Source organism: Pseudomonas sp. R1-15, assembly GCF_051132085.1.
GTDB lineage: Bacteria > Pseudomonadota > Gammaproteobacteria > Pseudomonadales > Pseudomonadaceae > Aquipseudomonas.
In genome coordinates this window covers 2,195,426-2,250,623 of record NZ_CP071660.1, presented here as the reverse complement: position 1 = coordinate 2,250,623, position 55,198 = coordinate 2,195,426, and the positions used below count along the sequence as shown (strand labels likewise).

Genomic DNA, 55,198 nt, shown 5'->3' with positions numbered 1-55,198 from the left:
ATTCGAGCGAGTCTGGAGCGTCGTGCCGGAATTCTGGGGCAACGCGCCGCACCCGACGCTGACGGCGGTGGGCGTGACGTGGTTGTATGGTTTTCAGTTCGAGATCAAGGTGATTGCCCGGTTGCCGGAAACCACCGGGAGCTGACTTTGGTGCTGTCTCTGCTGCCTTCGCGAGCAGGCTCGCTCCCACAAGGAATGGGGCTGTCGGAAAATCGAAGTCACACCCAAACCCAATGTGGGAGCGAGCCTGCTCGCGAAGGCGGCGACACATTCAACACCTCTGCAAGCCGTGCCGCCGGTCAGCCCCTCACCGCCGCCTCAATCGCTGCAATATCAATTCTGGTCATGCTCATCATGGCTTCGAAGGCGCGCCTGGCGGCGGCTTTGTCGGCGCTGGTGATGGCTTCGACCAGCACCCGCGGGCTGATCTGCCACGACACGCCCCACTTGTCCTTGCACCATCCGCAGGCGCTCGCCTGGCCGCCGTTGTCGATGATTGCGTTCCACAAGCGGTCGGTTTCGGCCTGGTCATCGGTGGCCACCTGGAAAGAAAACGCTTCGTTGTGCTTGAACATCGCCCCGCCATTCAGGCCGATACAGGGGATGCCGATCACGGTGAAATCCACGGTGAGCACGTCGCCCTCCTGGCCCGCCGGATAGTCGCCGGGCGCGTGGTGGATGGCGTTCACCGCACTGTCGGGAAAGGTAGCCGCGTAGAACTGCGCAGCTTCCTGAGCGGTGCCGTCATACCAGAGACAGATCCTGTTCTTGTTGTTCATTCGGATTCTCCGCAAGGGGCTGGACGGTGAAGTCTAGCAGCCCCTCCAGAGATGAATGAGCAGACCTCAGGTAAACAGATCGACGCCCAGCTGGAACGCGACCCACAACGCCAGGCCAGTGGCGAATACCAGCGCGATATTCTCGAACAGGTTGTTGCGGTATTCCTTGCTCAGCAGCGACTTCTGGTTGGACATGATCAACAGGCCCAGGGAGATCACCGGCAGGCCGATGATGTTCAGGGCGTTGACACCGATGGTCAGGGTCACGAAGTCCGGCATGCCGGGCAAGGACCAGATCAGCGGCGTCACCAGGATGAACAGCATGAACCACTTGTGCATCGGGTCACGGTGGAACTCTTTGCCATAGCGCTCACGACGTTCGGGGCGTACGTGCTGGAAAGCGTCGGTGATGAGCATCGGGAACGCCGTGGTCTTGCCGGAAATACTGGCGAACAGCGTGGCGAAGACACCGATGAAGAACACATACCAGCCAATCGGGCCGAAGAAGATTTCCAGGGCCTTGCCCAGGTCACCCAGGGTTTTGACTTCGATGCCGTTGGGCCGCAGGATTTCCGCGCCGACGATCCAGATCGCCAGGTTGATGATGATCCCGACGAACACCGCAAACAGCAGGTCGTTGCGCTGGATGCGCTTGTGCTCAGGACCCACCCAGCCTTTCTGGCGCATCACGTAGGGGTGAACGAAGTTGGCGATGGAACCCGCCACCGCGCCGATCACCGAGACCGCCACCAGCAGCGCACCGTGCACACCTTCATCCGGCGGAATGCTGAAGCCGATGGTGCCTTTGACGATACCGGCGACATCCGGGCCGGACATCACCGCCAGGGCCAGGAACGCCAAAGTCATGATCGCCAGCAGCGCCTTCATCACGCCTTCGATCATCGAATAGATATTGCGCCCGACGAGCATCCACACCGCCAGCACCACCGCCACCGAACAGAGCAGCGGATAATCGGTCTTGAGCAGCATCGCCAAGGCCTCGCCGGCACCCTTGATCATGTAGGCATTCATCAGGTGCCCCATGAGCAGCGCATACACCAGCATGAACCAGGCAAAAAACGGATTGAGTTGCGCGTAGCCCTGCAGGATGGTCATGCCCTGGTTATTGCAAAGCTGGAAGCGCGCGATGATGTTGACGATCAGGTAGCGCAGCAGCAGAGACACCGCCAGCACCCACATCATGGCGTAGCCGTAGTTGGCCCCGGCCACGGAAGAAGTGATGAGGTCGCCTGCGCCCAGCCAGGAAAGTACCGCGATGATGCCCGGGCCTAGAAGCTTCAACAGGCGTACGAAGCGGCTTTGCGCGGGGGCTGCAGCCTGCCCTTCGACGGAAGGTATGCTCGACATGGATGGAGTCTCCGTTGTTTTTTTTGTGAGAAACGGACACAGTCGACCATATTTCGTACGACATCGTACAACTCTAATTTATCGAGAGTATGTAAAAATGTTTCATCACTGCTCGGGCGGCAAACAGCCATTATTGAACCCGCTGTCAGTGGCCCTCCCCTCGTTCGCCGTTATTGATCATCCACCGAATCATGCTCGCCAGCGGCACGCGATAGTGCTGGGTGGCGCACAAGCCGGCTTGCTCGGGGTCGTACCATTCGACGTAGCGGCTGAGCAGCACATGCCGGCCATCCTCGGCGAGCCGCAACTCGACTTCGCGGCAATGCAACGCACCCTGGTCGAGTGTCTTCACTCGACGATGCAGGACCAACGCCTGGCTATTCATCCTCGGCACCCTGTTCCTGGCATTGCGGGCTGTCCTGGACCGCACCCAGTTTCCCGTCGGCGACAAAATCGGCGCGCCGTTGCGCGACCGCATCTCGCAGCGCCACGTAGTAATCGGCCTGGGTCTGCAGTTTATCGGTGAGCGGCAACGCCTCGGCGCGGCCATCGACGACGCCGCCCACGGTCTTGATCGTGCCCAGGGTTTCGACGGTATCGCTGTTGCTGCCGAACGGGTCCACCGCGAAACTCACCACTTTGCCAGTCGCGTCCCTCAGGTTGCCAGTGCCGAACAATGGCAATTCCACGATCGGCCCCGGAGCGATATTCCAGACGCCGAAAGTCTGGCCGAAATCGGATTCGTGACGGGCGATGCCCATCTTGCCCGACACGTCGATCAGCCCGACGATGCCCACCGTGGTGTTGATGACAAAACGGCCCAGGGTGGTGACCGAGCGCTCGCCGTTGCCTTGCAGCAAATCGTTGATGAAGACCTTGGGCTCGCCGAAGTTGGCGACGAAGTTATGCACGCCGCTCTGGAACATCTCTGGCAGTTTGCGATAACCACGGGCGATGGGGGCCAGGGCATAGTCGTCCACGGTACGGTTGAAGGCGAAGATGCCGCGGTTCACCGGTTCCGCCGGATCATGCACGGCATAGGGCATATTCTCGCAGCTGCCCGGTGTCGCGGGCGGCGTGCTGCTGCAACCGCTGGCAAACGCCGCCAGCGCAACGACGACGGTGGATCGAACAAGCAGCGCGGGTCTGGCGATCGGCATACAGAATTATCTCGGCGAGGAATAAGGGCTGCCTGCCAGTTGGAAGCCGAACACCAAACCCGTGGCGAGGGAGCTTGCTCCCGCTGGGTCGCGAAGCGGCCCTAAAAATCCATGAGCGCTTCGCACTCAAGCGGGAGCAAGCTCCCTCGCCACAGGGTTCAGTGCACAGCTTCACTGGCCGGCATCGAGGCAATCCTGCCGCGGTTTTCTTGCCCGAAGATTTCCGCAATGTTGCGCGCCGGTCGCTTTATTTCCGGATTGAAATATATGACGCAAGCGGCGGATTGACCCTAGTATCGCCTCCTGTATCCATTGCCCGACGTGACCCCTGTGAGCCACCTACTCCTGGTGGACGACGACCTCGAAGTCCTCGCCCTCCTGCGCAAATTCCTCGAACAACATGGCTACAGCGTCGAAGTGGCCGCCGACGGCGCGGCGCTGTGGCAGGCGGTCGAGCGGCGGATGCCCGACCTGATCATCCTCGACGTCATGCTGCCGGGCGACAACGGCCTGGTGCTCTGCCAGCGGCTGCGGGCCGAACATCGGGTCGGGATCATCATGCTCACCGCCATGGGCGAACTGAGCGACCGCGTCGTCGGCCTGGAAATGGGCGCCGACGATTACCTGACCAAGCCCTTCGACGCCCGCGAGCTGCTGGCCCGGGTCCGCGCCGTCCTGCGGCGTACCGGCGAAGCCAGGGGCAGCCTGGGCGATATCTCCCGGCCGGTGCTGGAATTCGAGGGCTGGCAGCTGGACGTCACCCGTCGCGAGTTGCGCTCCCCCGACAAGGTCATGATTCCGCTGTCCACCGGCGAGTTCGAACTGCTGCTGGTCTTCGCCGAACATCCGCGCCGCGTCCTCACCCGCCAGCAACTGCTGGACCTGGCCCGGGGCGAAACCTTCGACGCATTCGACCGCAGCATCGACGTGCAGGTCAGCCGTCTGCGGCGCAAGCTGGAGACCGACGTCACGGGCCCGTCGATGATCCGTACCATCCGCAACAGCGGCTACCTGTTCAGCCCTCACGTGGTGAAGCGATGACCGCCAACCCCTCGAAGATGCCTCGCCCCAGGGACACCGTGGCGCGCTGGATCGCCCTGACCACCATGGTCTCGATGCTGACGCTGCTGGCCCTCAATGAACTGTTCAGCCTGGTGGCCGGTGCGTGGGCGCGCCCTCCCCTGATGGAAACCGGCCTGATGGACAAGGCTGCGGCGATCACGCGCATCATCGACGCGGCCGATCCCGGCCAACGGCACGCCATTGCCCGTATCGCCAGCGACCCCGGGATCAACGTACAGTGGCTGCAGCGCTATGAGGAGGCGCATCTGCCGGTGATCGGGGATCCGGAGTTCAGCGAAGGCTCGGCGTTCCTGCACCAGCAATTGAACAGGCCCGACGCCCGAATCGAGGCCTACGAGCCCAACGACTGGCCGGCCGCTGATGACCCGGGCAGACGCTACGCCGTGATCATCGAGCTGTCTGACCACACCTGGGTCATCTTCTCCGTGGGCTCGCGCAGCTGGGGGCTGGGGGAATGGCAGCGCAACCTGATCATCATCGCGTTGATCCTGCTGTCGACCTTCATCGTCGCCCTGATTGCCACGCGGCACCTGGCAACCCCGCTGGAGCGTTTCGCCGAGGGTGCCCGGCGCTTCGGCGTGGACTTCCGGGCGCCGCCGATCCCGGTCGTCGGCCCCTTCGAGATCCGCCAGGCGATCCTGGCGTTCAATGCCATGCAGGCCCAGCTCAAACATTTCGTCCAGGACCGCACGCAAATGCTCGCGGCCATCTCTCATGACCTGCGGGCGCCTTTGACCCGCATGCGCCTGCGCGGCGAATTCATCGAGGACGCCGAACAGCAATCGCGGTTGTTCCGGGACGTCGACGAGATGCAGGCGATGGTCAACGCCGCCCTGGAATTCTTCCGCGACGAAGCGCGCCTCGAACACGCCACCGCATTCGACCTGGCGGAGCTGCTGCACACCATCGTCGATGATTTCAGGGACGGCGGCATCGAAGTGTCTTTCGAGGGCGCCCAGCGCCTGGTCTACGTGGGCCGCCCCATCGGGATCAAGCGCGCGCTGACCAACCTGATCGACAACGCGGTCAAATACGCCAGCGAACCGAGTGTTCAACTCAAGACCTTCATCGATCGCATCGAGATCCGCATCCAGGATCGCGGCCCGGGCATTGCGCCCGAATACCATGAGCAGGTCTTCGCACCGTTCTTTCGCATCGAGGGTTCACGCAACAAAAATACCGGCGGCGTCGGCCTGGGCCTGTCGGCGGCTCGGGCGACGGTGCTGGAGCACGGCGGCACACTGACGCTCAGGAACCGCCGGGGCGGCGGCCTGGAGGTCAGGGTCTCGCTCCCGCTCAATTGACCCTGGCAAGGCTCGCCCGGGAACAATCTCCTAAACATCACGCGCCTTCCCCGGTAGGATGTCCGGCCTTTCGACCCGGACCCAGCCGCCTGGAACTGCCCCGATGATCCTGATCGTATACGCCCATCCCTACCCCGACCAGTCGCGGGTCAACCAGCAGATGCTCAAGCGCGCCGGCGCCAATCCGGACGTGGTCATACGCTCGCTCTACGATCTCTACCCGGATTTCGACATCGACGTCGAGGCGGAACAGCGCGCCGTCGAACAGGCACAACTGGTCGTCCTGCAGCACCCGATGTACTGGTACAGCATGCCGCCCCTGCTCAAATTGTGGATCGACAAAGTCTTCACCCATGGCTGGGCGTACGGCAAAGGCGCCACGGCCCTGAACGGCAAAAGCCTGCTGTGGGCCGTCACCACGGGTGGCGAACACGATCATTTCCAGATGGGCGCCTACCCCGGCTTTGCCGTGCTGGCGCAGCCGCTCCAGGCCACGGCGCTCTACTGTCATATGCGCTGGCTGGAACCGCTGGTCGTGCATGGTGCGTTTGCCGGCGACGCCGAGGCCCAACGCGAGCAAATCGAACACTATGGCGAACGCCTGGCCGCCTGGAAGGAAGATTGATATGGAAACTCACAGCCTGATCGAAATGCTCATCTACCTGGCCTCGGCGACACTGATCGTACCGATTGCCGTCCGGTTGGGCCTGGGCCCGGTGCTCGGTTATCTGCTGGCCGGGTGCGTGATCGGCCCGTGGGGGCTGAAGCTCATTACCGACGTCAAGGCCATCCTGGAATTCGCCGAAATCGGCGTCGTGCTGATGCTGTTCATCATCGGTCTTGAGCTCGACCCCAAGCGCCTCTGGGCGCTGCGCCGGATGGTATTCGGTGGCGGCGCGCTGCAGATGCTCGCTTGCGGTGCCGCCATTGCTGCGTTCTGCGCGGCGCTGGGCCTGGGCTGGACGGCGGCGTTGTTGGTGGGCCTGACCCTGAGCCTTTCGTCCACGGCCATCGCCATGCAGGCCATGAGCGAACGCAACCTGAACGCCACCGCCGTGGGCCGCAGCAGTTTTGCCGTCCTGCTGTTCCAGGACATCGCGGCCATTCCACTGGTGGCCATGATCCCGTTGCTCTCGGCCCATGGCGACACGCCGTCGGGCATGGCCCTGGCGTTGTCGATCGTCAAGATCGTCGCCGCCATCAGCGTCGTCGTGCTGCTCGGGCGCTACGTGACACGGCCGCTGTTGCGCTTCGCCGCGCGCTCGGGCCTGCGTGAAATCTTCAGTGCCGTGGCGCTGTTCCTGGTATTCGGCTTCGGCTTTCTGCTGGAAGAGGCCGGCCTGTCGATGGCCATGGGCGCATTCCTCGCCGGCGTGTTGCTGGCGAGTTCCGAATACCGCCATGCCCTGGAAAGCGACATCGAACCGTTCAAGGGGCTGCTGCTGGGGCTGTTTTTCATCGGCGTCGGCATGTCGATCGACTTCGGCACGCTGATCGACGCACCGCTGAAAGTCATCACCCTGACCGTCGGGTTCATCCTGATCAAACTGCTGGTGATCAAGGCCGTCAGCCGCTTCCTGAATGTCCCCGCCGGCCAGCGTTCCTGGCAGGCGGTATTGCTCGGCCAGGGCAGCGAGTTCGCCTTTGTGGTGTTCGGCGCCGCGACGTTGGCGGGCATCCTGACCGACCAGTGGGGCAAGAGCCTGACCCTGGCGGTGGCCCTGTCGATGTGCGTGACGCCGCTGCTCATTCTGCTGCTGGAGCGAATCGAGTCGGCCAGCAAGAAAGACCGCCAGGAATCCGACCTCGTCGACCAGCAGAACCCGCGGGTGATCATTGCCGGCTTCGGCCGTTTCGGACAGATCGCCGGACGTTTGCTGATGTCCTGCGGCGTCGAGGTAGTGGTTCTGGACCACGACCCCGACAACATCGAGACGCTGCGCAAATTCGGCGTGAAAGTGTTCTACGGCGACGCCACGCGCCTCGACCTGTTGCACGCGGCCGGCGCGGCACAGGCGGCGGTGCTGATCAACGCGATCGACGATCAGCAAGACAACCTGACGCTGACCCGGTTGGCCCAGGAGCACTTCCCCACGTTGAAACTCGTCGTCCGCGCGCGGGACATGGGCCACCTGATCAACCTGCGGCAGATGGGTGTCGAGGTTGCCGAGCGGGAAACCTTCGAAAGCGCGCTGGCGTTGGGTCGCCGGGCACTGGTGCAGATGGGTGTCGGCGCTTACGAGGCGCGCGAACGCGCCGATCAGTTTCGCCGCTTGAATCTGCAAATGCTCGAAGAAATCGTCGCCCAACCGGAAGATGACCTCACGTTCCGGCACGACGCCTACCGACGCGCCAACGCGTTGCTCACCGAGATGTTCAACGAAGACCGCGCCCGTCCCGTCGACAGCTGGCCGGAACACCATCGAAACGAGACGGATGAGGCGCGTGGCTAGCCGGTCACCACTGACATCAGCACCGGCTCCCTGGGCAACATGGGCAGGCGTTGAAAATCGACTTCTTTCACCACCAGCCGCCATTGCACGTGGCGGCACAGATGTTCAAAGGTTTTCTGCATCAGGGCCAGCGTCAGCGGCTCGCCCGGGCAGCGGTGATACGTGTATTCCCCGCCGCCCTGGCTGATGACAGAGGTTCTCATGGGGCACTGGCCGAAACGTTCGGGCGCAAAACTTTCCGGGGTTTTCCAGTGCGCCGGATCGCGGTTGGAGCCAAACAGATCGAGCAGCACCCGAGTGCCTTTTTCGAAGCGGTAGCCTCGCCACTCGAAACTCTCGCGCACAAACGCCGCCACCATCGGAAAGAACGCGTAAAAGCGCCGCGTTTCCTCGGCAAAAGCCCAAGCCGCAGCGTCATCGCGACCAATGCTGGCGCGCCATTGCGGCCGGCGCTCCAACTCGATCAGCCCGAACAACAGAAAGCGCCCCACCGCCACCACTGGACGCAAGATATTTAGCAGCTCCACTGCCGCTATCCGCGGTGGGAGCAACTGGCCCTGCTCATCGCGATGCCATGCGAGTTGTTGCAACGGGGTCTGCAGCGATGCTGGCGCCGGGTCTTGCCGACAGTTTTTTATCCAGCGCGCCGCCTGGGCCTCGCAGGCCTTGCGCCGCATCCAGGCGGCCGGCATCCGCCAGTCGACGCGGCCGTTGCCATCGATCAGCGAGGCGAGCCGAAGGGTCAACCGGTGCATTTGCCGATCACTCATCATTGGCACACCGGCCCACTCGCAGACCGATCGACACAGCAGCGCCTCGATCCACGGCAGGAATTCGATCGGCTGGTTCGCCGCAAGTTTCGCCGCCGCTTCGCTCAAGTGAGCCTCGTAGAGGCCGACCAGGCGGTTTACGTTTTCCTTGTCCAGCACGTCGAGAAACAGCTGCTTGCGTCGCGCATGAGGTGCGCCATCCAGGCCCTGGACGCCGCCCGCGCCCAACAGGATGTTGCGCAGCGGCGCCGGTGTCGACGTGGGGGTCCGGACGAAGCGCCGCGCATCGTAGAACAGCTCCGCCGCTTCCAGCCCACTGAGGCACAGCGTGCGCCGTCCCAGCAGTCGGGTCTGGAAAACCGGACTGCCATAGGCAACGCAACGCTTGCGTATGAACGGGTAGCCCTCGCGCAAGAATGCCAAGGTTGAATCAGCCCAGCGGTGGCCGGGAATAGAAGGGTCTGCCATGACGAAATCCTTGCCTGACAACGATATGTCTGGGACATCGCCCGGCTGGACCCTGTTCGATTTTTCAGGCGAATGGAGACTGCCCAGAGGGGCTGCGGCTAAACCATGGCGTCAAGCTCAGCCAACATAGGCGCCGGAATCTGCAGCTCACTGGCCGAGATATTTTCCCGCAGGTGCGCCACCGACGAGGTGCCGGGTATCAGCAGGACGTTGGGCGCACGTTGCAGCAGCCACGCCAACGCGACACACAGAGGCGATGCCTTCAGGCGCGCGGCAACGTTCGACAACGTTTCCGATTGCAGCGGCGTAAACCCACCCAGCGGGAAAAACGGCACGTAGGCAATGCCTTGGCGGCCCAGGTCAGCGATGAATTGTTCGTCGTCGCGGTGGGTCAGGTTGTAGTGATTCTGCACGCAGACCACCTTGGCGATACCCTGGGCCTCCTTGACCTGCGCCGCCGTGACGTTGCTCAGGCCCAGTTGACGAATCAGGCCCTGGCGCTGCAGCTCGGCCAATGCTGTGAAGGACTCTTCAATCGATCCTTCCGCGGGCGCATGCACATCGCCCATGACCCGCAGATTGACCACGTCCAGCACCTCGACGTCGAGGTTGCGCAGGTTGTCGTGCACCGCACGGGTCAGCTCGGCGGGGCTCTGGGCTGGGTTCCATGACGCATCGGCGCCACGAACCGCGCCGACCTTGGTCACGATGACCAGGTCGTCGGCGTAAGGGTGCAGCGCCTCGCGGATCAGCTGGTTGGTGACATGAGGCCCGTAAAAATCGGCGGTGTCGATGTGATTGACTCCGGCCGCCAAGGCTTCGCGCAGCACGGCGATGGCCGCCGCCGGATCCTTGGGCGGTCCGAAGACCTGCGGCCCCGCCAGTTGCATCGCGCCGTAGCCCATGCGGTTGACCGTACGATCACCCAGTAAATAAGTCCCCGCCTTGTCTGCCCTGCTCATCGCGTACCCCTTGAATTAGTCCGTGTGAGCCGACTATAGGCGTTGACCACTCTACTGATAATCAGGTGCAATCCGAACGGGTTGTACGACGGAGAGAACAATGGCTACGGACATTCAAGACTTGCTGGCCTTTGTGGCGGTGGTCAATGCGCGGGGATTTCGAGAAGGCGCCCGGCTCAGCGGCAAATCCGCCTCCAGCCTCAGCGACGCGGTACGCCGGATCGAAAGCCGACTCGGCGTGCGCCTGCTCAACCGCACCACCCGCAGCGTGGCGCCGACCGAGGCCGGCGCACGGTTGATGGAACGCATCGTGCCGGCCCTGGGCGAAGTCGAATCCGCGCTGGACGTGGTCAACGATTTTCGCGACCGCCCTTCCGGTACCCTCAGGTTGAACGTGCCGGTCAGCGCCGCCCGACTGGTGCTACCGTCGATCATCGCGCCGTTCCTGAAAAGCTACCCCGACATCCGCCTCGAAGTCGTTACCGAAGAAAGCTTTGTCGACATGCTGGCGGCCGGGTGTGATGCCGGTATTCGCTACGACGAACGCCTCGAACAGGACATGATCGCGATCCCCATCGGCCCGCGCTTTCAACGCTTCGCAACCGCCGCCGCACCGGCGTACCTCGACGCCCGGGGCCGCCCCGAGCATCCACGGGACCTGCTGCAACACGCTTGCCTGGCCGGCAAGTTCCCCAGCGGCGCCTTGCCGCTGTGGGAGTATGAGCGTGACGGCGAAACCATCAGCGTCGAGCCGAACGGCCCATTGCTGGTGCGCATTGGCGGCGCCATGGACCTGGCCGTCCAGGCCGCAGTGGATGGACTCGGGATCGTCCACCTGTTCGAGGACTGGCTGCGCCCCTACCTGGACAGCGGCGTCCTCGAACCGGTACTCGAACCCTGGTGGCAGCGCTTTACCGGACCATTCCTCTACTACCCCGGCCGCCGCTACCTGCCCTCCCCGCTGCGGGCGTTTGTGGACTTCATCAATCAAAACCGGGGTGACTGAGGCGCTTGCTGCGCGACCGCAAACCCAACATCTCCGCCATCAGAACCACCGCTTTCGCGAGCAGGCTCGCTCCCACAGGAGACCTGCGGCGCATGCACACCCAACGCCCAATCTCATTTCCACTGTGGGAGCGAGCCTGCTCGCGAAGGCGGCGGCACATCCAACATCTCCATAACTGAACCACCGCTATCGCGAGCAAGCTCGCCCCCACAGGGGACCTGCGGCGCATGCACATCCAGCGCCCAACCCATTTCCTCTGTGGGAGCGAGCCTGCTCGCGAAGGCGGCGGCAGATCCAGCATCTCCATAAACTGAACCACCGCTTTCGCGAGCAGGCTCGCTCCCACAGGGGTCCTGCGGCGCATGCACATCCAACGCCCAGTCTCATTTCCCACTGTGGGAGCGAGCCTGCTCGCGAAGGCGGCGGCACGTCCAACATCCCATAACTGAACCACCGCTATCGCGAGCAAGCTCGCTCCCACAGGAGACCTGTGGCGCATGCACATCCAACGCCCAATCTCATTTCCACTGTGGGAGCGAGCCTGCTCGCGAAGGCGGCGGCACGTCCAATATCGGCAACTAACGCTTGCCCAACTCCAACCCCTGCGCCTGCCACAGGGTCTGGAACGGCCCTTCACGCTGGCGCAGTTCATCGGGTGAGCCGTCTTCGATGATTCTTCCGCCCTGCAAGACCAAAATCCGGTCGAACCGCGCGACCGTCGACAGCCGGTGCGCCACTGCCAGCACGGTGCGACCGCGCATCAGGTCGTCCAGGGCCATTTGCACCTTGGCTTCGGATTCCGAATCCAGTGCCGAGGTGGCTTCGTCGAGGATCAGGATCGGTGCGTTCTTGAGGAACGCCCGCGCCAGCCCGAGGCGCTGGCGTTGGCCGCCCGAGAGCATCACGCCGCGCTCGCCCACCAACGTGTTGAAGCCTTCCGGCAGGTCGCGGATGAATTCTTCGCAATAGGCATGGCGGGCCGCGTCGATGACTTGTGCCTCGGTGGCATCGGGCTGGCCATAGGCGATGTTTTCGTAGATGGTCCGATTGAACAGCGCCGGCTCCTGAGGCACCACGGCGATCTGGCTGCGCAGGCTGTCCTGACTGACCGAGCGCACGTCGCGGCCATCGATCAGGATCACCCCGCTGCGCACATCGTCCAGGCGCTGGACCAGACTGACCAATGTCGACTTGCCCGCGCCCGACGGCCCGACGATGCCGACTTTCTGGCCGGCCGGAATGTCCAGGGACAGATGCCTGATCGCGCCGCGCCCGTCGGAATAGCTGTAGCTGACGTCGATGAAACGGATATTGCCGCGCCCAGGTTCCAGTTCCGCCGGGGTGTCGCTGAGTGCGTGTGGCTGGACGATGATGCGCAACGTCTCGGCAATCACGCCCATCTGCTGCGAAGTGTCCACCAGGGCCAGCGCCAAGTCGCGGGAGCCATGCAGGATGCGAAACGACAACGCGCTGACCATCACCACATCGCCCGGGGTGATCTGCCCGCCCTGCCACAGCAGGATCGACCAGCCGAGCATGCCGCCGGCCATGATCGACAGGCAGATGTCGTGCAAGACCCGGGCTTTTTCCAGGTAGATCCAGCTGCGGCGCTGGGCCTTGGCCTCGACGCCGATCGCCTGTTCGAGCCGGCGCCGCTCGCGGTGTCGGGCGGAGAATGCCTTGATCGTCCAGACGTTGGAGACCTGGTCCACCAACTCGCCACCGACGCGTGCGGCCTGGGAAGCGAAATCGATATGCCGACTGCGGCCGCGCAGCCCCATCACGGTGATCAGCGAAGCCACCACAATCACCGCGCCGATTAAGGCTAACCCCATGGAAAGCCGCACGGTAAACAGCACCACCACCGCACCGATGAAATCCACGCAAGGGGGAATAATCTTCCAGGCCAGGCCACCGTAGATGGAACCCGCTGCCGCGCCCGCCGAGGAGATCCGGTTGGCCAGGGCTCCGGCGAAATGCTCGGAGAAATAGCGCATCGGGTGTCCGGTCAGGTGATTGAACAGGTCGATCCGCAGGTCCGCGCAACTGGCGACCACCGTCCGGCAGCCCAGGTAGCCGCCCGAACGCCAGAACAGGTTTTCCACCACAATCAGCGCGATGAACACGGTGAACGGCAGCCACACATGCCCGGCCGCCTCCCTGCCCTGGGCCATCGCGTCGACCAGCAGCTTCATGCCGAACTGCACCGCCACGGCGCAACTTGCGGCACCGACAATCAGCACAAACAACGTCGCGAAATGCCACGGCCTGAGGGTGACGTATCGCCACAAAAACGCGATGGCGGTATTCGGCAACGGCGCGCCATGCGACTGATGGCTGTTCATGGCATCTGCACCGTGGCAACGGACGAGGCGAACCGCGCCTGCAGGGCCTTCATTGCCAGCGTCAGTGGATGGAAAGATGCGCGGCTGCCCTCGTTGTCGGCGTAGCCAAACACGCCAGTGGGACAGTAGCGATCATCGTCCCAACCCGGGTAGTCGAGAAACGGGTACCAGCACATGCCCACCGTCGGAATGCCGCGCTCCATCGCCAGCGCCAACTGCTCGCCGATGTAGTGCAGCCAGGGCACCCGAGCGGTATCTTCGGCGCCCGTTTCAGAGAGCAGAAGCGGCCTTCGATAACGCTGGTGGACTTCGCTGAGCATGCCCACCAACGGGCGATAATCCGCGCTGCCCGGCTCGATCCGATTGCCGTGCAGGAACCACTGGTTATGCGGATAGAAATTGACGCCGACAATATCCAGGTACTCCTCGCGCCCGCCCAACCCCGGCCAGCTTCTGCCGGTGAGCAGGTCCCATGCCTCGAACTGGGACAGCCGATACGCCTCGGCGGCCTCTATATCTTCGGCCCGCCGCGATAAGGACCGCACGTTGATCAGTGGGTCGCACTGGACAAATCGCGCGGCGGGCGTTACCTCGCGAATCGCCTCGATCGCCGCGATACTTGCGCGCACCAACTGGTGCTTGAGCTCCATGCCCCGTTGTCGGGCGGTGGGGTTGAAGTAGCCGACGTCGCCGCCGGCCCAGCTCCAGAAAGAGATCTCGTTGATCGGCGAGTAGAACGCGGTCTCGATCCCCTCCTCGCGCATCAGCCGCGCGACGGCACCGGAGAAGCGAGCAAACCGTTCGACGAAGGCCGGCCGCCAGATGTCCAGATCGTCGGGGTAGCCGTAATGGCACAGGTCCCACACCACTTGCACATCGCAGCGCTGGGCGGCGCGCAGCATCGGCAGGAAACTGCTCCAGTCATAACGACCCGGCTGCTGTTCGATCAGATGCCAACGCAAGCCATCCCTGGCGCAGCGAATGCCCAGGTCGGCGAGCCGGCTGTAATCCTGCTCGGCCCAGCGGTCATGGCGAGTCGCGGCGAGCATATCCAGCCGACGTCCATCGGCACGGCGATGGGTGGAACACTCGTAGCCGGCCATCACGAAACTGTTGAAGATCCTCTCCTGCACGCTGCTGTCTCCCAGTGTCTGGATGAAGCCGGGATCAACCCGGCTCGACCTCGTGAGCCCTCGCCACGACCCCTTCGCCCTCGGCGATGCGCTGATACAGCGCCAGCGCCTGACCGACCACCTGATCCATGTTGTAGTACTTGTAGGTGCCGAGCCGACCGAGAAAAGTCACCCCGGGTGTTTCGTCGGCCAGGGCCTTGTAGCGTTTGTACAGCTCGGCGTTTTCCGGGCGCGGAACCGGGTAGTAAGGGTCGCCATCGGCGCAGGGGAACTCGTAGCTGATGCTGGTGCGCGGGTGCTCCTGCCCGGTGAGGTGCTTGTACTCGGTGATTCGCGTATAGGGCACGCGCTCGTCCGGATAGTTGACCACTGCCACCGGCTGGAACTGCGGCGCATCCAGCGTTTCATGCTGAAAGCGCAACGAGCGATACGGCAGATGGCCGAAGCAGTAGTCGAAGTACTCATCGATCGGCCCGCAATAGACCAGTTCCCGATAGGGGATGCGCTGGCGAACCTCTTTGAAATCGGTCGCCAGCAAGATATCGATGTTCGGATGGGCGAGCATGCGCTCGAACATCCGTGTATAGCCGTGCAGCGGCATCATCTGGAACTCGTCGGTGAAATACCGATCATCGGTATTGGTCCGTGTCGGCACCCGCGAGGTCACCGACTTGTCCAGCTGCGAAGGGTCCAGGCCCCACTGCTTGCGGGTGTAGCCACGAAAGAATTTCTCATACAGCTCGCGGCCGATCTGGTTGATGACCACGTCCTCCGAAGTCCGGATCGACTCGACCGGCTCCGCCCGCTGCGCCAGGAAGGCCTCGGCCTGCGTTTCATCCATGGACAAGCCGAACAGCGTGTTGAGCGTCGTCAGGTTGATGGGAATCGGCACCCGATGCTCATCCACCTGAGCCAGCACTCGATGCTCGTACGGGCGCCATTCGGTGAACCGCGACAGGTAATCGACAATGCGCTGGGCATTGGTGTGGAAGATGTGCGGCCCGTAGCGATGGACCAGCACGCCCGCCTCGTCCAAATGGTCGTATGCATTGCCGCCGATGTGATCGCGACGATCGACCAGCAGCACGCGCTTGCCCAACCCTTCGGCCAGCCGCTCGGCCAGCACGCTGCCGGCGAAACCGGCGCCGACGATCAGGTAGTCGTACGGCGCGCCGCCCTGGGAGTTATCAAGGGAATCGAGGGTTATCGTTGGCATTCGATCTGCTCCTTCATCTGCGCGCAGGTCTTGTCCCAGGACATGCCGTCCAGCGCTTTGTCGGCGTACTGCGCAACCACTCCTGGCTGGGTCCGCAGGTCCAGCGCCGCCTGGATCGCGTCGATGAATCCCTGGGGCGAATCGGCAATCGCGACCACACCACTCTCACCGTAGCCATTGACCACATCGCGGATCGGCGTGGACACCACCGGGCATCCGCCCGCCAGGTATTCAGGCGTCTTGGTGGGGCTGATGAAGCGAGTGGATTCGTTCAACGCGAATGGCATCAACGCCACGTCCCAACCCGCCAGGTACGCCGGCAGCTCTTCATATTGCTTGGCGCCCAGGTAGTGAATATTCGCCAGGCGCGGCAACGTCTGCGGATCGATCTTCACCACCGGCCCGATCAACACGATGTGCCAGTCCGGCCGCTGCGTTGCCAGTTCACGTACCAGCTCGATATCGAAACGCTCATCGATAACGCCGAAGAAACCCAGGCGCGGATGACCGATATCGGCCTGGTCCGCCGGGTCGGGAATCGGCTGCCTGGCCGCGGCAAAGTGCGTGATATCAACGCTGCTGGGCATGGCGTGGACGTTGTCGTGATGCTCGCGCTTGGCCTCCCAGAGGCTGTATCCGCCGGTGAACACCACATCGGCCTTGGCCATCAACCGCCGCTCCATCTCCACCAACGCGGGCGGCGCGAACTTGAAGGCCGAGAGCTCGTCCATGCAATCGAAAATCACCACATTGGCCTCCAGGTGATCGGTGAAGGCCAGGCTCATGGGCGTGAGGTACCAGAGCATCAACTCACTCGGCCAGTGCTCTGCCAGCCAGGCATCGAGCAATTCGCGCTGGGTGGCGACCACCTGGGCTTCATCCAACCCCTCGGGGAGCCTTGGCACCAGCACTGTCACGCCCTCCGCCACTGCATAGCTTTCCAGATGCGCGGACTGCCGGCCTTCGAATATCGGTTCTTCGAAAAACAGTACGTCGTAATCCCTGGCCAATCGCGACATCACGTGCTGCGGCCGCTGATAGACAAAGCCCCAGCGCAGGTGCGACAGGCACAACAGCGTAGGTCGCAAGCTCGTGGCGGGCGCGGCGCTGTGATCGGGATGAAGATGTTCTTGTTGATTCATGTGACGTTCCTTTTCTCAAGATCGATGTCTGAAGATCGATGTTTGTAGATCGATGCTGGGCCTACCGCGATCCGGCGCTGCCGCGCCTGGCAAACAAGACCTGGTAACTCCTCTCACGCCTGGCCTTGTGGACGTTTGAGAAAGCCGGTTCCGATGCCGTTCCAAATCTTCTTCCAGCCAGCCGACCAAGTGCACACACCGGTCAGTCAACTGCTCTGAACTCCTGGAACCCGCCACCACACTCAACAGAACAGGCTGATGTCTCCAACGCGCACCACTGCCGAAAGAGACCGCCGGACAACGCCGAGTGTCTCGTCCAAGAGACACCAGGACAGGGATAATCGAGGGGGACTGAATGATGATTCTGGTGACAGGTGGTGCGGGTTATATCGGCGCCCATGTGGCGGTCGAGTTGATGAACCGCGGCGACGAGGTGGTGATCCTCGACAACCTTTGCAACAGCTCCCGGGCAACCGTGCAGCGCATATCGGACGTGACGGGGCGGGAGCCGGTTTTTGTCCATGCCGACGTGAGAAGCCGTCGCGCACTGGACAAGGTCTTCAGGGAGTACCCCATCGAGGCCGTCGTTCATTGCGCCGGGCTCAAGGCCGTGGGTGAAAGCGTGCGTGAGCCGCTGAGGTATTTCGACACGAACGTCAGCGGCAGCGTCACGCTGTGCCAGGCGATGGCCGAAGCCGGCGTGTTCAACCTGGTGTTCAGTTCATCGGCGACGGTCTATGGCGATTGCGCCCAGATGCCCATCGCCGAGACCTGCCCGACCGGGCAGCCGACCAACCCGTACGGCCAGTCGAAACTGATGGCCGAACACGTCATGCGCAGCACCGCCGCCTCCGACGCCCGCTGGTCGATCGGCTTGCTGCGCTACTTCAATCCGATCGGCGCGCATTGTTCAGGCCTGCTGGGAGAGACGCCGACGCAGACTCCCAACAACCTTTTGCCATACCTGTTGCAGGTGGCCAACGGCGAGCGCGAGGTGCTGCGGATTTTCGGCTCCGACTACCCGACGCCGGATGGCACCGGGATCAGGGATTATGTGCATGTGGTGGATCTGGCCGAGGGGCACTTGCAGGCTCTGGCATTCCTGCGCGAACAGACGGGTGTGCACGTCTGGAACCTGGGCACCGGGCGTGGTTATTCGGTGCTGGAAGTGGTCAGTGCTTTCGAGCGGGCGACCGGTGCGACCGTGCCGCTGGCTTTTGAAGCGCGTCGTCCGGGAGACATTGCACGATGCTGGGCGGATCCGGGCAAGGCAGCCGAGCAGTTGGGCTGGACTGCACGTCATGGGCTTGAGCGGATGTTGGAGGATGCCTGGCGCTGGCAGCGCCTGAATTTTCCTCGGGTCGAACCGCGGGAGGTGGTTTTGCGGAGTATCGAGCAGGGATGATCGCTGGATAGTTATGTGGGAGCGAGCCTGCTCGCGAAGAGGCCGGTACATCCAACATCTTCATCGCCTGTGCCGCCGCCTTCGCGGGCAAGCCCGCTTGTGTCTTGCACCGCGATTAGACTGAGGGTGAGAGCGGTGGGTGGCAAGCTGAACGCCCGAAGTGCTTAAAGCACGTGTGGGAGCCCATGCTGCCACTCACCTCTCCACTCTGGTCATTGAGCCCGAACAGTTGAACGAGCCCACCTCGAACAGTTACAAGCGTGGGCCAAGCCAGAGCGCTCTCACCTTGAGTGTAAGAGGGTTTGGCTATGTTTTCCTATCCAGCGGGTATTGATGTTTCAAAAGACAGTCTTCAGGTGCAGGTTGATCTGTTAGATGTCGGGGTGAGTTGCCCTAACGCCGAGGGTGATTTTCCTGGATTAATTAGTTGGCTGCTGCTCCATCAGGTCGGTCGCGTGTTGCTGGAAGCCACAGGCGGTTACGAACGAAACGTCATGAAAGCGCTTCAGGCAGCAGGGTTTGAGGTCATTCGGATCAACCCGTGCCGAGCCAAAAGCTTTGCCAAGGCAATGGGACAACAAGCTAAAACCGACCCGATAGATGCGCGCCTCCTGGCGCAATTTGCAGCGGTTATCAAATCTGCTAACAGCCGGATCACAAGTGTCGAACAGGACGACTTGCGCGCACTGGTCCAGCAACGGGAAAACTTTGTTCAGCAGAGAGATGACGACAAGCGCAGGCTTAAGACAGCGTCGTCTGAGGCAGTCAAACCCGCGTTGCAGAGTCATATCGACTATCTGTGTGAAGCCGTTAAGTTGATAGAAAAATTGATCCGTCAAAGCGCTGAAAGCCTGGACCGTGAAAAAGTTACTCATCTGCGTTCGGTTAAGGGGATCGGTCTGGTTACGGCGGCCAGTGTAATGGCCTATCTTCCTGAGCTCGGCGAGGTTGGCCGGCATCAGATCGCAGCATTGGCAGGCATCGCCCCCTACAACGACGATAGCGGCACGCACAAAGGCAAACGCTACATCAGCGGAGGTAGGTTCGCCGCTAGGCGCGCTTTGTACATGGCCTGCTGGTCAGTGATCAGGTATCAGCCTGACTTCAATGCCCGGTATAAGGCGCTTCGCGAGAAAGGTAAATGCGCCAAGGTTGCGCTCATCGCATGCATGCGTGTCTTGCTGGTACGTCTAAACGCAATGATCCGGGATGGTTCTGAGTGGAAGGGCCTTGTCGCCTAAAGTGCGATCACGGAGATCCCCTCAGATTTTGCATGGCCTGGAGCTGTGGGAGTCTTGCTGTCCCTGGAAACGATGGCTAAATAAATCATCCAAGACAGTTGCTCCCACATGGGTTTTGCGGAGTGCCCGAGATTTGGCGTCCGCCGTAGATCCAATGTGGGAGCGAGCCTGCTCGCGAAGAGGCCGGTACATCCAACACCTTCATCGCCTGTGCCGCCGCCTTCGCGAGCAGGCTCGCTCCCACATGGGTTTGACGGCGCAACGAAAATCAAGCCCGAGGCAAGCGCATCCCCTGAACATTCAGACAATCGCGCTGATTGCGCGCCAGCATTTCCACCGTCAGTTGGTAGGCCTGGTCCGCTGCGTCCTTGAGCAATTGCCAATCCTCCAGACTGATCAATTCATGCAACACCAGTTCATCCGCGCGCCGGATCAACGTGTCGTAATAATCTTCGGGAAAGTCCAGGCGATATGCATCGTCTTCCAGCAACAGCCGCCAGGCTTTCAATTCCATCTCAAGGTCGGTTTCACTCACGGGCGGGTGTCCTTCAAAAGTTCGAGCCAAGGGCTCCGCCCCGGAAAAAAGCAGGGTGGAGCCCGCAGTGAAACAAGCCTCAACTCACTTGCGCGAGCAGGTCTTGCCTGATGAAGTCGCGCACCGTGGCCAAGTGCGTTTCCTCCTGCTCCAGGGCATGGCCGAAGCGCTTGGCGATCAGCGGGTGACCGCCCTTCTTCGCCAGCTCGATCAGCAATTCCCAGGCAGCGTTATCTTCCAACTCGATGGTCAGGATCGCGCTCATCGACTGGGAAACGGTGGTGCGTGGGTCGGTCAATACTTGCAGCACGCCCATCGCCTTGACTCCCGCCACGTCCGCGCATGGCGTCATCGCGGTCGGGTCGCCGCCAAGGGTTTCGATGGCTTCGCACACGATGTTCATGTGCTCAAGCTCCTCGGCCTGGATCTGCCGCAAGGTCTCCACCAACGCCGGATCGGCCCCGGGCGCGGCTGTGGCCTTGGCGACCATCGCCTCATACAGGCGCACGCCGGTGCGCTCGAAGGCCAGGCGTTCGCCGAGCTTGTCCAGCAGCACTTCCGGCGCCTTGCCGATGGTTTTGTCCAATGCGGTCTTGACCACGCCTTTGACCGAACCCGGTGCCGGTACCGAGCCGATCAGGTCGGCCTCGCGAATGGCACGCTCGCGCTCGGCGGTAAATTCGCTCACGTCGCCCGGCACATCCGCCGGAAACAGACGGGTGGCTTCCAGTTGGCGAGCGGTGTCTTCGGGAGACATCTGGACGCCGGTACGATTCATGCCGATGGTGACTTGGCGTTCGCTCATTGCTGTTCTCCCACTGGGTTGAGTTCGGTGCCGGGCTTGAAGGTGTAGCCGGCGGAAACGATGTTGGCAGGCACGCCTTCGCTGTTGAGCTGGGCGCGGTAGTCGAGGGAGGCGTGGCCTTCGCGTTCCTTGGGCACGTAGTCGATGCCGTGGGCGCGCAGGTCCACTTCGCGGGACAGCGTTTCACGGACAAAATCACGCTGGCTCTTGAACTCGATCATGCGCGGCAACTGGCCGCTGAGCACCTCGGCGGGGTCGCGTCGCTCGTACTTCTTGAACAATTCGCAAGCCAGGTTCAAGTGCCCCAGCTCGTAGTCGACGAAGCGTTCCCACATCGCCTTGATCCGTGGGTTTTCTTCCTGCTCGGCGCAACTGGCGTAGGTGTAGACCTCCATCGCTTCATGCACCAGCCACTTCTCCATGAAGGTTTCGCTGGGGTCCTGCAACGAGCCATATTGGGTGACATGCTGCTCTTCCACCGAGGCGATTTCGGCATACAACGCGCGCGCCACCGGGTCGGCAAACAGCGGGCCGATGTTCATGTAGTAATCGTGGGTCTGGTATTCCGCACCGGTGATCAGCGCCGCATGGATCTTGGTGATCAGCGCGGCGTTCTCCTTCTTGTAGTTGTCGCGCAGGTCATCGCCGGGGGCGCGGTGGTGCTCGCTAGTGGGCCGGCCGGGCACGATGTCCGTATAGCCTTGCAGGATGTTGTTGGCGTCTTTGCCTTCCAACCGATCAAGCATGGCCGAGTAACGATAGAGGTGGTCGAAATCTTCCAGCAGGCCGAAACGATAGGTCTGCGCCTGATAAGGGTCGGGCTCGTTCTGGGCAACGGCGGCAGTCACTTCGATGGCGACCTGTTCGTAGGCCACGGTGGTTTCAAGCGGCGAATGATCAGCCGACAGCAGCCAGTTTATCGCGGTCATCTGATGCTGCTCGGCGCGCCTTACCTGGGCCAGGGGCAGTTGCAATTCCTTGTGGAAACGCGCGCCGAAATGCTTGAGGCGCAGCGCGTCGGATTCGACGCCGTTCATCAGGATCACCCGCACTCGGGTGAACGCATCGTCATCCAGTTTGCTGATGGGTTTGCCGGCCAGGTCACGCCAGGTAAACGTCTGCTTGTCCAGCGGCGTCCCTTTGTTATCCAGCAGGTTGTCGATTTTGGTCATGGGTCATTTCTCCTTCATCAGAGGCCTCGCGATACGCCGTCGATGCAACAGCAGCGGGGACAAAACGAACGACCTTGGGAAATTGCGCGGCTCTCCGTGCAGACGATGAGCGGTCGCATAAGTGGATGAAATGCCGCTTGATTTTCCGCTCATCCGGTGACGATAAGGATTTTCGAACCAAGCTTTGGCGCGCCGGCTCGGAGCTACATAACACCGCCGCAACCGACTGAAGACGACTGGTTCTTTGCGGCTTCAACGGCGGGTTGTAGTCAATATCTGCCTGGAGTTTTCGCGATGTGTGAATGTTTCGTTCAGCCCGTTTCTTCCAAGGATTCCCTGGCGTTTTTCGCCCAGCGCGACCCCTTCGGTGCCAACTCATCAAGCTGGTCCGCCGACAGCCTTCACGCCGCGGCGGAGCCCGCGCTGCATGAGCGACAAAGCGTGATCAAGCCGAACATGCAGGTCAGCGCCATACGCAACCGTGGCGGGCGCCTGGAGTGCATCAAGGTGCGCTGGGGGTGGTCGCCCGTGTGGTCGATGGGCACGATGCCGCCGCTGACCCACCTGCCCTTGCACCTGGTGATGCGCTCCAAGGTGTTCGACCGGATCAAGCGCGACGGTCGCGTCCTGGTGGCGGTGGATGGCTGGTACGAAGCCGCCACGGAGACTGGCGCGCACACCCAGTCCAAGCGCCTGAGCTATACGACGTCGCGGCAATCCTCACCGATCTTTCTTGCCGCCCTGGCCCAGGCCAGTGAAACGCCCAACGGCTGTGACGGGCTGGCCCTGGTGACCTACGGCGATATGGTCAATCAACAGCAGCGACTGCTGGCCTTCACCGGCGAGAACGCCCTCGAATGGTTGCGCCCGGAGCTGGATTGGGAACAGGCCCGCGACATGGCCGCCCACGTAGCGGTCGCCGAACCGCAACTGGAGCACGTGCTGACCGCCAAGCGAATGGTCCAGGGCCGACGGTGACGTCGGCTCGAACCGGAGGAAGTGGCTGACAGCCTGAAGATCGGCGCTAAACTGGCAGGCCAGTCGTTTTGACGCGACTGGCCTCCTTTCTTTTCGAGCACGAGACTTCCATGGCGAACCAAGACATCACGTTCACCCCCGACCCGGACGCAGACTCCATCTCCTCCGACGTCGCCGGTTTCGGCGGCTTGCTGGTTTCCACCCAGATCCCGACCCGCGCGGACGGCAGCCTGGAGCTGGGCGACATCACGGCGCAGAGCGAATGCACGTTGCAGGCGCTCAAGAGCGCCCTCGAACGCGCCGGCAGCTCCATGGACCGCGTGTTGCACTTGACCATCTACCTGACCGACATAGCCGATCGCGCGGCTTTCAATGAAGTCTACAAACGCTTCTTCGCCAGGCCCTGGCCGGTGCGCGCCGCGGTGGGCGTGGCGGCGCTGGCGGTGGAAGGCATGAAAGTGGAAGTGACGGCGATGGCGGCGAAGGGCTGAGCGCACGGTCTTACGAATCACTCTCGTGGCGAGGGAGCTTGCTCCCGCTGGCCTGCGCAGCAGGCCCAAGCTTTTCTGCCAGGGCAGAAATTTTTGGGACGGCTTCGCCACCCAGCGGGAGCAAGCTCCCTCGCCACGGGGTTGTTAAAGCTGGGCATCCAGCAACTGATCGAGCTGAGCGGGCTGCTGGCGAACCGCGCGCTGGATAACGTCGAGGCCCGCTAGCCGCCGTTGCACAGCTCCCTGTGGCGAGGGAGCTTGCTCCCGCTGGCCTGCGCAGCAGGCCCAAGCTTTTTGCCAAGACAGAAATTTTTGGGGCGGCTTCGCCACCCAGCGGGAGCAAGCTCCCTCGCCACGGGGTTGTTAAAGCTGGGCATCCAGCAACTGATCGAGCTGAGCGGGCTGCTGGCGAACCGCGCGCTGGATAACGTCGAAGCCCGCTAGCTGCCGTTGCACAGTTCCCCCTGTGGCGAGGGAGCTTGCTCCCGCTGGCCTGCGCAGCAGGCCCAAGCTTTTTTGCCAGGGCAGAAATTTTTGGGGCGGTTTCGCCACCCAGCGGGAGCAAGCTCCCTCGCCACGGGGGGTTGGCAGGCAATCGCTTACCAAATCCCCGCCTATACTTCTCTGCCAATCCCCCCGGGGCCTGCACTTCCAACAATAAAAAGCAGAGGTGGAACATGGTCTGGCAACAAGTCTACGATCCCTTCGGTAATGCGGTGCTGTCGACGCTGTTGGCGGCGGTTCCGGTGGTGGTGATGCTGGCGGCCCTGGCGTTCTTTCATGTCAAGGCGCACCTGGCGGCGTTGTACGCCCTGGCCTCGGCGCTGCTCATCGCAATTTTCGCCTTCGGCATGCCCGCCGACATGGCCGGTTCGGCGGCCCTTTATGGTGCGGCCAACGGCCTGCTGCCCATCGGCTGGATCGTGCTCAACATCATCTTCCTGCACAGGCTGACCACCGAGAACGGTTCGTTCAAGGTCCTGCAGGATTCCCTGGCGCGCATCACCGACGATCGGCGTCTGCAATTGCTGCTGATCGCCTTCTGTTTCGGTGCCTTCTTCGAGGGCGCGGCGGGCTTCGGCACGCCAGTGGCGGTGACCGGGGCGATCCTCATCGGGCTGGGCTTTTCGCCGCTCGCCGCCTCGGGCCTGGCGCTGATCGCCAACACTGCGCCAGTGGCGTTCGGCGCGCTGGGTACGCCGATCATCACGCTCGCCAAGGTCACCGGGCTGGATGAAATGGAGCTGTCGATGATGGTCGGCCGGCAGTTGCCGTTTTTCTCGGTGATCGTGCCGTTCTGGCTGATCTGGGCGTTCGCCGGTTGGCGCAAGATGCTCGAAGTCTGGCCGGCGATCCTGGTGGCCGGCGTCAGCTTCGCCATCCCGCAGTTCCTGGTATCGAACTACCACGGCCCGATGCTGGTGGACGTGATTGCCGCGCTGATTTCCATGGCCTGCCTGACCGGTTTCCTCAAGGTCTGGAAACCGACCACGGTGCATACCTCGGCGGCGTTGTCAGGCCGGCACGATGATTCGAAGATCGACCCCAGCGAGCAACAGACGCCGGTGGCCAGCGGCGCCTTCGCCAGCGACAACCGCCCCGCCGTGCTGCGGGCGTGGATGCCGTGGATCATCCTCACGGTCTTCGTGTTTGCCTGGGGCACCCAGGGCTTCAAGAATCTGTTCGACACCCGCCCGGCCATCGACCCGCAGACCCAATCGGCCAGGCTCGATCCCCAGGGCAAGCCAATGCGCGAGGCGAATCCGATCTTCTCGCCGCTGTTGACCTTCGGCACCATCCACCAGCAGATCGAAAAGGTCCCGCCGGTGGTGCCCCAGCCGAAAACCGAGGAAGCGGTCTACAAGTTCAACTGGTTCACCGCCACCGGCAGCGGCATCTTCCTGGCGGCTATTCTCGGCGGCTTGCTGATGGGCTATTCGATCCCGCAACTGGCGCGCCAATACCTGCGAACGCTGTGGGTGGTGCGCTATTCGCTGATCACCATTGTCGCCATGTTGGCGTTGGGCTTTCTCACCCGTTATTCGGGCCTGGACGCGACCATGGGCCTGGCGTTTGCCGCGACGGGCATCTTCTACCCGATGTTCGGCACGCTGCTGGGCTGGCTCGGCGTGGCGCTGACCGGTTCGGACACGGCGTCCAACGTGCTGTTCGGCGGTTTGCAACGGGTCACGGCAGAGCAGTTGGGAATCAGCCCGGTGTTGATGGCCGCCGCCAACAGTTCCGGCGGGGTGATGGGCAAGATGGTCGACGCCCAATCGATCGTAGTCGCCTCCACCGCGACCCGCTGGTACGGCCACGAAGGGGAAATCCTGCGCTACGTGTTTTTCCACTCGGTGGTGCTGGCGATTCTGGTGGGCGGGCTGGTGACGTTGCAGGCGTATGTCGAGCCTTTCAGTCACATGGTGGTGGGAGGAAAGTAACCTGGAAATGAACCAGCTTTTGTGGCGAGGGAGCTTGCTCCCTCGCCACGGGCGGACTTACCTGGTCGGACTTACTGAACGTTCTTCAGCTTGACCACATCACCGGACACCGAAGTGGTGTAGCCGGTCAGGACCCAGGCCCAGAACCAGTTTTCCTGGACTTGGGTGTTGATCATGGCGTCGCCGCCCTTGGCCTTGATCGCGGCGGTCTGGGCGCGCACGAAACGGTTGTTCTGGCGGATCGGGATCACGCCGAACAGCAGCAGGCCGGTGGCCTTGGCTTCACTGTGGCCAACCACGGTGTATTGGCTGCTGTCGTATTGCTGGGTTTTCATCGGGGTGCCGGTGCAACCCGCCAGGACCAGGCCGAACAGTGCGCAGGCGACAACTTTGCTGAATTGTTTCATTTGATGCTCCATGGGAAAACGCCCGGGATCCGTCTCTCGGGCGGCGCGTACTCTAACCGATCAGCAACAAAAAGACACAACGTCATCTCCCCCCAATTTCGGGCCCGAGAGGCTCATCGCAGAGCCATCCGTCAGTTGGGCCTCCAGCGAAACAGACTCCCGTCGATAGCATGAAAACTACGCCACGGAAGGCAATTCATTGTCTTGACGACCGCCAGATACGGCCGGTCCCGTTGGAGGATTTCATCATGATTGACGTGACTGTCTGGAGCGTTACCCTGCCGGTGCAAACGCCCGCGCAGGTCGTGGCGACCAAAGCCATGCCGAGTTTGAACAACAAGTATTTCGACAATAACGGCCAGAGGATCATCTTCTGGGCGCCTGTCACCGGCTCACATACCGGTAACAGCGATTACCCGCGTTCCGAACTGCGGGAAACCAGCAAAGACGGGAAACATCGCAACTGGCGCTACAACAGCGGCACCAACACTCTCAAGGGTGAATTGTCGGTGAACCAGGTGCCTTCGGAAGGCCGTGTGGTAGTGGCGCAGATTCACGCCAAGGAGGCGCCGACGCCGTTGTTGAAACTGGTTTACCGCTACGAAAAAGGCGTCGGCAATATCGATGTGGAATATCGCTTCAAGCCCAAGGACAAAAAAAGCCCGGTGATCATGACCGTGCCCAAGGTGCCGTTGAACAAATCGTTCTCGTACACGCTGCAAATGGACAAGCAAGGCCAGCTGTCGGTGCTGATCGGCAACAATGGCACCCAGGTGAAACTGGACAAGTCCTGGCAAGGCTACGATTTCTACTTCAAGGCCGGCGTCTACACCTTGGATAACAAGGGCAGCACCAGTGAAGGCGGAAAAGTGACCTACACCAAACTGAGCGCCAGCCACAAGTGACTGGCGTTCTTCCCACGCTCGCTCAAGCCTTGGACCGCGCCACGACCGCTTGCCGGCCACTGAAGGTCAGCAGGAAGCAGACAAATACCACCACGGCAAAACCGGCCGGGAACAGCCAGATGCTTTTCCAGTCGTGGCCGCCTTCCACCACAAAGTGGTCGGTCACCTGCCCCGCCACCCAGAACCCGATCAACATGCCCACTCCGTACGTCGCCAGGGTGATCAGCCCCTGGGCCGAGCTGCGCAGGTGCGCGGGCGCCTTGGCGTCCGTGTAGATCTGCCCCGAGACAAAAAAGAAGTCGTAGCAGATGCCGTGCAGCGCAATGCCGGTGAACAGCATGAACGCCAGCCCGCCGTTGTCGCCGTAGGCGAACAGCACGTAGCGCAACGCCCACGCCAGCATGCCCACCAACAGCGCCAGCTTGATACCGAAGCGCTGGATGAACAGCGGCAACAGCAGCATGAACAGCACTTCGTACACCTGCCCGATAGCCATTTTCGCCGTCGGGTTGGTCATGCCGGTTTCCGCCAGGAACGGGTTGGCGTTCTGGTAGTAGAACGCCAACGGGATGCAGATCAGGATCGAGGCGATGAAAAACACCAGGTAGCTGCGGTCCTTGAGCAGGCCTAACGCATCGAGCCCCAGCGACTGCTTGACGGCGCCAGCGCTCGCCTGCGCCTTGAGCGGCGCGGTGCCCGGCAGCGTGAAGCTGAAGAGCCCAAGGAGCAGCGAGGCGATGGCCGCCATGAGGAACGTATTGCGCAGGCCGCCCGCCGAGATCGCCTCGCGTGAGTCCCAGGCAAAGACAAAACTGATCACCACGCCGGCGACGATCCAGCCGACCGTACCCCAGACGCGGATACGCGAGAACTCCAGCGCCGGATCACGCATCTGCCGGAATGCCACGGAATTGACCAGGGCCAGGGTCGGCATGTAGATCACCATGTAGGCCAGCACGTACGGATAGAACGCGTTGAAATCCACCGCCGAGTAAAGCTGATACAACAACACCGCGCCCACCAGGTGCAGCACCGCCAGGATGCGCTCGGCGTTGAAGTAGCGGTCGGCAATCAGGCCGATGACGAACGGCGCGATGATCGCGCCCCAGGATTGGGTGGCGAAGGCCATGCCGATCTGCCCGCCGCTGGCACTCAGCGTAGTGGACAGGAACGTGCCAAGGGTGACGAACCAGCCGCCCCAGATAAAGAACTGCAGGAACATCATCACGCTCAGGCGTGCATTCATCGTGGTCATGGTAGTCACCGTTTATTGTTGTTCTTGTTGAAACAAAGCCGTGCCCTGCTTTTATGGCCCTGCTCTTGTGGCTCTGCTCTTGTGGATGGCTCTTGTGGCGAGGGAGCTTGCTCCCGCTCGGCTGCGCAGCAGTCGCAAAAACCAGGCGACGCGGTCCGGCTGGAACAATGTTATGGGGCGGCTTCGCCACCCAGCGGGAGCAAGCTCCCTCGCCACGGGGTCATTGCTCCGGGGGCAACCCCAGCAACCGCCGATTGGACGCTTCATCCGCCGTGACACCGGCAAAATCATCGAACGCCTTGGCGGTCTTGCTGATCATGTGCCGCTGGATGAACGCCGCGCCTTCGGCCGCGCCCTGCTGCGAATCCTTCAGGCAGCATTCCCATTCCAGCACCGCCCAGCCGTCGAAGCCGTACTGGGTCAGCTTGCTGAAGATCGCCTTGAAATCGATCTGCCCATCGCCCAGGGAACGGAACCGGCCGGGGCGATCAACCCAACCCTGGTAGCCGCCATAGACACCGGAGCGGGCATCGGGGCCAAATTCGGCGTCCTTGACGTGGAACATGCGGATGCGGTCGTGGTAGCGATCGATGAAGCCCAGGTAGTCCATCTGTTGCAGCAACATGTGGCTGGGGTCGTAGAGAATCGCCGCCCGTGGATGGTAATCGACGGCTTCCAGGAAGCGCTCGAACGAGGCGCCGTCGTGGAGGTCTTCGCCGGGGTGGATCTCGTAGCACAGGTCGACGCCGGCCGCGTTGAAACAGTCGAGGATCGGCAACCAGCGCCGGGCCAGTTCGGCGAACCCTTGCTCGACCAGGCCGGACGGACGTTGCGGCCACGGGTACATATAAGGCCACAGCAACGCACCGGAAAACGTCGCGTGGGCCTTGAGGCCCAGGCGCTGGCTGGCACGGGCGGCGAGTTTCAGTTGCTCGATGGCCCACTCGGTGCGCGCCTCAGGCTGGCCGCGCAAGTGGGCCGGGGCGAAGTCGTCGAACAGCGCGTCGAATGCCGGGTGCACCGCCACCAACTGCCCTTGCAGGTGCGTCGACAACTCGCTGATCTCGACGCCGGCCGATGCGCAGACGGCCTTGAGCTCATCGCAATAATCCTGGCTCTCGGCGGCCCGGGCCAGGTCGATGTAACGCGTGCCGAGGGTCGGCAGTTGAATCGCCTTGTAGCCCTGCGACGCGGCCCATCGAGCAATATCGGCCAGGGTGTCGAACGGCGCTTCATCGGACATGAACTGCGCCAGGAAAATCGCTGGCCCGCGCAGGCCGCTCGGTGTTACGTCGGGGGTGCTCACAGTTGCGATTCTCCGGTTTTTAGCGTGGTCCATTTCGCCTCGCCACGGTGATTGATGATGGCGGCCTCGATGAACGCCATGCCGCGCAAGCCGATTTCGATGCCGGGTACGCCAGGCACATCGGGGCCTTCGACGCGTTCGCGAATGGCCCGGGCGAAATCGCCGTAGAGGTTGGCCATCGCTTCCAGATAACCCTCGGGATGCCCGGCGGGCAGACGCATGCGGCGCGTCGCGGCCTCGCACAACCACGGCTGGCCAACCCCGCTACGCAGGATGCGCAGGGGTTGATCGAAAGCGCGATGGATCAGGCTCGATGGTTGTTCCTGGCGCCACTCCAGGGCGCCTTTGTCGCCGTAGACGCGGATTTTCAGCGGGTTCTCTTCGCCGGTGCAGACCTGGCTGGCCAACAACACGCCGCTGGCGCCGCGTTGCATCTGGAACAACATCGCTACGTCGTCATCCAGTTGCCGACCGGCGACATGCGTGCCCAGCGTGGCGCAAAGCTGTTGGATCGGTAGGTCGGCGACGAACTCCGCCAGGGAAAAGGCATGGGTGCCAATGTCACCAATACAGCCGCCCAACCCTGACTGTGCCGGATCGTCGCGCCACTCGGCCTGTTTGTTGCCTTGCGCGGCGACGTCCTGGCTGAGCCAGCCCTGAGGGTATTCGACGAACACTTTGCGCACCTGGCCGATCACGCCCGAACGCACCATCTCCCGGGCCTGCCAGACCATCGGGTAGCCAAGATAGGTGTGGGCCAGGCCGTAGAGACAGCGGCTGCCCTGCAGCACGTCCCTGAGCGCGAGCAATTCCTTGAGGTTCAGTGCCGCGGGCTTCTCGCTGAACACATGGAAACCCGCCGCCAGCGCCTGGCGGGAAATGGGCGCGTGGAGATGATTGGGGGTGACAATCACCAGCAGTTCCATGCGCTGGTCCAGCGGCAGCAGCGCCTCGGCGTCGAGCATTTGCTGCCAGTCGTGATAACAGCGGGACGCGGCCAGCCCCAGGGCTTCTCCGGTCTGCCGGTTATTCTGCGGGTCGCGGCTGAACGCGCCGCACACCAACTCGAAACCACCGTCCAGGCCCGCGGCCTGACGATGGGCCTGGCCGATGAACGCGCCCTCCCCACCGCCGACGAAGCCCATTCTTATTTTTGGTGCTACAGGTTTCATCGCGATTCTCTTTTGTCCGGACTGATGATGTAACCGGTTACATCATGAGCGGAAATCTAGGCCTGGTTTAGCTTCGTGTCAAATCCTGGAAGATGCCGATGAGCATTTGTCAGGCTTCGAACCTGAGGTAAGCTCGCGGCCATGCCTGCGTCTCCAGGCGCCGAATCGAGGTGATCTTGTCGAATATCCGTGAAGTGGCCCGGCTGGCCGGTGTTTCCGTGGCCACGGTGTCGAGGACGCTGAAGTCGCCTGAACGCGTGTTGCCGGAAACCCGCGACAAGGTCAACGCCGCGGTGGCACAGGCCGGTTATCGACCGAACCTGATGGCGGTGCAGTTCCGTTCCCGCCGTACCGGCAATCTGGTGATCCTGGTGCCGGCGATCGCCAATACCTTTTTCGCCCGGGTCATCAGCGGTGCCCAACAGGCGGCGCAAGCGGCCGGCTATCGACTGCTGCTGTGCGATACCCAGGGCCGCGAAGCCATCGAGCAGGAATTCGCCGCGCTGGTCTACGCCCACCAGGCCGACGGGGTGATTCAATTGCGCGCCAGCGACCCCTTTGTTTCATTGCCGCCCGGCGCCGACGCGTTGCCGCTGGTCAATGCCTGCGAAGTGGTCAAGGACGCGCCCTACCCGACCATCAGCCTGGACAACCGCAGCGCCGCCCGCGCCATGACCGAGCACCTTATCGGCCTCGGCCACCGACGCATCGGCATCATCAAGGGCCCTCGCAGCAGCCCGTTGACCCTCGATCGCGTGGCCGGTTACCAGGACGCCTTGCAAGACGCCGGCATCGCCATCGTCCCCGAGCTGATCTGCCACGGCGACTTCACCCTCAAGGCCGGCTTCGACGGCGCCAGCGCCATGCTCGCCCAGGCCGAGCGTCCCAGCGCGCTGTTCTGCGAGAACGACGAAATGGCCATCGGCGCGCTCAAGCGCATCAAGCAGATGGGCCTGCGGGTGCCCGCGGACATCTCCCTGGTGGGTTTTGATGACATCCCGTTTGCCGCCTATTGCGATCCGCCGCTGACCACCATTTCCCAGCCGGCTGAAACCTTTGGTCACAAAGCCGTAGAAATGCTCATCGCCCTGATCGAGAAAAGATCCATCGCCCAGCGGCACGTGCTCCTGCCGTTCGAGCTGACCGTACGCGGCAGCAGCGCAGCGCCAGGCTCCAGCATGGCCTGATCAGGCACATCGCAGTTGTCGACTCGCCATCAGGCCCGTTTCGACTACAGTGGAAAGACTCTGCAAAAGCCATAACAAGACGGAGAGTCGCCATGCCAATCAGCAAACGCTTCATTTCCCTGGCCGCCGCCGCAGCCGTGATGGTCACGACCACGGCCTATGCTGCGCCAGCGTACATCAACATTCTGACCGGAGGCACCAGCGGGGTGTATTACCCGATTGGCGTCGGGCTCTCGCAGATCTACAGCAGTGGCATCAAGGATTCCAAGACGTCGGTCCAGGCCACCAAGGCTTCGGTGGAAAACCTGAACCTGCTGCAAGCCGGACGCGGGGAGTTGGCATTTGCCTTGGGCGACTCGGTGGCGGACGCCAAGAATGGGGTGGAAGACGCCGGCTTCAAGGCGCCCTTGACCAAGCTGCGGGCCATCGCTGGCGCCTACCCCAACTACATACAAATCGTCGCCAGCCAGGAATCGGGCATCAAGACCCTGGCCGATCTCAAGGGCAAGACCGTTTCGGTCGGCGCAGCGAAATCTGGCACCGAGCTCAACGCCCGGGCAATCTTCAAGGCCGCGGGCCTGACCTACAGCGATATGAAGGTGCAATACCTGCCATTCGCCGAGTCGGTGGATCTGATCAAGAACCGCCAGTTGGATGCCACGCTGCAATCTTCCGGCCTGGGCATGGCCGCGATTCGTGACCTGGCGTCGACCATGCCATTGAACTACGTATCGATTCCCACCGATGTCGTGGCAAAAATCGGTAACCCGGCCTATTTGAGCGCGCAAATCCCGGCCAACACGTACGACGGACAAACTGACGCCGTGCCCACCGTAGCCATCACCAATATCCTGGTGACCCGCGAGGATGTGCCGGACGAAGTGGCTTATCAGATGACCAAGCTGCTCTTCGACAACCTCAATCGCCTGGGCACGTCCCATTCGGCGGCGAAAGACATTTCCCTGAAAAACGCCGCGAAGAACCTGCCGATAGCCCTGCACCCTGGCGCCGAACGCTACTACAAGGAAGTGGGCGCGCTGTAGACCCCTGGGGAGGCAACGGCGTAAACCGCCGTTGCCGTGTCGTGTTTCGCACCGGCTACAGACAACAGGCAGGCACCTTATGAGTGAAGACCAGCACGGCATCGCCACGGACCCACGGGACTGGCCGAAGACGCTGTTCTATGTAGCGTTGCTGTTTTCCATATTCCAGATCGTCACCGCAGCCTTCTCCCCGGTATCCAGCATCGTGCTGCGGGCGGTGCATGTGGGCTTTTTGCTGTGGGTGGTGTTTTTGAGCTACCCGGCCCATGGCAAGCAACGGCCCTGGCAACCCCTGGCCTGGGCGTTGGGGCTGGCGGGGATGGCGACCGCGCTCTATCAGTGGGTATTCGAGGCCGACCTGATCCAGCGCTCCGGCGACCTGACGAGCGCCGACATGGTCATCGGCATCGTCCTGATCGTGCTGGTATTCGAGGCGGCGCGGCGGGTGATGGGCATCGCCTTGCCGATCATCTGCGGCCTGTTCCTCGCCTATGGCCTGTTCGGCGAACACCTGCCGGGCGACCTGGCGCATCGCGGCTACGGCGTGGACCAGATCATCAACCAATTGGCGTTTGGCACCGAAGGGTTGTACGGCACGCCGACCTACGTATCGGCCACTTATATCTTCCTCTTCATCCTGTTCGGCGCTTTCCTGGAAAAGGCCGGCATGATCAAGCTGTTTACCGATTTCTCCATGGGCCTGTTCGGCCACAAGCTGGGCGGTCCGGCGAAGGTGTCGGTGGTGTCATCGGCGCTGATGGGCACCATTACCGGCTCGGGCATCGCCAATGTGGTGACGACCGGCCAGTTCACTATTCCGCTGATGAAACGTTTTGGCTACAAGGCCGCGTTCGCCGGCGGTGTGGAAGCGACATCGAGCATGGGCAGCCAGATCATGCCGCCGGTCATGGGTGCGGTGGCGTTCATCATGGCCGAGACCATCAACGTGCCGTTCGTGGAAATCGCCAAGGCGGCCTTGATACCCGCCTGCCTGTATTTCGGCTCGGTGTTCTGGATGGTGCACCTGGAGGCCAAGCGTTCGAACCTCAGAGGTCTACCCAAGGATCAGTGCCCGAGTGCCTGGGGCGCGGTCAAGGAAAACTGGTATCTGCTGATTCCACTGGCAGTGCTGGTCTATCTGCTGTTTTCCGGGCGCACGCCGCTGTTCTCCGGCATGGTCGGTCTGGCCCTGACGGCCATCGTGATCCTCGGCTCGGCAATCATCCTCAAAGTATCGAACTACGCCTTGCGCTGCGCATTCTGGATAGCACTGGGGATTCTCTGCGTCGGCTTCTTCCGGCTCGGCATCGGTATCGTGTTCGCGGTGATCGGCGTGCTGGTGGTGGCTTGCTGGTTCATGCAAGGCACGCGGGAAACCCTGGTCATCTGCCTGCATGCATTGGTGGATGGTGCCCGGCACGCCGTTCCGGTGGGGATCGCCTGCGCCTTGGTCGGCACCATCATCGCCGTGGTTTCGCTGACGGGCGTGGCGTCCACTTTCGCCGGTTACATCCTGGCCATCGGCAAGGACAACCTGCTGCTGTCGCTGATCCTGACCATGCTTACCTGCCTGGTATTGGGCATGGGCATCCCGACCATCCCGAACTACATCATCACCAGCTCGATCGCCGCGACAGCCCTGTTGGAACTGGGCGTGCCGCTGATCGTGTCGCACATGTTCGTGTTCTATTTCGGCATCCTCGCCGACCTGACCCCTCCGGTGGCCCTGGCCTGTTTCGCCGCCGCGCCCATCGCCAGGGAGAGTGGCCTGAAGATCAGCTTCTGGGCCGTGCGCATCGCCCTCGCCGGCTTCGTCATTCCGTTCATGACGGTCTACAACCCGGCGCTGATGCTCCAGGGCGACAGTCTCTGGATGACGGCGTACATGCTGATCAAGACCTTGCTCGCGGTCGGCCTGTGGGGCATGGCGTCCACCGGTTTCCTGCAACAGAAGATGCCGGTCTGGGAACGGCTGATGTGTTTTGCCGCCGGGGCATTGTTGGTGGTGGCGCTGCCGCTGACCGATGAAATCGGCTTTGTCCTGGGGGCGCTGTTGATCGGGCAGCATCTGTGGCGCGCACGTCGCAGCGGGCAGGCCTTGGCGTGATCGGCTTGTGCCTGGGCCTGTCCGGAGTGATCTGGGCGCAGCTTGAACTCAGCGAGTTCACCTTGGCGTGGGATCACACCATCGAGAAGATCCGTTGGGAGGAAGACTACCGTGTCACCGAAACGGGCCTGGTCCTGGGCGAAGCCAGGATCAAGGGCAACGGTGCCGGCATGGAGATTCCGGAAAATGCCCGGCTGGAAAACGGCAGTTGGCACTACTATCGCCAACTGCCGCCGCTGCAACCCTTGAAGCTGGGCCGCACGCCCCAGGCCGGCGATTACCAACTGTGTCATGCCGGCCATTGCCAGCCCATGGCGCATTGGCTGGGACCGCCCACCTTGGAACACCCCTCGGTAGACCTGTGGAGCTGCGAACGGCGCTCGATTAATCAGCGCTGATCGACCGCCACGCCGCCTGCGCCAGTAATTCCCGATGGGCCTTCGGGCTGGTCGGCACGCGCCCCGCCAGCCAGGCACGGCAATAACTTTCCGACGCGCCGATGATCAGCGAGAACATCAGCTCGGCCGGGTACCGCTTGAGCGCCTCGCCCTGCGCCGCCGCGCTCAGCCACTGCCAGAGCTGGCCGTTGCGCGTGCTGTTGCGGCTGGCGAGTTCGTCCTTGAACGGTCCCTTGGTCACGGCAAAACGCGCGTGATACTGGAAACGCGCCCATTCCGGCTGGCTGTCGACCCAATCGACATAGCTGAAGATCAACGCTTGCACGCCCTGTTCGGCCGTCGTAGCCTCGGCCAGGTATTGCTCGCGCAAGTGCGCCTGGTCGTCCAGCGCGGTGAAGAACAGCGCCGCCACCAGGCCTTCCTTGTTGCCGAAGTGGTGGTAGATCGCGCCGACGCTGGTCTGGCATTCGGTGCGGATCATTTCAATGGTGGTCGCCTCAATGCCCTGTTCGTTGAACAGCGCCAGAGCCTTTCTGAAGATATCGCGCTTGAGCTCGGCCCTTCTGCCGGGAAAGGCACGTTCAAGTAATTCCGTTGTTTGCATGCTGGGCTTAAACCGGTTCGTTGAAGGATCAGGCAGACGACTGCCCATGACGAAGTGAGCGCAGCTTGACAGATTCGCCAACAACAGAATACCGTTCCGTCACAGAATAATATTCTGTAACGGAAGATTGTTCCGCAAATCCCTTGTCAGTGAGGCTTCACATGAATCAGGTTCTCGGTATGTTCAACAGCGCAGGTCCCGATGCGTTCAGCAAAATGGCCTGTCAGATGGCACCTTACTTCTCCACTATCAATCCGCTGGTCACGGAGCTGCGCCAGGGCGCGGCGACTGTGCAGGTACCGTTTCGCAAGGAAATCACCAATCATCTCGGCACCGTGCATGCCATTGCCATGTGCAACGCCGCCGAGCTGGCCGCCGGGATGATGACCAACGTCTCGATTCCCGACGGCGCCCGGTGGATCCCCAAAGGCATGACCGTGGAATACCTGGCCAAGGCCAAGAGCGACGTGACGGCGGTGGCGAACGGCGATGAGGTGGACTGGCAGACCGAGGGCGACAAGATCGTGCCGGTGGATATTCATGACGTGGATGGCAAGAAGGTGTTCACGGCGCGGATCACCATGAATGTGAAGTTGGCTTGAGGGTTGGGAAGCTTGCTTTGCGATTGCTGCGCAATCGAGCGGGAGCAAGCTCCCTCGCCACGGTTATTCTTATTCGCGAGGCCTGGATCAGGCAAACGTCGCCCCACGGGTGTTCACGAACAATGAGTACAACGAGTGGCTGCCGGCCATGAACAACCGGTTGCCCTCCCTGCCGCCGAAACAGATGTTGGGGCAGCGTTCCGGCAGGGAGATGTGCCCGATGGCCTTGCCCTCGGGGTTGAACACCCTCACACCGTCGAGTTTTTCCAGGTCGGCCTTGGGGTCGCCGTTGCCGCCCCAGCCGCACCAGAGGTTGCCGCTCTCATCGCACTTGATGCCGTCGATGGCGGCGTAATCCAGGCCTTCGATATGCTTGCGGCGCTCGCCCAAGGTGCCGTCATCCTTGACCGTGATTGCCCAGACCAGGCGGTTGGGCTTGGCCCGGCCTTCGACCACATAGAGAGTTTTTTCATCCGGGGAAAAGCACAAGCCGTTCGGCCCCGCCAGGTCGTCGATGACCCGGCTGAGCTTGCCGGTTTCACCGTCGATGCGGTACACCGCGTGCGGCTGCTCGGGGGTGACTTTGTGCCCCTCGTAGTTGTTGCCGGTCTGGAACGGCGGGTCGGTGAACCAGATCGAGCCATCCCGTTTGCAAACGATGTCGTTGGGCGAGTTCAACGGTTTGCCGTCGAAACGATCGGCCAGCACAGTGATCGTGCCGTTGTGTTCGGTGCGGGTGATACGCCGCCCTTCGGTCGACGTGGTCGAGCCTTCACAGACCAGCAAACGCCCCTGGCGATCACGGCACATGCCGTTGGAGAAGTTCGAATTCTCCCGATACACCGACAGCCCACCGGTGACTTCGTCCCAACGCACGATGCGGTTGTTGGGGATGTCACTGACCAGCAGATACCGACCGTCGCCGATCCACACCGGCCCTTCGGCCCAGCGCAGGCCGCTGGCGAGTTTTTCCACGCTGGCGTTGAAGATGCGCAGGTCCATGAAGCTGGGGTCGAGGATATTGACCAGAGGGTCCGGATAACGCTGGCTCAGCGGTTCGGCCTGGGTCAGGCCGGGCAGGTTGCCAAGGGTCGCGGCCGCGGCCGAGACCACCAGGGATTTCTTGAGGAAGGTCCGGCGCGCCTGATCGGCGGTTGCAAGTTGCGAAGCATCCATAGTACGTCTCCGTTAAATTATTATTGGACGGGGACGTTTGTTTTACCCTCTGATAGGACATCGTACAAGTTATTATCCTCGCCCGGCCCTGTCACTCGGGATGGAGTGGGATCCGAACGGTGAACGTGGTGCCTCCGCGCGCCTTCGAGTGGACTTCGATGGTCCCCTGGTGAGCCGCGACGATCGCCGAGGCGATGTAGAGGCCCAGTCCCAGGCCGGCCGTCGGGCCGTATTGCAAGTCGCCGCTGCGCAGTTGCCGGATCAAGGGATTGAAGATGCTGGCGATGGCGTCCTTCGCGATAGGCTTGCCCTGGTTGTTGATCGCGATGACGGCTTCATTCCCTTCGCGGCTCAACGATACCGTGATCGGCGCGCCCTCCGCGCCATGTTGCACGGCATTGCCGATCAGGTTGGAAAACACCTGTTCCATCCGCGCCGGATCGAACAGCCCTTCAAGCGGACCGTGCGGCTCGAAGAGGATGCTGCTTTCCGGATGATAGGCCCGCGCCTCTTCCACCATGCCTTCGCACGCCGCGACCAGGTCGCCGTTGAAACGCTGTACCGGTATGCCTGCGCCCAGCTGGGTACGGGTGAAGTCCAGCAGGTCGCCGACAATCTTGTTCGCCCGTTTTACGCTGGTGTAGATGCGCGAGGAAATCTTGGTGGCCTTGGCAGGCAGATCGCCGGCGCGCAGGAGCACTTCGGAACTCAGCAGGATTGCCCCCAGCGGGCTGCGCAGATCATGTCCCAGGATCCCGAGGAAGATATTGCGCGCTGCATCGACCGCGCCGGAATAACTGACCACCGATTCCGCCAGGGCCTGGTCGACGGCTTCATTGAAGCGGATCACATCCGACATCGCCTGCGCCTGGTCCAGCTGGGCATGGGGCATCCACAACACCAGCACGCTGGTGCGCAACGCACGGTACTCCGAGACCATCTGTTCCACGGTAAAACCGGAAGACTGGCGAATGACAGCGTGGGTTTCCGCCGCGGTCTCGGCCTCCGCCGCCGGGGCTTCGCCCTGGGATTTGGCGATCTGCTCCTCCGGGGTCTGAGAGGTGCGCAGATCAATGGCGATGGTGCGTAGCATCTGCTCGGCATGGTCGCGCAGCGCTACCGCATCCATGCCGATGGAAGCCGGGGTGATGGTCCTGGCGAAGTCTTCCCACGCCTGGAGGATCGGTTCGATGTTGTCGACAATGAAATCAGCCAGGCGCATGGGTTGCTCCGCGGGAAACTCAGGGGGATCGGTGCCGGAAACAACACAGCGGTCAGATGTTGTACAGCAAATCGCTGGGGGATGTACGCCAGTCTCTGGATTGGTTGAGCTGGTGGAGCTGGCGGCTGCTTTGCAGCCGAGCGGGAGCAGGCTCCCTCGCCACGGGTGAGCTGTGAACATCTGGGGAGAACGGGTTGACGGGCGGGAGCCGGCGCTTGTCTCTCTCTGCTGGATCCGGTACAAATCTTCCTTGTTGTACGACAACCTATAACTAAAAAATAAACCACCGAAGCCTCGCTGCTGCGGTGGTACACCTTTGAGATTGCTGCCATGACCCGCCCCACCGTTGCCGCCGATGTTCCTATTCCTTTTTCCCGCCCTGTCGCTGTGCTCATCCTGCTCTGCATGGGCTGCGCTTTTGCCGGTAACCACGTCGCCGCGCGGGCGGCGTTCGATGACGGTGCCGGCGTGCTGCTGGCGATCCTGCTGCGCTCGGGCGGGACGTTGCTGGTGCTGGCGGCGATGGTCTTGTGGCAACGCCAGAGCCTGCGCCTGCCCGCCGGGGCCTGGCGCTGGCAGTTGGTGTTGGGCCTGTTGATCGGCGCCCAGAGCCTGTGCCTGTATTCGGCCGTGGCGCGAGTGCCGGTGGCGCTGGCGCTGTTGGTGGGTAACGTGTTCCCGATCCTGCTGGCGCTGCTGACCTGGGCCCTCGGCGGGCCGCGCCCCACTGCGCGTACGGCGATGTTGATGGGGATGATCCTGGTGGGCCTGGTGTTCGTACTGGAAGTGCCGGCGCGGTTATCGTCGCAGGCGGATGTCGGCCCGCAATGGCTGGTGGGGGTTGGCCTGGCATTCTGCGCCGCGTGCGTGTTCGCTTGCGCGTTGTGGATCACCGATCACAAGCTGTCCCAGGTGCGCGGCTCGGTGCGCAGCCTGCTGACGATTTTCATTGTGTTCAGCAGCGTCAACCTCGCGGGCCTGACCGGCGCCCTGCCCGGCGGCCTCGACCTGCCCGCCAGCAACACCGGCTGGCTCGCGCTCGCCACCCTGGTGGTGCTTTACGGCACCGGGTTCATCGTGTTGTTCATGTGCGTGCCACGCCTGGACATGCCACGCAATGCCCCGGTGATGAACATCGAACCGCTGGCGACCCTGCTGATTGGCTGGCTGGTGCTGGACCAGATGCTCAACCCGGGCCAGGTGCTCGGCGGCGCGATCGTGGTGACGGGTATTGTGTTGCTGACCTGGCGCAAGGCTGAGCGGGTCAAGGCGCCGGTGGCTGCACGCAATTGAACTGACTGAACGCTCTTTTGTGGCGAGGGAGCTTGCTCCCGCTCGGCTGCGACGCAGTCGCGAATTTCTTGGGCCTGCTTCGCAGGCCAGCGGGAGCAAGCTCCCTCGCCACAAAAGCAATGTGCGGTCAGGCGTTTATGTCTGGGTGCGCCTGAAACTAGTTTCAAAAGCCACAGTCCTACCCCAGCCCTGAACGAAGCGTTTCGGGCTGATTGGCGCCGTCTCCCGGCGCTCAGGCAATTCCCTTCCAGAGCTGTCCATCCATGCGCCACCTCGTTCGCTCTCGCCGTTTCGCTGCGCTGTGCCTCACGATCCTGTTTCCGTTGTTCCCCAGCCCGGCTCACGCCCGAGGCGAAGGACAACTGGTGAGCGCCATCAACGAATACCGCAGCCAGCCCCACCGCTGTGAATGGCAAACAGTGCGTGCTGCCCAACCTTTGGTGTTGCGCTCCAGCCTGGCCTTGCCCATCGGCTTCAGCGGTGGCTTGCGCGAAACCCTGAGCAGATCCGGCTATCAGGCCCGGTCAGTGCGCAGCATTCGCCTGACCGATGCGCGGGACGCCGAAGAAGCGTTCGAGAGGCTGGCAGACGAGCATTGCGCAGCGCTGCTGGACAGCCAGTTCGCCGACATTGGCGTCAATCGGGTCGGGGATGAATGGCGCGTGGTGCTCGCTCAACCCATGGGCGGAACGCGGATCAGCGACACGCGCGACATTGGCGCGCCGGACAAAACGCTGCTCGCCCAGGTCAATGCCGCCAGGGCCAAGCCCCGCATGTGCGGGCGCCAGCGCTTTGCGGCGGCTCGGCCGCTGAGCTGGAACGCCGCGCTGGGAAGCGCTGCCCAGGGCCACAGTCGGTCGATGGCCCGGGGCAACTATTTTGCCCATCGCGACCCGGACGGTCGCTCCACATCCGAGCGGGCCAGAAGCGCCGGTTTTCGCGGACGCAAACTCGGCGAGAACATTGCCGCCGGACAACGTTCGCCAAGCCAGGCCATGCACGACTGGCTCGCCAGCCCCGGGCATTGCGCCAACCTGATGAACCCGATGTTCACCCAGGTCGGTGCGGCGTCGGCCAGTGACTCGCGCAGCGATGCCGGAGTGTATTGGACAATGGTGCTTGGCGCCCCGTGATGTAACGGACGGGTATCCACGGAGGTTTATGCGAGCCTGGCGTCCTCACGCCGGCCGACGCACCGCCCTCACCTTCCCGCTGCCACCGCCGCCACAGAAGAACCGTTCGGCCCCATCGGATTCCAGCCCCGACACACCGGTCCCGGGCGGCATCGTCACGCTTTCCAGCACTTGTGCTGTCTGCGGATCAATACGCCGCAGATCACTCTCGTCGTTTTCCCACGTCCCGTGCCAAAGCTCTCCGTCGACCCAGGTCACGCCCGTGACGAAGCGATTGGATTTAATGGTGCGCAGGACTTTTCCGTCGGCCGGGTCGATCTGGAGGATTTTGCGCGCCTTGTACTGGCCGACCCAGAGCGATCCTTCGGCCCATGCCAACCCTGAATCATCACCGCTGTTGGGCGCCGGAATCGTCGCCAGTACCTCGCCGGTGCGTGGATCGATCTTGCGGATGCTGTCGCCAGCAATCTGGAACAGGTGCTCACCGTCGAACGCCGTGCCAGCGTTCGCCGGCACGTCGAGCGAGTGCACGGTCTGGCCACTGGCGGGATCAAGTGCGTGGAGCTTTTCGCCTGAGGCGAACCAGACGCGCTCGCCGTCATGGCTTACGCCGTGGACACACTCGACGCCCGGAAAAGGGCCGTACTCACGCAGGATCTGTGCTTCTGAACGTTTCATTTCACTCGCCTCATCAGTGGGGTGTGATTGCATCCTAACCAGCCACTGGCAACGCAGTGAGTAACAATGCCGTCGCGAATCCAGGCATCGTTGGCGCCATCCAGCGCCGGGCCCTGGCACGACCGAACGCTTGCGCCTTGCCGCAGGCGGCGAGGGTTTCCAAGGCCCGCTGCACGCTGCGCTGGCTGTTGCCCAAGGCAAGCGCCAGGGCCGAACTGGACCAGGTTTCGCCATCGGCAAGCAGCGCCAGCACCGCGCCGTGAGGTTCTTCGATGACGCGCGCCAGCACCACGACCTCGTCGGCCTGACTGGGAATCAGGATAAAACCGCGCCGGGTTGCCTTCACCTCGGCCAATGACCGCAGCGCCACCCGCAACCGCCCCATCTCGACCCGCAGCCGGGCGCGGTGGGACTCATCCGTCAGTTTCAAGCCGAAGGCCTCGGCCATGAGCGCTTCCCTCGATGCATCGCCCGGCCAGGCTTGGGCCAGCCCGCGGGCCAGGGCGAACAACACCGGGCGCCGGGCGAGGGAAACCTGGCTGCCAGCGCTACTGACGCCATACCGGCATGCATCTACTACCAGCGCCGCACCGGCCAGCAGCACCTGTACCTCTTCAAGAATCAGCAAGCGCTCTTCGTTCCGGCTGATCAGACGCGCCGCCGGTGAGCTCAGCATGCGCCAGGCGCTTTCGATTTCGGCGTTCAGCGCGCTGATGCCCGTTTGCCGTGCGGCCTGGCCGGCCCTTTCCAGAGCGGCGTGAGCGGTTTGCGCTTGCAGGCGCCGCATGGCGATCCCCGCCGCCACCAGTTCACAAGCGGCTCGAGACGCCACAGGCAAGCTGGAAAGATTCAGATCAGCAAGCTTGCCCTCGGCCTCGCCAAGGTGACCGAGCAACAGCAGGCGGCGGATTTCGATCGCATGAGCGTGACCGACGTTCGCTCGGTCACCGCAGGCTTCGAGTACCGCCCGCGCGGCGTCGAGGCGCTTCATGGGCCACGCCAGGTCACGGGAAGCCAAGGCGATTTCGCCCTCCGCCACGATACACCGTGCCCGCGCCACGGCCGCCTTGGACCCGAACGCCGTACTTGCCCGGCGCATCAGGCTCCTGGCTTTGTCCAGATCCCCCAGCTGCGCCATGGCGATGCCGCGCAGCGCGAGGGCCGGGGCATCGGTGCGCAAGGCGATGCGATTGAGCGCCGCTACTGGATCGCCTGCCGCCAATGCTCGCGCTGCTATGCTGATCGCGTAATCCATAAAACGACGGCCCTTGTGGCGAGGGAGCTTGCTCCCGCTGGCCTGCGAAGCGGGCCTGAAAATCTTGCGGTCACTGCGCACTGGAGTGCCAGCCCGGCCTGCTCCTCAGGCCAGGCAGTGAGTATCGGCTACAGGCGAATCCCGGCGGCCCGTACCACATCAATGCGCGACACCGCGCTGCTCAGCCGCCCCAGTCGCTGGTTGTGATCGGCAATGATCTGCTCGGCCGACAGGCTGCCATTGTCCACCGTCGAATGCGCATCGGCGGCCAACACCACTTCGTACCCCAGGGCATGGGCCTGGCGCACGGTGGCATTGATGCAGTGATCGGTCTGCAGCCCGCAGATCACCACGCGGTCAATACTTCTGGCCTGCAACAGCGCCAGCAGGTCGGTCTGGTAGAACGCGTCCGCCGTGGTCTTGCGCACCCGCAAGTCATCCGCGGCGGTGAGCAGGCCATCGGCCAATTGCCAGGCGGCACTGCCATAAGCCAACGAGCCCTCAAGTTCTTCGTGCTGGACCAGGATCACCGGCAAGCCGACAGCCCGAGCCCTGGCACTGAGGTCGTTGATGGTGCCGAGCAGGCGTGGGCTGTCGAAGCATTCCTCTTCGCCCGTGCACAGCCCGGCCTGGACGTCGATAATCAGCAATGCGCTGCTCATGCTTGCCTCTCCGAGCGCTCAGTAGCCCAACGATAACCCGGTGTTGCGGCGCGGATCGTTGGCACCGTAGAAACGATTCTTGCCCACGGGTTTGCCACCCAGTGACGGCGCGCCCACCAGGATCGCGGCGATGTGGTTGGGGTCCTGCGGGCCGGCGAACTTGTGGCCCCAGCTTTCCAGCAGCTTGAGCGTATCGGGGCTGGCGGCGAAGGTTTCCAGGTTGGTCTCCTCCGGCATCCACTGCTGGTGGAAGCGCGGCGCGTCGACCGCTTCCTGCAGGTTCATGCCGTAGTCGATCACATTGAGGATGGTCAGCAGGGTCGCGGTAATGATGCGGCTGCCGCCCGGCGTGCCGACGACCATCACGGTCTTGCCGTCCTTGGTGACGATGGTCGGGCTCATGGACGACAGCGGCGCCTTGCCCGGTGCGATGGCGTTGGCCTCGCCCTGTACCAGGCCGTACATGTTGGGCACGCCGACCTTGGCGGTGAAATCGTCCATTTCATCGTTGAGGATCACCCCGGTCTTGCTCGCCATCACGCCGGCGCCGAACCAGTCGTTGAGGGTGTAGGTGACAGAGACGGCGTTGCCCCATTGGTCGACGATCGAATAGTGGGTGGTGTTGCTGCCCTCGTGAGGCGCCACGCCGGGTTTGATCTTGTGCGAATCGCCGGCCTTTTGCGGCTCGATCGCGGCGCGCAGTTTTGCCGCATAGTTCTTGTCCAGCAGATGGTCGATGGGGTTCTGCACAAAGTCCGGGTCGCCCAGGTAGCTGTTGCGATCGACATAGGCGTGACGCATGGCTTCGATCTGGTAGTGCATGCCCTGGGCCGAATGGAAGCCCAGGTCTTTCATCGGATACCCGTCGAGGATATTCATGATCTGGCACAGCACCACACCACCGGAACTGGGCGGTGGTGCGGAAATGATGTGATAACCGCGATAGTCGCATTCCACCGGGGCCAGCTCGCGGGTCTTGTATTTGTCCAGGTCGGCCTGGGTGATGATGCCCTTGTTGGCCTGGCTGGAAGTCACCAGGGCGTCGGCCACCCAGCCTTTGTAGAAGCCGTCGGCGCCTTTGGCGGAAATTTCCCGCAGGGTCCTGGCGAGGTCTTTCTGCACCAGTTTCTGGCCGGCCTGCATCGGCTCGCCGTTGTGCAGGAAGATCGCGCCGGAATCGCGCATGTCCTTTTTAAACACGTCCGTGGCGGTCTCCAGCAGGTCGACATCACCTTGATCAAGGACAAAACCCTCCTCGGCGAACCTGATCGCCGGGGCGATCAGTTCCTCCCGGGGCTTGCTGCCGTATTTCTTCAGCGCCAGCTCCATGCCGGACACCGTGCCGGGCACGCCTACCGCCAGGTGGCCGCGGGTGCTGAGCTCGGGAATGACGTTGCCGTCCTTGTCCAGGTACATGTCGGCGGTGGCGGCCAATGGCGCTTTTTCGCGGAAATCCAGGAATGTCTTGCGGCCATCCGCCATCTGCAGCGTCATGAAGCCGCCACCGCCAAGGTTGCCCGCCGCCGGGTAGACCACCGCCAGGGCGTAGCCCACCGCGACTGCCGCATCCACCGCGTTGCCACCGTTCTTGAGCACGTCGACGCCGACGTGGGTCGCCAGGTGCTGGGCGGTGACGACCATGCCGTTCTCGGCGGCAACCGGGGCCTGGGACGCAGCGTGGGCAGTCAGGCAGCAAAGGGAGAGCGAAGTGGCGATGAGGGTCCGGGCCAGGGATTCGAACTTCATGAGTCGGTCTCTTCTTGTTTTAGGGTCGGGATCGCTTCAAAAGCACACACGAGTATGGCTCGGTTTAAACAATATGCCTGTTTACTGTAGGCTCGTGTGCTTGATCATCCTCGCACAAGGACATCGCCGATGACGCTGCGAATCGAACGCACGGACGCTCCAACCGATGAACAACGCCAGGCCATCCTCGCGCCACTACGCGCCTATAACACGGCTCAGACCGGTGGAAGCGCGCCGGAACTGGTCGCCTGGCTGGTGCGGGACGAGCACGGCGAAATCGTCGGCGGACTCTACGGCCGAGTATTTTTTCGTTGGCTCTATATCGAACTACTGGTAGTGCCTGAACAGGCCCGGGGCCAAGGCACGGGTTCGCAACTGATGCGGATGGCCGAACAGCTGGCCAGGGAGAAGGATTGCGTAGGTATCTGGCTCGACACCTTCGACTTCCAGGCGCCGGACTTCTACCGCCGGCATGGTTTCACCGAGTGCGGGCAGATCGACGACTACCCGCCGGGGCATCAGCGTTTCTTTTTCCAGAAACGCCTGCCGAACGCCGACTGACCACCATACCCTGTGGGACATCCTTGTGGGAGCGAGCCTGCTCGCGAAAGCGGTGGGTCAGTCAAATGCTATGCAAGAAGATAAACGGCTTTCGCGAGCAGGCTCGCTCCCACACCAGGATCAGGTGTTCAGAGGCAAGTCGCCAACGCCGCCAACCGGCGCTTGGCGACAAAATCATCCTGTTTGGCGTAGTAGTTCAACGCCGTGCCGGTGGCACTGGCTTGTATATCGACAAACGATTCGGCCGAGCGGGTGTACACCGTCGAGCCACCCTGCTTGCCGGGTTGCAGGTAGGCACCGGCATCGACGCCGAACACCGCTTCGTCTTCCCAGGCGAACTTCACGCATTGGGCGACATTCTGCTCCGGCTTGTCGGAGGCCAGGGTCTTGTAGGGAGCTTGGGTCCGGGCCTGTTCCATCGCCGAACCCGCGCAGCCGGCCAGCAGGGTTGCGGCCACGGCCACCATCAGCATTCGCATCGTGTTCACTCATCGAGAAAAAAACCGACTTTAGCACTGCGATCCGCGCCTACGTGCGGCTTTACTGAAATTTGCCCGCGACAACAGCTATCGATTCACGCAACCTGTCGGGACATTGACTCAAGGAGCAACCATGGCGGCAACCGGACAGCAGCACGAACGAGCCCTGGAGATCTTTCTCGACGAACGCCCGCAGTTGCGCGTCGAGCTGGACAACCTCAACCCCCTGCTGGCCCAGGCCAAGGGCGAAACCGCTGCGCAGTATCGCGCCGAGCGCTTGCATGAGGCGTTCGAAGCCGAGGCCGAGCGCCTGGGTCTGTTTGCCTGGGAGCTGACGCTGTCGCTGACGGCGGCCTCCGCCGAGGACTACCAGGCCCAGCGCATGGAAGTGCACAGGGAAGTCGCGGAGATGGCGGGAATGGAGTGGGCTGAGTACTGCCAGTTACATGGTCTCATGGACTGAAGTGAACCCCGTGGCGAGGGAGCTTGCTCCCGCTGGCCTGCGCAGCAGGCCCAAAAAGGCGACTCAACTCACCTGACACACCGAGTTGCACGATCCAGGGGCCGCTTCGCAGCCCAGCGGGAGCAAGCTCCCTCGCCACGAAAGCTCCAGCCGTTCCGAGAATCGCCCCGACGCCCATAAAGCTTTATCATGGCCGCAGTTTTACGGATCGGGTCTGTCATGAAGTTCGCCATCGCGCTGTTTTCCGCCGCCCATGCGCCCTCCTCGCGCCGCGCCTTGCTGTTTGCGCAAGCCGCGCTGGCCGGTGGGCATGAGATCGTGCGGCTGTTTTTCTACCAGGACGGCGTCTACAACGCCGATAACAGCATCGTCACGCCTCAGGATGAGCAGGATCTGCCCCGGCAATGGCGAACCTTCGTCAGCGACCATCAGCTCGACGGCGTCGTCTGCATCGCGGCGGCGTTGCGCCGTGGTGTGCTCAACGCTGAAGAGGCCCAGCGCTATCAGCGTTCGGCAATCAGCGTCGAAGCGCCTTGGGCCCTTTCCGGACTGGGTCAGCTGCACGATGCGATCCAGGACGCCGACCGCTTGATCTGTTTTGGAGGCGCATGATGGCCAAGTCGTTATTGCTCATCAGCCGTCAGTCTCCGTGGTCTGGCCCCGGAGCCCGGGAAGCGTTGGACATCGTGCTGGCCGGCGGTGCGTTCGACCTGCCCATTGGCCTGCTGTTTCTCGATGACGGCGTGTTCCAGCTCAGCGCCGGGCAAAACGCCAAGGCCCTCCAGCAAAAAGACCTGAGCGCCAATTTGCAGGCATTGCCGATGTTCGGGGTCGAAGACCTGTTTGTCTGCGCCGACAGCGCCGCCGAGCGTGGCATCGCCACCGATGCCCTGGCACTGGACGCTTTGAAAGTGCTGGGCGCAGCGGACATCGCCGCGCTCATTGACCGTTACGACCAGGTGATCACCCTGTGATGTCGACTTTGCATGTGTTGTCCCACTCGCCGTTCGGTGATAACCGCCTCGCCCGTTGCCTGCGGATACTGGGGAGCCAGGATGCGCTGCTGCTGTGCGGCGACGCGACTTACGCGCTGCAACCTGGCACCGAACCGTTCGCTGCACTCCAGGCCGCCGCTCGCAAGGTGTTCGTCCTTGCCGAAGACGCCCAGGGCCGTGCCCTGGACATTCCGGACTGGGCCGAAGCCATCGATTATCCGGCCTTCGTCGAGCTTTCAATCGAGCATGACAAGGTCAACTCCTGGCTATGAACGTGCTGACCGTGGGCGCGCGCAGCATCGCGCTGGACAAGGACGGCTACCTGGCCGATCTCAATGACTGGTCAACGGAAGTGGCCACAGCCCTGGCCGCCGCCGAAGACATCGAGCTGAGCCCCGAGCACTGGGAAATCCTCGAACTGCTCCGGGCCTTCCACGATGAATTCCAGCTGTCCCCCGCCACTCGGCCGCTGATCAAGTACACCGCGCTGAAACTCGGCGCGGACAAGGGCAACAGCCTGCACCTGAACCGATTGTTCAAAGGCACTCCCGCCAAACTCGCCGCCAAGCTGGCGGGCCTGCCCAAACCGACGAATTGCTTATGACCGACTTTCCTTCGCTGACCCTCGAGACCCCGGCCGAACATCCGTTCGCCCAATTCGTGCGCATCCTTGGCAAAGGCAAGCGTGGCGCCCGCAACCTCACCCGTGAAGAAGCCCGCGAGGCCATGGGCATGGTGCTTGATGAGCAGGTCGAAGAGACCCAGCTCGGCGCCTTCCTGATGCTGTTGCGGCACAAGGAAGAAAGCGCCGAGGAAATGGCCGGCTTCACCGACGCCCTGCGTCAACGCCTGGTGGTTCCACAACTGGCGGTAGACCTCGACTGGCCGACCTACGCCGGGAAGAAGCGCCACCTGCCGTGGTATCTGCTGGCGGCCAAATGCCTGGGACAGAACGGCGTGCGGATCTTCATGCACGGCGGCGGTGCCCACACGGCGGGTCGGCTCTACACCGAACAGTTGCTGGGTTTGCTGGATATTCCCTTGTGCCGCGACTGGCAACAGGTCGGCACGGCGCTGGACACCGGCGGCCTGGCCTTCATGCCGCTGGTGGACTGGGCACCGCAGATGCAACGGATGATCGACCTGCGCAACACCCTCGGCCTGCGCTCGCCGATCCATTCCCTGGCGCGGATCCTCAATCCACTGGGCGCACGTTGCGGTCTGCAAAGCATCTTCCATCCTGGCTACCAGGCCGTGCATCGCGAGGCCAGCGGGTTGCTGGGCGACACCGCCATCGTGATCAAGGGCGACGGCGGCGAGATCGAAATCAATCCGGACGCTGACAGCCATCTGTACGGCACCACCGGTGGCGCCAGTTGGGACGAAGAATGGCCACGCCTGTCGGAGCAGCGCCACGTCAAGCCGGAGCGCCTCGACCCTGAGCATATGAAAGCCGTCTGGCGCGGCGACGTCGAGGACAGCTACCCGCAACTGGCGTTGATCGCCACGATGGCTTTGGCCTTGCGCGGCCTGGGTTTGTCTCGCGAAGAAGCGTTCGACAAAGCCCGGCAGTATTGGGACGCGCGGAACAGATCGATTTAGTCGATCATCAGCGACCAACCTTTGCGCTTTTTGTTCGAACCTATCGGCATAGACTCTTCTCCAACGTTTACCAGGCTGAGGAGATCGAGATGGGTTTGTTGGTCGAGGGCCGCTGGCAGGACCAGTGGTATGAAAGCAAGGACGGCAGTTTCCAGCGTGAACAGGCGCAACGCCGCCACTGGATAACCGCCGACGGCAGCGCCGGTCCTTCCGGCGAGAGCGGCTTCGCCGCCGAAGCCGGTCGTTATCATCTCTATGTGTCCCTCGCCTGCCCCTGGGCCCACCGCACGCTGATCTTGCGCAAGCTCAAGGGCCTGGAAGAGCTGATCGATGTTTCAGTGGTCAGCTACCTGATGCTGGAAAACGGCTGGACCTTCGATCAGGCTCACGGCTCGACGGGCGACAAGCTCGACCACTTCGACTTCCTGCACCAGCGCTACACCGCCGATACACCGAACTACACCGGCCGTGTCACTGTGCCCGCGCTGTGGGATAAACAGCAGCAGCGCATCGTCAACAACGAGTCAGCGGAAATCATCCGCATGTTCAACAGCGCCTTCGATGCTTTGACTGGCAACGACCTGGATCTCTATCCAGAGCACCTGCGCGGCGAAATCGATGGGTTGAACGAGCGCATCTATCCGGCGGTGAACAACGGCGTCTACCGCGCCGGCTTCGCCACCACCCAGACGGCTTACGAAGAAGCCTTTGATCAGCTGTTTGCCGAGCTGGACCGTCTGGAAGCCCTGCTGGACACCCGCCGCTACCTGGCTGGCGAGTACCTGACCGAGGCCGACATCCGCTTGTTCACGACGATGATCCGTTTCGACGCGGTGTACTTCGGTCACTTCAAATGCAACCTGCGACGCATCGCCGATTATCCGAACCTGTCGAACTGGCTGCGGGAGATGTATCAGTGGCCGGGCATTGCCGAGACAGTGGATTTCACCCATATCCAGGGGCATTACTACGGCAGCCACAAGACCATCAACCCCAATGGGATCGTGCCCAAGGGGCCGAAGCAGGACTTCATGGTGGCGCATGATCGAGGGAGGTTGGGTGGGAAAGGGATCTGGCGCGGAGCGCGGGATTGATCTGGAATCTGTGTAATCGTTGAGGGCCTCTTCGCGAGCAGGCTCGCTCCCACAGTTGATCAGTGTTGAAACACAATGGTTACACTCATCCCTGTGGGAGCGAGCCTGCTCGCGAAGGGCGCGGCGCGGTCTTCAGACCTGCCCCTGAGCCCCTTCAAACCAAGCCAGCTTCTCGCGCAACTGCACCACTTCCCCGACGATCACCAGTGTCGGCGCATGCACCTCGTGCTCGGCCACCAGCCGCGGTAGGTCCGCCAAGGTACCGGTAAACACCCGCTGGTTTGAAGTCGTGCCTTGCTGGATGAGCGCCGCTGGCGTGTCCGCCGCGCGACCGTGCTTGATCAATTCGTTGCAAATCACCGGCAGCCCCACCAGGCCCATGTAGAACACCAGCGTCTGCGCTGGCGATACCAGGTCCGCCCAGGGCAGATCGCTGCTGCCGTCCTTGAGATGGCCGGTGATGAAACGCACCGACTGGGCGTAGTCGCGATGGGTCAGCGGGATCCCGGCGTAAGCCGCGCAACCACTGGCCGCCGTAATGCCCGGGACCACCTGGAACGGGATGCCATGGGCCGCCAGTTCTTCGATTTCTTCGCCGCCACGACCGAAGATGAACGGATCGCCGCCCTTCAACCGCACCACACGCTTGCCCTGCCGGGCCAGGTCGACCAATTGCTGGTTGATCTGGTCCTGGGGGACCGCGTGCTCGGACCGGCGCTTGCCGACGTAAACCCGCTCGGCGTCGCGCCGGCACAGCTCGAGGATCGCCGGGGCCACCAGACGGTCGTAAAGCACCACGTCCGCCTGCTGCATCAGGCGCAACGCGCGGAAGGTCAGCAGGTCCGGGTCACCCGGCCCCGCGCCTACCAGATAGACTTCGCCCGGCGCGTTTGGCGCCTGGCCGTCGATCTTCTCGCGCAGCAGCCGCTCGGCCTCGGCGCCCTGCCCGGCCAGTTGACGGTCGGCGATCGGGCCCTGGAAAACCTCTTCCCAGAATGCCCGCCGTTGCTGCACATCGGGAAACAGTTGCTTGACCTGATTGCGAAAGCGCGCCGCCAGGCCGGCCAGTTGCCCGTAGGTCGATGGAATCCAGGTTTCCAGCTTGGCGCGGATCAGCCGTGCCAGCACCGGCGCGTCGCCGCCGCTGGACACCGCAATAACCAGCGGCGAGCGGTCGACGATCGCCGGGAAGATCACGCTGCACAGCGCGGGCGCGTCCACCACGTTGACCGGCACGCAGCGCTTATGGGCGTCGGCCGAAACCTGGGCATTGAGCGGCTCGTCGTCGGTGGCGGCAATGACCAGGCCGCAGCCGTCCATATCCGCTTCGACGTAGCCACGCAGCACGCATTCGCCGCCGCTGCCACTGACCAGTTCCCGCAACTGCGGTTCGATGTCGGGTGCGACCACCCGCAGCAGGGCACCGGCATCCGCCAGCAGGCGAGACTTGCGCAGGGCAATCTCGCCGCCGCCGACCACCAGCACGCGGCTGCCGCGCAGGTTGTGGAACAGTGGCAGATAGTCCATTTAGCCGATGACCTCAATGCCGCCCATGTACGGCTTCAGCACTTCAGGCACCCGGATCGAACCGTCGGCCTGCTGATAGTTTTCCAACACCGCGACCAGCGTACGACCCACCGCCAGGCCGGAGCCGTTGAGGGTATGGACCAGTTCCGGCTTGCCGGTTTCCGGGTTGCGGAAACGCGCCTGCATGCGGCGGGCCTGGAAATCACCGCAGTTGGAGCACGACGAAATCTCGCGGTACTTGTCCTGGCTCGGGATCCAGACTTCCAGATCGTAAGTCTTGACCGCGCTGAAGCCCATGTCGCCGGTGCACAGCGCCAGGGTGCGATACGGCAGCTCGAGCAGTTGCAGGACCTTCTCGGCGTTGGCGGTCAGGCTTTCCAGGGCTTCCATGGATTTCGACGGCTCGACGATCTGCACCATCTCGACCTTGTCGAACTGGTGCTGGCGGATCATGCCGCGAGTGTCACGGCCCGATGCGCCGGCTTCACTGCGGAAGCACGGCGTGTGGGCGACAAACTTGATCGGCAGTTGCCTGGCATCGACGATTTCGCCGGCAACGATGTTGGTCAGCGAGACTTCGGCGGTCGGGATCAGGTACAGATCGGCTTCGCCGTCGCGAGCGATCTTGAACAGGTCTTCCTCGAACTTCGGCAACTGACCGGTGCCTTGCAGTGCCGGTGCCTGGACCAGGTAAGGTGTGTAGGCCTCTTCGTAGCCGTGCTCGGTGACGTGCAGGTTGATCATGAACTGCGCCAGTGCGCGATGCAGACGGGCGATCGGCCCGCGCAGCAGGGCGAAACGCGCGCCCGACAGCTTGGCGGCGGTTTCGAAGTCCAGCCAACCGAATTTCTCGCCCAGGGCGACGTGGTCCTGCACCGGAAAATCAAAGGCTTTCGGCGTGCCCCAGCGACGTACTTCGACGTTGCCGTCTTCGTCTTCACCCACCGGCACCGATTCGTGAGGCAGGTTCGGGATGCCCAGCAGGATCGAATCCAGCTCGCTCTGGATCGCGTCCAGTTCGGTCTTGCCGGCACTCAACTCGCCCGCCATGCGCTCGACATCGGCCATCAGCGGCGCGATGTCTTCGCCGCGCTGCTTGGCCTGACCGATGGACTTGGAGCGCGCGTTACGTTCAGCCTGCAGGGCTTCGGTGCGGGTCTGGACGGTCTTGCGCTGTTCTTCCAGCGCTTCGATGCGCGCGACATCCAGGGCAAAGCCACGGGATGCCAGGCGGTCCGCTACGTCCTGAAGGTTGCTACGTAACAGTTTGGAATCGAGCATGTCGGTCTCTCGTTATCAAAGTTTGGTCAGGGACAGGCCGGCCCAGGTGGCGAGCAGCCCGCCGAACACGCTGATGGCCGCATAGCCCAGGGCCAGCGGCACCTGCCCGCTTTCCAGCAGGCGCACCGTATCCAGTGAAAAGGATGAAAAAGTCGTCAGGCCGCCAAGAAAGCCGACCATCAACCCCGCGCGCACCTCGATGGGCACTTCGGGGCGAATCAGGAACAGGCCGTAAAGAACGCCGATCAGCAGACAGCCCACGATATTAACGGCCAGCGTCGCGGTATAGAAGTGCCGCGGCCAATTTGCACTGATCCAGTTGCCCGTGGCGAAACGCAACAACGTACCGGCAACGCCGCCGGCGGAGACTGCAAGAATCAAGGGGATCACGGTTTTCTCCGCTGCCGTGGACTCAATCGGTCCAATTGCGCCAAGTGGTTGAGCTTCTCGCCGATCTTCAGCTCCAGGCCACGGGGCACCGGCTGATAGAACCGTTGGGGGTCGAGTTCCTCGGGAAAATAGTCTTCGCCGGCGGCGTAAGCGTCAGGCTCGTCATGGGCGTAACGGTATTCCTCGCCGTAGCCCAACTGTTTCATGAGCTTGGTCGGCGCGTTGCGCAGGTGCAACGGCACTTCGAGGGAGCCGTGCTCGGCGGCGCTGCGCATCGCCGCCTTGAAGCCCATGTAGACGGCGTTGCTTTTCGGCGCGCAGGCCAGGTAGGTAATGGCCTGGGCCACGGCGAGCTCGCCTTCCGGACTGCCGAGGCGTTCCTGCACGTCCCAGGCTGC

Annotated in this window: 56 protein-coding genes and 2 pseudogenes (2 of these 58 cut by a window edge); 29 read left to right on the top strand and 29 right to left on the bottom strand. The window is 62.7% G+C overall.

Features of this window, described 5'->3' with window-relative positions; translation table 11 throughout:
- Nucleotides 1-145 carry the end of a RidA family protein gene (locus J3P97_RS10250; protein ID WP_434674055.1) on the top strand. 260 nt of this gene lie to the left of the window's left edge, so 145 of the gene's 405 nt are visible here — the last part of the coding sequence; the start codon falls outside the window, past its left edge; it ends in the stop codon at nucleotides 143-145.
- 154 nt (nucleotides 146-299) lie between these two features.
- Here J3P97_RS10250 and J3P97_RS10245 read toward each other — a convergent pair whose 3' ends face one another.
- From J3P97_RS10245 to J3P97_RS10230, 4 genes are all read right to left on the bottom strand, one after another.
- On the bottom strand, nucleotides 300-779 hold the full coding sequence (locus J3P97_RS10245; RefSeq protein WP_434568961.1) for a VOC family protein: 480 nt from the start codon (nucleotides 777-779) through the stop codon (nucleotides 300-302).
- A 66-nt stretch (nucleotides 780-845) separates the two neighbouring features.
- Entirely contained in the window at nucleotides 846-2,147 is a 1,302-nt protein-coding gene (locus J3P97_RS10240) for an Nramp family divalent metal transporter (RefSeq protein WP_434603836.1), read from the bottom strand.
- Between the two features lie 145 nt (nucleotides 2,148-2,292).
- Nucleotides 2,293-2,532, bottom strand: a complete 240-nt coding sequence (locus J3P97_RS10235) for a hypothetical protein (RefSeq protein ID WP_434603833.1) — start codon at nucleotides 2,530-2,532, stop codon at nucleotides 2,293-2,295.
- Nucleotides 2,525-3,307 carry an MlaA family lipoprotein gene (locus tag J3P97_RS10230; protein WP_434674054.1) on the bottom strand — a complete coding sequence of 261 codons (783 nt, stop codon included), beginning with the start codon at nucleotides 3,305-3,307 and terminating at the stop codon, nucleotides 2,525-2,527. Before J3P97_RS10230 ends, J3P97_RS10235 begins: the two co-directional genes overlap by 8 nt.
- A gap of 330 nt (nucleotides 3,308-3,637) precedes the next feature.
- Here J3P97_RS10230 and J3P97_RS10225 point away from each other — a divergent pair, with 330 nt between their 5' ends.
- The 4 genes from J3P97_RS10225 to kefC all read left to right on the top strand — a co-directional run bounded on the left by J3P97_RS10225 (nucleotide 3,638) and on the right by kefC (nucleotide 8,147).
- Complete coding sequence (locus tag J3P97_RS10225) at nucleotides 3,638-4,348, top strand: response regulator (RefSeq protein WP_434568965.1); 711 nt, start codon at nucleotides 3,638-3,640, stop codon at nucleotides 4,346-4,348.
- Nucleotides 4,345-5,694 (top strand): sensor histidine kinase, encoded by a 1,350-nt coding sequence (locus tag J3P97_RS10220; protein ID WP_434674053.1) that lies wholly within the window; start codon nucleotides 4,345-4,347, stop codon nucleotides 5,692-5,694. The genes J3P97_RS10225 and J3P97_RS10220 overlap by 4 nt, the downstream gene beginning before the upstream one ends.
- Before the next feature lie 103 nt (nucleotides 5,695-5,797).
- Nucleotides 5,798-6,319, top strand: coding sequence for a glutathione-regulated potassium-efflux system oxidoreductase KefF (gene kefF, locus J3P97_RS10215; RefSeq protein ID WP_434652736.1), 522 nt, complete (start codon nucleotides 5,798-5,800; stop codon nucleotides 6,317-6,319).
- Between the two features lies 1 nt (nucleotide 6,320).
- Nucleotides 6,321-8,147, top strand: a complete 1,827-nt coding sequence (gene kefC / locus J3P97_RS10210) for a glutathione-regulated potassium-efflux system protein KefC (RefSeq protein ID WP_434652738.1) — start codon at nucleotides 6,321-6,323, stop codon at nucleotides 8,145-8,147.
- On the opposite strand, the gene J3P97_RS10205 is transcribed toward kefC, so the two are convergent.
- On the bottom strand, nucleotides 8,144-9,385 hold the full coding sequence (locus tag J3P97_RS10205) for a cytochrome P450 (protein WP_434674052.1): 1,242 nt from the start codon (nucleotides 9,383-9,385) through the stop codon (nucleotides 8,144-8,146). The two genes, kefC and J3P97_RS10205, sit on opposite strands and share 4 nt — an antisense overlap.
- 98 nt (nucleotides 9,386-9,483) lie before the next feature.
- On the bottom strand, nucleotides 9,484-10,347 hold the full coding sequence (locus tag J3P97_RS10200) for an aldo/keto reductase family oxidoreductase (protein WP_434674051.1): 864 nt from the start codon (nucleotides 10,345-10,347) through the stop codon (nucleotides 9,484-9,486).
- A 100-nt stretch (nucleotides 10,348-10,447) separates the two neighbouring features.
- Between J3P97_RS10200 and J3P97_RS10195 the strand changes: the two genes are divergently transcribed.
- Nucleotides 10,448-11,353, top strand: coding sequence for a LysR family transcriptional regulator (locus J3P97_RS10195; RefSeq protein ID WP_434674050.1), 906 nt, complete (start codon nucleotides 10,448-10,450; stop codon nucleotides 11,351-11,353).
- A 578-nt stretch (nucleotides 11,354-11,931) separates the two neighbouring features.
- Here J3P97_RS10195 and J3P97_RS10190 read toward each other — a convergent pair.
- The 4 genes from J3P97_RS10190 to J3P97_RS10175 form a co-directional block, all read right to left on the bottom strand.
- Nucleotides 11,932-13,698 carry an ABC transporter ATP-binding protein gene (locus tag J3P97_RS10190; protein ID WP_434674049.1) on the bottom strand — a complete coding sequence of 589 codons (1,767 nt, stop codon included), beginning with the start codon at nucleotides 13,696-13,698 and terminating at the stop codon, nucleotides 11,932-11,934.
- Nucleotides 13,695-14,801 carry a beta-glucosidase gene (locus J3P97_RS10185; RefSeq protein ID WP_434605061.1) on the bottom strand — a complete coding sequence of 369 codons (1,107 nt, stop codon included), beginning with the start codon at nucleotides 14,799-14,801 and terminating at the stop codon, nucleotides 13,695-13,697. The genes J3P97_RS10190 and J3P97_RS10185 overlap by 4 nt, the downstream gene beginning before the upstream one ends.
- A 64-nt stretch (nucleotides 14,802-14,865) precedes the next feature.
- On the bottom strand, nucleotides 14,866-16,047 hold the full coding sequence (gene glf / locus J3P97_RS10180) for a UDP-galactopyranose mutase (protein WP_434674048.1): 1,182 nt from the start codon (nucleotides 16,045-16,047) through the stop codon (nucleotides 14,866-14,868).
- Nucleotides 16,035-17,189 carry a glycosyltransferase family 1 protein gene (locus tag J3P97_RS10175; RefSeq protein WP_434674047.1) on the bottom strand — a complete coding sequence of 385 codons (1,155 nt, stop codon included), beginning with the start codon at nucleotides 17,187-17,189 and terminating at the stop codon, nucleotides 16,035-16,037. Before J3P97_RS10175 ends, glf begins: the two co-directional genes overlap by 13 nt.
- A 358-nt stretch (nucleotides 17,190-17,547) precedes the next feature.
- On the opposite strand from J3P97_RS10175, the gene galE reads away from it, so the two are divergent.
- Together galE and J3P97_RS10165 are read left to right on the top strand one after the other, a co-directional pair.
- Nucleotides 17,548-18,594, top strand: coding sequence for a UDP-glucose 4-epimerase GalE (galE, locus tag J3P97_RS10170; RefSeq protein WP_434674532.1), 1,047 nt, complete (start codon nucleotides 17,548-17,550; stop codon nucleotides 18,592-18,594).
- Between the two features lie 308 nt (nucleotides 18,595-18,902).
- A complete protein-coding gene (locus J3P97_RS10165; protein ID WP_434673817.1) occupies nucleotides 18,903-19,835 on the top strand; it encodes an IS110 family transposase in 933 nt (310 codons plus the stop codon).
- A gap of 268 nt (nucleotides 19,836-20,103) precedes the next feature.
- Here J3P97_RS10165 and J3P97_RS10160 read toward each other — a convergent pair whose 3' ends face one another.
- The 3 genes from J3P97_RS10160 to J3P97_RS10150 form a co-directional block, all read right to left on the bottom strand.
- Nucleotides 20,104-20,370, bottom strand: coding sequence for a hypothetical protein (locus J3P97_RS10160; protein ID WP_434568975.1), 267 nt, complete (start codon nucleotides 20,368-20,370; stop codon nucleotides 20,104-20,106).
- 79 nt (nucleotides 20,371-20,449) lie between these two features.
- Nucleotides 20,450-21,175 carry a ferritin-like domain-containing protein gene (locus J3P97_RS10155; protein ID WP_434674046.1) on the bottom strand — a complete coding sequence of 242 codons (726 nt, stop codon included), beginning with the start codon at nucleotides 21,173-21,175 and terminating at the stop codon, nucleotides 20,450-20,452.
- Nucleotides 21,172-22,347, bottom strand: coding sequence for a hypothetical protein (locus J3P97_RS10150; protein WP_434603800.1), 1,176 nt, complete (start codon nucleotides 22,345-22,347; stop codon nucleotides 21,172-21,174). The genes J3P97_RS10155 and J3P97_RS10150 overlap by 4 nt, the downstream gene beginning before the upstream one ends.
- Before the next feature lie 294 nt (nucleotides 22,348-22,641).
- Here J3P97_RS10150 and J3P97_RS10145 point away from each other — a divergent pair, with 294 nt between their 5' ends.
- The 5 genes and pseudogenes from J3P97_RS10145 (at nucleotide 22,642) to J3P97_RS10125 (ending at nucleotide 26,257) form a co-directional block, all read left to right on the top strand.
- The gene (locus J3P97_RS10145; RefSeq protein WP_434674045.1) at nucleotides 22,642-23,325 is read left to right on the top strand and encodes an SOS response-associated peptidase family protein; all 684 of its coding nucleotides are present in this window, start codon (nucleotides 22,642-22,644) and stop codon (nucleotides 23,323-23,325) included.
- A gap of 110 nt (nucleotides 23,326-23,435) precedes the next feature.
- On the top strand, nucleotides 23,436-23,816 hold the full coding sequence (locus tag J3P97_RS10140) for a RidA family protein (protein WP_434674044.1): 381 nt from the start codon (nucleotides 23,436-23,438) through the stop codon (nucleotides 23,814-23,816).
- A 150-nt stretch (nucleotides 23,817-23,966) separates the two neighbouring features.
- Nucleotides 23,967-24,041: pseudogene (locus J3P97_RS10135) on the top strand (DUF6124 family protein); the annotation flags it as partial.
- 144 nt (nucleotides 24,042-24,185) lie between these two features.
- Nucleotides 24,186-24,260 (top strand): annotated as a pseudogene (locus J3P97_RS10130) (DUF6124 family protein); the annotation flags it as partial.
- 233 nt (nucleotides 24,261-24,493) lie between these two features.
- Nucleotides 24,494-26,257 carry an L-lactate permease gene (locus J3P97_RS10125; RefSeq protein ID WP_434674043.1) on the top strand — a complete coding sequence of 588 codons (1,764 nt, stop codon included), beginning with the start codon at nucleotides 24,494-24,496 and terminating at the stop codon, nucleotides 26,255-26,257.
- A 71-nt stretch (nucleotides 26,258-26,328) separates the two neighbouring features.
- On the opposite strand, the gene J3P97_RS10120 is transcribed toward J3P97_RS10125, so the two are convergent.
- A complete protein-coding gene (locus J3P97_RS10120; RefSeq protein WP_434568981.1) occupies nucleotides 26,329-26,664 on the bottom strand; it encodes a hypothetical protein in 336 nt (111 codons plus the stop codon).
- A gap of 248 nt (nucleotides 26,665-26,912) precedes the next feature.
- Here J3P97_RS10120 and J3P97_RS10115 point away from each other — a divergent pair, with 248 nt between their 5' ends.
- Nucleotides 26,913-27,569 carry a polysaccharide lyase family 7 protein gene (locus tag J3P97_RS10115; RefSeq protein ID WP_434568982.1) on the top strand — a complete coding sequence of 219 codons (657 nt, stop codon included), beginning with the start codon at nucleotides 26,913-26,915 and terminating at the stop codon, nucleotides 27,567-27,569.
- Between the two features lie 22 nt (nucleotides 27,570-27,591).
- Here the strand turns inward: J3P97_RS10115 and J3P97_RS10110 are convergent, their stop codons facing one another.
- The 3 genes from J3P97_RS10110 to J3P97_RS10100 form a co-directional block, all read right to left on the bottom strand.
- Entirely contained in the window at nucleotides 27,592-28,824 is a 1,233-nt protein-coding gene (locus J3P97_RS10110; RefSeq protein WP_434674042.1) for a nucleoside permease, read from the bottom strand.
- A gap of 220 nt (nucleotides 28,825-29,044) precedes the next feature.
- Nucleotides 29,045-30,067 (bottom strand): sugar phosphate isomerase/epimerase family protein, encoded by a 1,023-nt coding sequence (locus J3P97_RS10105; RefSeq protein ID WP_434674531.1) that lies wholly within the window; start codon nucleotides 30,065-30,067, stop codon nucleotides 29,045-29,047.
- Between the two features lie 59 nt (nucleotides 30,068-30,126).
- Nucleotides 30,127-31,302: a Gfo/Idh/MocA family protein gene (locus J3P97_RS10100; protein WP_434674041.1), complete on the bottom strand. Its 1,176-nt coding sequence runs from the start codon at nucleotides 31,300-31,302 to the stop codon at nucleotides 30,127-30,129.
- Between the two features lie 176 nt (nucleotides 31,303-31,478).
- On the opposite strand from J3P97_RS10100, the gene J3P97_RS10095 reads away from it, so the two are divergent.
- The 4 genes from J3P97_RS10095 (at nucleotide 31,479) to J3P97_RS10080 (ending at nucleotide 36,037) form a co-directional block, all read left to right on the top strand.
- Complete coding sequence (locus tag J3P97_RS10095) at nucleotides 31,479-32,489, top strand: LacI family DNA-binding transcriptional regulator (RefSeq protein WP_434674040.1); 1,011 nt, start codon at nucleotides 31,479-31,481, stop codon at nucleotides 32,487-32,489.
- A gap of 92 nt (nucleotides 32,490-32,581) precedes the next feature.
- A complete protein-coding gene (locus J3P97_RS10090; protein ID WP_434568986.1) occupies nucleotides 32,582-33,532 on the top strand; it encodes a TAXI family TRAP transporter solute-binding subunit in 951 nt (316 codons plus the stop codon).
- A gap of 79 nt (nucleotides 33,533-33,611) precedes the next feature.
- Nucleotides 33,612-35,639 (top strand): TRAP transporter permease, encoded by a 2,028-nt coding sequence (locus J3P97_RS10085; RefSeq protein WP_434674039.1) that lies wholly within the window; start codon nucleotides 33,612-33,614, stop codon nucleotides 35,637-35,639.
- Nucleotides 35,636-36,037, top strand: coding sequence for a DUF1850 domain-containing protein (locus tag J3P97_RS10080; RefSeq protein WP_434674530.1), 402 nt, complete (start codon nucleotides 35,636-35,638; stop codon nucleotides 36,035-36,037). The genes J3P97_RS10085 and J3P97_RS10080 overlap by 4 nt, the downstream gene beginning before the upstream one ends.
- Here J3P97_RS10080 and J3P97_RS10075 read toward each other — a convergent pair.
- The gene (locus J3P97_RS10075) at nucleotides 36,024-36,641 is read right to left on the bottom strand and encodes a TetR/AcrR family transcriptional regulator (RefSeq protein ID WP_434674038.1); all 618 of its coding nucleotides are present in this window, start codon (nucleotides 36,639-36,641) and stop codon (nucleotides 36,024-36,026) included. The genes J3P97_RS10080 and J3P97_RS10075 overlap by 14 nt on opposite strands.
- 161 nt (nucleotides 36,642-36,802) lie before the next feature.
- Here J3P97_RS10075 and J3P97_RS10070 point away from each other — a divergent pair, with 161 nt between their 5' ends.
- On the top strand, nucleotides 36,803-37,243 hold the full coding sequence (locus J3P97_RS10070) for a hotdog fold domain-containing protein (protein WP_434568990.1): 441 nt from the start codon (nucleotides 36,803-36,805) through the stop codon (nucleotides 37,241-37,243).
- Between the two features lie 87 nt (nucleotides 37,244-37,330).
- On the opposite strand, the gene J3P97_RS10065 is transcribed toward J3P97_RS10070, so the two are convergent.
- Nucleotides 37,331-38,419 carry an SMP-30/gluconolactonase/LRE family protein gene (locus J3P97_RS10065; protein WP_434603774.1) on the bottom strand — a complete coding sequence of 363 codons (1,089 nt, stop codon included), beginning with the start codon at nucleotides 38,417-38,419 and terminating at the stop codon, nucleotides 37,331-37,333.
- Nucleotides 38,420-38,510: 91 nt separating this feature from the next.
- The gene (locus J3P97_RS10060; protein ID WP_434603771.1) at nucleotides 38,511-39,641 is read right to left on the bottom strand and encodes a sensor histidine kinase; all 1,131 of its coding nucleotides are present in this window, start codon (nucleotides 39,639-39,641) and stop codon (nucleotides 38,511-38,513) included.
- Nucleotides 39,642-39,971: 330 nt separating this feature from the next.
- Between J3P97_RS10060 and J3P97_RS10055 the strand changes: the two genes are divergently transcribed.
- On the top strand, nucleotides 39,972-40,934 hold the full coding sequence (locus J3P97_RS10055; RefSeq protein WP_434674037.1) for an EamA family transporter: 963 nt from the start codon (nucleotides 39,972-39,974) through the stop codon (nucleotides 40,932-40,934).
- A 263-nt stretch (nucleotides 40,935-41,197) separates the two neighbouring features.
- Nucleotides 41,198-42,067: a CAP domain-containing protein gene (locus J3P97_RS10050; protein WP_434674036.1), complete on the top strand. Its 870-nt coding sequence runs from the start codon at nucleotides 41,198-41,200 to the stop codon at nucleotides 42,065-42,067.
- Between the two features lie 45 nt (nucleotides 42,068-42,112).
- On the opposite strand, the gene J3P97_RS10045 is transcribed toward J3P97_RS10050, so the two are convergent.
- The 4 genes from J3P97_RS10045 to ggt form a co-directional block, all read right to left on the bottom strand.
- Nucleotides 42,113-42,745 (bottom strand): Vgb family protein, encoded by a 633-nt coding sequence (locus J3P97_RS10045; RefSeq protein ID WP_434603768.1) that lies wholly within the window; start codon nucleotides 42,743-42,745, stop codon nucleotides 42,113-42,115.
- Nucleotides 42,746-42,779: 34 nt separating this feature from the next.
- Nucleotides 42,780-44,000, bottom strand: a complete 1,221-nt coding sequence (locus tag J3P97_RS10040) for a helix-turn-helix domain-containing protein (protein WP_434674035.1) — start codon at nucleotides 43,998-44,000, stop codon at nucleotides 42,780-42,782.
- Between the two features lie 128 nt (nucleotides 44,001-44,128).
- On the bottom strand, nucleotides 44,129-44,662 hold the full coding sequence (locus tag J3P97_RS10035; protein WP_434674034.1) for a cysteine hydrolase family protein: 534 nt from the start codon (nucleotides 44,660-44,662) through the stop codon (nucleotides 44,129-44,131).
- A gap of 18 nt (nucleotides 44,663-44,680) precedes the next feature.
- A complete protein-coding gene (ggt, locus tag J3P97_RS10030) occupies nucleotides 44,681-46,408 on the bottom strand; it encodes a gamma-glutamyltransferase (RefSeq protein ID WP_434674033.1) in 1,728 nt (575 codons plus the stop codon).
- 129 nt (nucleotides 46,409-46,537) lie between these two features.
- Between ggt and J3P97_RS10025 the strand changes: the two genes are divergently transcribed.
- Entirely contained in the window at nucleotides 46,538-46,969 is a 432-nt protein-coding gene (locus tag J3P97_RS10025) for a GNAT family N-acetyltransferase (protein ID WP_434652780.1), read from the top strand.
- Between the two features lie 128 nt (nucleotides 46,970-47,097).
- On the opposite strand, the gene J3P97_RS10020 is transcribed toward J3P97_RS10025, so the two are convergent.
- Nucleotides 47,098-47,448 carry a hypothetical protein gene (locus J3P97_RS10020; RefSeq protein WP_434569000.1) on the bottom strand — a complete coding sequence of 117 codons (351 nt, stop codon included), beginning with the start codon at nucleotides 47,446-47,448 and terminating at the stop codon, nucleotides 47,098-47,100.
- Between the two features lie 133 nt (nucleotides 47,449-47,581).
- Between J3P97_RS10020 and J3P97_RS10015 the strand changes: the two genes are divergently transcribed.
- From J3P97_RS10015 to J3P97_RS09985, 7 genes are all read left to right on the top strand, one after another.
- Nucleotides 47,582-47,911 (top strand): DUF6388 family protein, encoded by a 330-nt coding sequence (locus J3P97_RS10015; RefSeq protein ID WP_434569001.1) that lies wholly within the window; start codon nucleotides 47,582-47,584, stop codon nucleotides 47,909-47,911.
- 219 nt (nucleotides 47,912-48,130) lie between these two features.
- Complete coding sequence (tusD, locus tag J3P97_RS10010) at nucleotides 48,131-48,523, top strand: sulfurtransferase complex subunit TusD (RefSeq protein ID WP_434603751.1); 393 nt, start codon at nucleotides 48,131-48,133, stop codon at nucleotides 48,521-48,523.
- Nucleotides 48,523-48,885, top strand: coding sequence for a sulfurtransferase complex subunit TusC (tusC, locus tag J3P97_RS10005; RefSeq protein WP_434569003.1), 363 nt, complete (start codon nucleotides 48,523-48,525; stop codon nucleotides 48,883-48,885). Before tusD ends, tusC begins: the two co-directional genes overlap by 1 nt.
- Nucleotides 48,885-49,178 (top strand): sulfurtransferase complex subunit TusB, encoded by a 294-nt coding sequence (gene tusB / locus J3P97_RS10000; RefSeq protein ID WP_434603748.1) that lies wholly within the window; start codon nucleotides 48,885-48,887, stop codon nucleotides 49,176-49,178. The genes tusC and tusB overlap by 1 nt, the downstream gene beginning before the upstream one ends.
- The gene (locus J3P97_RS09995; RefSeq protein WP_305495521.1) at nucleotides 49,175-49,510 is read left to right on the top strand and encodes a TusE/DsrC/DsvC family sulfur relay protein; all 336 of its coding nucleotides are present in this window, start codon (nucleotides 49,175-49,177) and stop codon (nucleotides 49,508-49,510) included. Before tusB ends, J3P97_RS09995 begins: the two co-directional genes overlap by 4 nt.
- Entirely contained in the window at nucleotides 49,507-50,508 is a 1,002-nt protein-coding gene (locus J3P97_RS09990; RefSeq protein WP_434569005.1) for a glycosyl transferase family protein, read from the top strand. The genes J3P97_RS09995 and J3P97_RS09990 overlap by 4 nt, the downstream gene beginning before the upstream one ends.
- Nucleotides 50,509-50,597: 89 nt before the next feature.
- Complete coding sequence (locus J3P97_RS09985; protein WP_434674032.1) at nucleotides 50,598-51,602, top strand: glutathione S-transferase family protein; 1,005 nt, start codon at nucleotides 50,598-50,600, stop codon at nucleotides 51,600-51,602.
- Between the two features lie 132 nt (nucleotides 51,603-51,734).
- On the opposite strand, the gene cysG is transcribed toward J3P97_RS09985, so the two are convergent.
- The 4 genes in view from cysG to J3P97_RS09965 are tightly spaced (at most 15 nt apart) and all read right to left on the bottom strand, a layout consistent with a single transcriptional unit that may run on beyond the window.
- Nucleotides 51,735-53,129, bottom strand: a complete 1,395-nt coding sequence (gene cysG / locus J3P97_RS09980; protein WP_434569007.1) for a siroheme synthase CysG — start codon at nucleotides 53,127-53,129, stop codon at nucleotides 51,735-51,737.
- Nucleotides 53,130-54,410 carry a serine--tRNA ligase gene (gene serS / locus J3P97_RS09975; RefSeq protein ID WP_434569008.1) on the bottom strand — a complete coding sequence of 427 codons (1,281 nt, stop codon included), beginning with the start codon at nucleotides 54,408-54,410 and terminating at the stop codon, nucleotides 53,130-53,132.
- 15 nt (nucleotides 54,411-54,425) lie between these two features.
- Complete coding sequence (gene crcB / locus J3P97_RS09970) at nucleotides 54,426-54,800, bottom strand: fluoride efflux transporter CrcB (protein ID WP_207961507.1); 375 nt, start codon at nucleotides 54,798-54,800, stop codon at nucleotides 54,426-54,428.
- A protein-coding gene (locus J3P97_RS09965) for a replication-associated recombination protein A (protein WP_434603736.1) crosses the window boundary here: on the bottom strand, nucleotides 54,797-55,198 show its 3' end. Its footprint extends 924 nt past the window's final position; the window shows 402 of its 1,326 coding nt (coding positions 925-1,326); its start codon lies off the right edge, out of view; the stop codon is at nucleotides 54,797-54,799. Before J3P97_RS09965 ends, crcB begins: the two co-directional genes overlap by 4 nt.

Coding starts and splice junctions, on each gene's coding strand:
- J3P97_RS10205 (WP_434674052.1), bottom strand. CDS start 9,385: ATGGCAGACCCTTCTATTCCCGGCCACCGCTGGGCTGATTCAACCTTG.
- cysG (WP_434569007.1), bottom strand. CDS start 53,129: ATGGACTATCTGCCACTGTTCCACAACCTGCGCGGCAGCCGCGTGCTG.
- J3P97_RS10090 (WP_434568986.1), top strand. CDS start 32,582: ATGCCAATCAGCAAACGCTTCATTTCCCTGGCCGCCGCCGCAGCCGTG.
- J3P97_RS10140 (WP_434674044.1), top strand. CDS start 23,436: ATGGCGAACCAAGACATCACGTTCACCCCCGACCCGGACGCAGACTCC.
- J3P97_RS10075 (WP_434674038.1), bottom strand. CDS start 36,641: ATGCAAACAACGGAATTACTTGAACGTGCCTTTCCCGGCAGAAGGGCC.
- J3P97_RS10235 (WP_434603833.1), bottom strand. CDS start 2,532: ATGAATAGCCAGGCGTTGGTCCTGCATCGTCGAGTGAAGACACTCGAC.
- J3P97_RS10045 (WP_434603768.1), bottom strand. CDS start 42,745: ATGAAACGTTCAGAAGCACAGATCCTGCGTGAGTACGGCCCTTTTCCG.
- J3P97_RS10120 (WP_434568981.1), bottom strand. CDS start 26,664: ATGAAACAATTCAGCAAAGTTGTCGCCTGCGCACTGTTCGGCCTGGTC.
- J3P97_RS10155 (WP_434674046.1), bottom strand. CDS start 21,175: ATGAGCGAACGCCAAGTCACCATCGGCATGAATCGTACCGGCGTCCAG.
- J3P97_RS10230 (WP_434674054.1), bottom strand. CDS start 3,307: ATGCCGATCGCCAGACCCGCGCTGCTTGTTCGATCCACCGTCGTCGTT.
- J3P97_RS10150 (WP_434603800.1), bottom strand. CDS start 22,347: ATGACCAAAATCGACAACCTGCTGGATAACAAAGGGACGCCGCTGGAC.
- J3P97_RS10035 (WP_434674034.1), bottom strand. CDS start 44,662: ATGAGCAGCGCATTGCTGATTATCGACGTCCAGGCCGGGCTGTGCACG.
- J3P97_RS10085 (WP_434674039.1), top strand. CDS start 33,612: ATGAGTGAAGACCAGCACGGCATCGCCACGGACCCACGGGACTGGCCG.
- serS (WP_434569008.1), bottom strand. CDS start 54,410: ATGCTCGATTCCAAACTGTTACGTAGCAACCTTCAGGACGTAGCGGAC.
- J3P97_RS10145 (WP_434674045.1), top strand. CDS start 22,642: ATGTGTGAATGTTTCGTTCAGCCCGTTTCTTCCAAGGATTCCCTGGCG.
- J3P97_RS09985 (WP_434674032.1), top strand. CDS start 50,598: ATGGGTTTGTTGGTCGAGGGCCGCTGGCAGGACCAGTGGTATGAAAGC.
- kefF (WP_434652736.1), top strand. CDS start 5,798: ATGATCCTGATCGTATACGCCCATCCCTACCCCGACCAGTCGCGGGTC.
- J3P97_RS10165 (WP_434673817.1), top strand. CDS start 18,903: ATGTTTTCCTATCCAGCGGGTATTGATGTTTCAAAAGACAGTCTTCAG.
- J3P97_RS10200 (WP_434674051.1), bottom strand. CDS start 10,347: ATGAGCAGGGCAGACAAGGCGGGGACTTATTTACTGGGTGATCGTACG.
- J3P97_RS10175 (WP_434674047.1), bottom strand. CDS start 17,189: ATGAATCAACAAGAACATCTTCATCCCGATCACAGCGCCGCGCCCGCC.
- tusD (WP_434603751.1), top strand. CDS start 48,131: ATGAAGTTCGCCATCGCGCTGTTTTCCGCCGCCCATGCGCCCTCCTCG.
- J3P97_RS09995 (WP_305495521.1), top strand. CDS start 49,175: ATGAACGTGCTGACCGTGGGCGCGCGCAGCATCGCGCTGGACAAGGAC.
- J3P97_RS10245 (WP_434568961.1), bottom strand. CDS start 779: ATGAACAACAAGAACAGGATCTGTCTCTGGTATGACGGCACCGCTCAG.
- J3P97_RS10020 (WP_434569000.1), bottom strand. CDS start 47,448: ATGCGAATGCTGATGGTGGCCGTGGCCGCAACCCTGCTGGCCGGCTGC.
- J3P97_RS10055 (WP_434674037.1), top strand. CDS start 39,972: ATGACCCGCCCCACCGTTGCCGCCGATGTTCCTATTCCTTTTTCCCGC.
- J3P97_RS10220 (WP_434674053.1), top strand. CDS start 4,345: ATGACCGCCAACCCCTCGAAGATGCCTCGCCCCAGGGACACCGTGGCG.
- J3P97_RS10060 (WP_434603771.1), bottom strand. CDS start 39,641: ATGCGCCTGGCTGATTTCATTGTCGACAACATCGAACCGATCCTCCAG.
- J3P97_RS10125 (WP_434674043.1), top strand. CDS start 24,494: ATGGTCTGGCAACAAGTCTACGATCCCTTCGGTAATGCGGTGCTGTCG.
- J3P97_RS10015 (WP_434569001.1), top strand. CDS start 47,582: ATGGCGGCAACCGGACAGCAGCACGAACGAGCCCTGGAGATCTTTCTC.
- J3P97_RS10185 (WP_434605061.1), bottom strand. CDS start 14,801: ATGGCCGGCTACGAGTGTTCCACCCATCGCCGTGCCGATGGACGTCGG.
- J3P97_RS10190 (WP_434674049.1), bottom strand. CDS start 13,698: ATGAACAGCCATCAGTCGCATGGCGCGCCGTTGCCGAATACCGCCATC.
- J3P97_RS09990 (WP_434569005.1), top strand. CDS start 49,507: ATGACCGACTTTCCTTCGCTGACCCTCGAGACCCCGGCCGAACATCCG.
- galE (WP_434674532.1), top strand. CDS start 17,548: ATGATTCTGGTGACAGGTGGTGCGGGTTATATCGGCGCCCATGTGGCG.
- J3P97_RS10065 (WP_434603774.1), bottom strand. CDS start 38,419: ATGGATGCTTCGCAACTTGCAACCGCCGATCAGGCGCGCCGGACCTTC.
- J3P97_RS10195 (WP_434674050.1), top strand. CDS start 10,448: ATGGCTACGGACATTCAAGACTTGCTGGCCTTTGTGGCGGTGGTCAAT.
- glf (WP_434674048.1), bottom strand. CDS start 16,047: ATGCCAACGATAACCCTCGATTCCCTTGATAACTCCCAGGGCGGCGCG.
- J3P97_RS10110 (WP_434674042.1), bottom strand. CDS start 28,824: ATGACCACGATGAATGCACGCCTGAGCGTGATGATGTTCCTGCAGTTC.
- J3P97_RS10040 (WP_434674035.1), bottom strand. CDS start 44,000: ATGGATTACGCGATCAGCATAGCAGCGCGAGCATTGGCGGCAGGCGAT.
- tusB (WP_434603748.1), top strand. CDS start 48,885: ATGTCGACTTTGCATGTGTTGTCCCACTCGCCGTTCGGTGATAACCGC.
- J3P97_RS10070 (WP_434568990.1), top strand. CDS start 36,803: ATGAATCAGGTTCTCGGTATGTTCAACAGCGCAGGTCCCGATGCGTTC.
- J3P97_RS10100 (WP_434674041.1), bottom strand. CDS start 31,302: ATGAAACCTGTAGCACCAAAAATAAGAATGGGCTTCGTCGGCGGTGGG.
- tusC (WP_434569003.1), top strand. CDS start 48,523: ATGGCCAAGTCGTTATTGCTCATCAGCCGTCAGTCTCCGTGGTCTGGC.
- J3P97_RS10240 (WP_434603836.1), bottom strand. CDS start 2,147: ATGTCGAGCATACCTTCCGTCGAAGGGCAGGCTGCAGCCCCCGCGCAA.
- J3P97_RS10105 (WP_434674531.1), bottom strand. CDS start 30,067: ATGTCCGATGAAGCGCCGTTCGACACCCTGGCCGATATTGCTCGATGG.
- J3P97_RS10025 (WP_434652780.1), top strand. CDS start 46,538: ATGACGCTGCGAATCGAACGCACGGACGCTCCAACCGATGAACAACGC.
- ggt (WP_434674033.1), bottom strand. CDS start 46,408: ATGAAGTTCGAATCCCTGGCCCGGACCCTCATCGCCACTTCGCTCTCC.
- J3P97_RS10115 (WP_434568982.1), top strand. CDS start 26,913: ATGATTGACGTGACTGTCTGGAGCGTTACCCTGCCGGTGCAAACGCCC.
- kefC (WP_434652738.1), top strand. CDS start 6,321: ATGGAAACTCACAGCCTGATCGAAATGCTCATCTACCTGGCCTCGGCG.
- J3P97_RS10050 (WP_434674036.1), top strand. CDS start 41,198: ATGCGCCACCTCGTTCGCTCTCGCCGTTTCGCTGCGCTGTGCCTCACG.